Annotated in this window: 64 protein-coding genes and 1 tRNA gene (1 of these 65 running past the window's edge); 43 read left to right on the top strand and 22 right to left on the bottom strand. The window is 71.7% G+C overall.

The window, feature by feature from the left end; all coding sequences use genetic code 11:
* The first annotated feature begins 145 nt into the window (after positions 1 to 145).
* The 10 genes from fdh to ABZS37_RS16330 all read left to right on the top strand — a co-directional run bounded on the left by fdh (position 146) and on the right by ABZS37_RS16330 (position 11,575).
* Entirely contained in the window at positions 146 to 3,418 is a 3,273-nt protein-coding gene (gene fdh / locus ABZS37_RS16285; RefSeq protein WP_355169664.1) for a formate dehydrogenase, read from the top strand.
* On the top strand, positions 3,408 to 4,538 hold the full coding sequence (locus tag ABZS37_RS16290; protein ID WP_355169666.1) for a 4Fe-4S dicluster domain-containing protein: 1,131 nt from the start codon (positions 3,408 to 3,410) through the stop codon (positions 4,536 to 4,538). The genes fdh and ABZS37_RS16290 overlap by 11 nt, the downstream gene beginning before the upstream one ends.
* The gene (nrfD, locus tag ABZS37_RS16295) at positions 4,535 to 5,719 is read left to right on the top strand and encodes an NrfD/PsrC family molybdoenzyme membrane anchor subunit (RefSeq protein WP_355169668.1); all 1,185 of its coding nucleotides are present in this window, start codon (positions 4,535 to 4,537) and stop codon (positions 5,717 to 5,719) included. Before ABZS37_RS16290 ends, nrfD begins: the two co-directional genes overlap by 4 nt.
* Before the next feature lie 38 nt (positions 5,720 to 5,757).
* Positions 5,758 to 5,853: transfer RNA gene (locus tag ABZS37_RS16300), tRNA-Sec, on the top strand.
* Between the two features lie 22 nt (positions 5,854 to 5,875).
* On the top strand, positions 5,876 to 7,180 hold the full coding sequence (selA, locus tag ABZS37_RS16305) for an L-seryl-tRNA(Sec) selenium transferase (protein ID WP_355169670.1): 1,305 nt from the start codon (positions 5,876 to 5,878) through the stop codon (positions 7,178 to 7,180).
* Between the two features lie 2 nt (positions 7,181 to 7,182).
* Positions 7,183 to 8,937, top strand: coding sequence for a selenocysteine-specific translation elongation factor (gene selB / locus ABZS37_RS16310; protein WP_355169672.1), 1,755 nt, complete (start codon positions 7,183 to 7,185; stop codon positions 8,935 to 8,937).
* A 54-nt stretch (positions 8,938 to 8,991) separates the two neighbouring features.
* The gene (locus ABZS37_RS16315; protein WP_355169674.1) at positions 8,992 to 9,723 is read left to right on the top strand and encodes a hypothetical protein; all 732 of its coding nucleotides are present in this window, start codon (positions 8,992 to 8,994) and stop codon (positions 9,721 to 9,723) included.
* 39 nt (positions 9,724 to 9,762) lie between these two features.
* Positions 9,763 to 9,960, top strand: coding sequence for a hypothetical protein (locus ABZS37_RS16320; RefSeq protein ID WP_030327722.1), 198 nt, complete (start codon positions 9,763 to 9,765; stop codon positions 9,958 to 9,960).
* A 79-nt stretch (positions 9,961 to 10,039) separates the two neighbouring features.
* Positions 10,040 to 11,317: a hemolysin family protein gene (locus ABZS37_RS16325; protein WP_355169676.1), complete on the top strand. Its 1,278-nt coding sequence runs from the start codon at positions 10,040 to 10,042 to the stop codon at positions 11,315 to 11,317.
* A 72-nt stretch (positions 11,318 to 11,389) separates the two neighbouring features.
* A complete protein-coding gene (locus ABZS37_RS16330) occupies positions 11,390 to 11,575 on the top strand; it encodes a hypothetical protein (protein WP_355169955.1) in 186 nt (61 codons plus the stop codon).
* A 5-nt stretch (positions 11,576 to 11,580) separates the two neighbouring features.
* Here ABZS37_RS16330 and ABZS37_RS16335 read toward each other — a convergent pair whose 3' ends face one another.
* Positions 11,581 to 12,231, bottom strand: coding sequence for a hypothetical protein (locus ABZS37_RS16335; RefSeq protein ID WP_355169678.1), 651 nt, complete (start codon positions 12,229 to 12,231; stop codon positions 11,581 to 11,583).
* A 134-nt stretch (positions 12,232 to 12,365) separates the two neighbouring features.
* Between ABZS37_RS16335 and ABZS37_RS16340 the strand changes: the two genes are divergently transcribed.
* On the top strand, positions 12,366 to 12,569 hold the full coding sequence (locus tag ABZS37_RS16340; RefSeq protein ID WP_355169680.1) for a hypothetical protein: 204 nt from the start codon (positions 12,366 to 12,368) through the stop codon (positions 12,567 to 12,569).
* On the opposite strand, the gene ABZS37_RS16345 is transcribed toward ABZS37_RS16340, so the two are convergent.
* From ABZS37_RS16345 to ABZS37_RS16355, 3 genes are all read right to left on the bottom strand, one after another.
* Positions 12,570 to 13,046 (bottom strand): hypothetical protein, encoded by a 477-nt coding sequence (locus ABZS37_RS16345; RefSeq protein ID WP_355169682.1) that lies wholly within the window; start codon positions 13,044 to 13,046, stop codon positions 12,570 to 12,572.
* Entirely contained in the window at positions 13,043 to 13,255 is a 213-nt protein-coding gene (locus ABZS37_RS16350) for a phosphatidylethanolamine-binding protein (protein WP_354996494.1), read from the bottom strand. The genes ABZS37_RS16345 and ABZS37_RS16350 overlap by 4 nt, the downstream gene beginning before the upstream one ends.
* 71 nt (positions 13,256 to 13,326) lie before the next feature.
* Entirely contained in the window at positions 13,327 to 14,208 is an 882-nt protein-coding gene (locus tag ABZS37_RS16355; RefSeq protein ID WP_355169684.1) for a universal stress protein, read from the bottom strand.
* A 117-nt stretch (positions 14,209 to 14,325) separates the two neighbouring features.
* Here ABZS37_RS16355 and ABZS37_RS16360 point away from each other — a divergent pair, with 117 nt between their 5' ends.
* The 16 genes from ABZS37_RS16360 (at position 14,326) to ABZS37_RS16435 (ending at position 26,918) form a co-directional block, all read left to right on the top strand.
* Positions 14,326 to 15,072 carry an SAM-dependent methyltransferase gene (locus ABZS37_RS16360; RefSeq protein ID WP_355169686.1) on the top strand — a complete coding sequence of 249 codons (747 nt, stop codon included), beginning with the start codon at positions 14,326 to 14,328 and terminating at the stop codon, positions 15,070 to 15,072.
* A 71-nt stretch (positions 15,073 to 15,143) separates the two neighbouring features.
* Entirely contained in the window at positions 15,144 to 16,322 is a 1,179-nt protein-coding gene (locus tag ABZS37_RS16365) for a PP2C family protein-serine/threonine phosphatase (RefSeq protein WP_355169688.1), read from the top strand.
* 56 nt (positions 16,323 to 16,378) lie between these two features.
* Positions 16,379 to 16,843, top strand: coding sequence for a MarR family transcriptional regulator (locus tag ABZS37_RS16370; RefSeq protein WP_355169690.1), 465 nt, complete (start codon positions 16,379 to 16,381; stop codon positions 16,841 to 16,843).
* Positions 16,844 to 17,134: 291 nt separating this feature from the next.
* Positions 17,135 to 17,767 (top strand): CDP-alcohol phosphatidyltransferase family protein, encoded by a 633-nt coding sequence (locus tag ABZS37_RS16375; RefSeq protein WP_355169692.1) that lies wholly within the window; start codon positions 17,135 to 17,137, stop codon positions 17,765 to 17,767.
* A complete protein-coding gene (locus ABZS37_RS16380; protein ID WP_355169694.1) occupies positions 17,764 to 18,708 on the top strand; it encodes a DUF881 domain-containing protein in 945 nt (314 codons plus the stop codon). Before ABZS37_RS16375 ends, ABZS37_RS16380 begins: the two co-directional genes overlap by 4 nt.
* Positions 18,705 to 19,037 carry a small basic family protein gene (locus tag ABZS37_RS16385; protein ID WP_354996487.1) on the top strand — a complete coding sequence of 111 codons (333 nt, stop codon included), beginning with the start codon at positions 18,705 to 18,707 and terminating at the stop codon, positions 19,035 to 19,037. The genes ABZS37_RS16380 and ABZS37_RS16385 overlap by 4 nt, the downstream gene beginning before the upstream one ends.
* Positions 19,038 to 19,048: 11 nt before the next feature.
* On the top strand, positions 19,049 to 20,071 hold the full coding sequence (locus tag ABZS37_RS16390) for a DUF881 domain-containing protein (RefSeq protein ID WP_355169696.1): 1,023 nt from the start codon (positions 19,049 to 19,051) through the stop codon (positions 20,069 to 20,071).
* Positions 20,072 to 20,131: 60 nt separating this feature from the next.
* A complete protein-coding gene (gene gcvH, locus ABZS37_RS16395; protein ID WP_355169698.1) occupies positions 20,132 to 20,512 on the top strand; it encodes a glycine cleavage system protein GcvH in 381 nt (126 codons plus the stop codon).
* Positions 20,513 to 20,727: 215 nt separating this feature from the next.
* Positions 20,728 to 21,180, top strand: a complete 453-nt coding sequence (locus ABZS37_RS16400; protein ID WP_007071101.1) for an FHA domain-containing protein — start codon at positions 20,728 to 20,730, stop codon at positions 21,178 to 21,180.
* A gap of 50 nt (positions 21,181 to 21,230) precedes the next feature.
* Positions 21,231 to 21,932, top strand: coding sequence for a MerR family transcriptional regulator (locus ABZS37_RS16405; protein ID WP_354996483.1), 702 nt, complete (start codon positions 21,231 to 21,233; stop codon positions 21,930 to 21,932).
* 184 nt (positions 21,933 to 22,116) lie between these two features.
* Positions 22,117 to 22,581, top strand: a complete 465-nt coding sequence (locus tag ABZS37_RS16410) for a bifunctional nuclease family protein (RefSeq protein ID WP_354996482.1) — start codon at positions 22,117 to 22,119, stop codon at positions 22,579 to 22,581.
* Positions 22,582 to 22,777: 196 nt separating this feature from the next.
* Positions 22,778 to 23,368, top strand: a complete 591-nt coding sequence (locus ABZS37_RS16415; protein ID WP_355169700.1) for a MerR family transcriptional regulator — start codon at positions 22,778 to 22,780, stop codon at positions 23,366 to 23,368.
* Positions 23,369 to 23,713: 345 nt separating this feature from the next.
* Positions 23,714 to 24,112: a group 1 truncated hemoglobin gene (locus ABZS37_RS16420; protein ID WP_355169702.1), complete on the top strand. Its 399-nt coding sequence runs from the start codon at positions 23,714 to 23,716 to the stop codon at positions 24,110 to 24,112.
* A 2-nt stretch (positions 24,113 to 24,114) separates the two neighbouring features.
* Positions 24,115 to 25,296: a globin domain-containing protein gene (locus tag ABZS37_RS16425; RefSeq protein ID WP_355169704.1), complete on the top strand. Its 1,182-nt coding sequence runs from the start codon at positions 24,115 to 24,117 to the stop codon at positions 25,294 to 25,296.
* 43 nt (positions 25,297 to 25,339) lie between these two features.
* The gene (locus ABZS37_RS16430; RefSeq protein ID WP_355169707.1) at positions 25,340 to 26,035 is read left to right on the top strand and encodes a cell division protein DivIVA; all 696 of its coding nucleotides are present in this window, start codon (positions 25,340 to 25,342) and stop codon (positions 26,033 to 26,035) included.
* Positions 26,036 to 26,273: 238 nt separating this feature from the next.
* The gene (locus ABZS37_RS16435; protein ID WP_355169709.1) at positions 26,274 to 26,918 is read left to right on the top strand and encodes a GNAT family N-acetyltransferase; all 645 of its coding nucleotides are present in this window, start codon (positions 26,274 to 26,276) and stop codon (positions 26,916 to 26,918) included.
* On the opposite strand, the gene ABZS37_RS16440 is transcribed toward ABZS37_RS16435, so the two are convergent.
* Positions 26,915 to 28,468 carry a glycosyltransferase family 39 protein gene (locus ABZS37_RS16440; RefSeq protein ID WP_355169711.1) on the bottom strand — a complete coding sequence of 518 codons (1,554 nt, stop codon included), beginning with the start codon at positions 28,466 to 28,468 and terminating at the stop codon, positions 26,915 to 26,917. The two genes, ABZS37_RS16435 and ABZS37_RS16440, sit on opposite strands and share 4 nt — an antisense overlap.
* 109 nt (positions 28,469 to 28,577) lie before the next feature.
* Between ABZS37_RS16440 and ABZS37_RS16445 the strand changes: the two genes are divergently transcribed.
* Genes ABZS37_RS16445 through ABZS37_RS16455 form a run of 3 tightly spaced genes read left to right on the top strand, consistent with a single transcriptional unit; the run spans position 28,578 to position 30,541 of the window.
* Positions 28,578 to 29,615, top strand: a complete 1,038-nt coding sequence (locus tag ABZS37_RS16445; protein ID WP_355169713.1) for an aldo/keto reductase — start codon at positions 28,578 to 28,580, stop codon at positions 29,613 to 29,615.
* Positions 29,612 to 30,118: a DinB family protein gene (locus tag ABZS37_RS16450; RefSeq protein WP_355169715.1), complete on the top strand. Its 507-nt coding sequence runs from the start codon at positions 29,612 to 29,614 to the stop codon at positions 30,116 to 30,118. The genes ABZS37_RS16445 and ABZS37_RS16450 overlap by 4 nt, the downstream gene beginning before the upstream one ends.
* Before the next feature lie 24 nt (positions 30,119 to 30,142).
* Complete coding sequence (locus tag ABZS37_RS16455; protein ID WP_355169717.1) at positions 30,143 to 30,541, top strand: GNAT family protein; 399 nt, start codon at positions 30,143 to 30,145, stop codon at positions 30,539 to 30,541.
* Positions 30,542 to 30,679: 138 nt separating this feature from the next.
* On the opposite strand, the gene ABZS37_RS16460 is transcribed toward ABZS37_RS16455, so the two are convergent.
* Together ABZS37_RS16460 and ABZS37_RS16465 are read right to left on the bottom strand one after the other, a co-directional pair.
* Positions 30,680 to 30,925: a flavin reductase gene (locus ABZS37_RS16460; RefSeq protein WP_354996395.1), complete on the bottom strand. Its 246-nt coding sequence runs from the start codon at positions 30,923 to 30,925 to the stop codon at positions 30,680 to 30,682.
* Positions 30,925 to 31,221, bottom strand: a complete 297-nt coding sequence (locus tag ABZS37_RS16465; RefSeq protein WP_355169719.1) for a hypothetical protein — start codon at positions 31,219 to 31,221, stop codon at positions 30,925 to 30,927. The genes ABZS37_RS16460 and ABZS37_RS16465 overlap by 1 nt, the downstream gene beginning before the upstream one ends.
* Before the next feature lie 155 nt (positions 31,222 to 31,376).
* Between ABZS37_RS16465 and ABZS37_RS16470 the strand changes: the two genes are divergently transcribed.
* Positions 31,377 to 32,144 carry a DUF5753 domain-containing protein gene (locus ABZS37_RS16470; RefSeq protein ID WP_355169721.1) on the top strand — a complete coding sequence of 256 codons (768 nt, stop codon included), beginning with the start codon at positions 31,377 to 31,379 and terminating at the stop codon, positions 32,142 to 32,144.
* Positions 32,135 to 32,326 carry a DUF397 domain-containing protein gene (locus ABZS37_RS16475; protein ID WP_355169723.1) on the top strand — a complete coding sequence of 64 codons (192 nt, stop codon included), beginning with the start codon at positions 32,135 to 32,137 and terminating at the stop codon, positions 32,324 to 32,326. The genes ABZS37_RS16470 and ABZS37_RS16475 overlap by 10 nt, the downstream gene beginning before the upstream one ends.
* Before the next feature lie 131 nt (positions 32,327 to 32,457).
* Here ABZS37_RS16475 and ABZS37_RS16480 read toward each other — a convergent pair whose 3' ends face one another.
* Entirely contained in the window at positions 32,458 to 33,690 is a 1,233-nt protein-coding gene (locus ABZS37_RS16480; protein WP_355169725.1) for an MFS transporter, read from the bottom strand.
* 66 nt (positions 33,691 to 33,756) lie between these two features.
* On the opposite strand from ABZS37_RS16480, the gene ABZS37_RS16485 reads away from it, so the two are divergent.
* The 5 genes from ABZS37_RS16485 to ABZS37_RS16505 all read left to right on the top strand — a co-directional run bounded on the left by ABZS37_RS16485 (position 33,757) and on the right by ABZS37_RS16505 (position 36,428).
* Positions 33,757 to 34,332 (top strand): MarR family transcriptional regulator, encoded by a 576-nt coding sequence (locus ABZS37_RS16485; RefSeq protein ID WP_355169727.1) that lies wholly within the window; start codon positions 33,757 to 33,759, stop codon positions 34,330 to 34,332.
* Positions 34,333 to 34,341: 9 nt separating this feature from the next.
* Complete coding sequence (locus ABZS37_RS16490) at positions 34,342 to 34,818, top strand: MarR family winged helix-turn-helix transcriptional regulator (protein ID WP_355169729.1); 477 nt, start codon at positions 34,342 to 34,344, stop codon at positions 34,816 to 34,818.
* 75 nt (positions 34,819 to 34,893) lie between these two features.
* The gene (locus ABZS37_RS16495) at positions 34,894 to 35,319 is read left to right on the top strand and encodes a DUF6069 family protein (RefSeq protein ID WP_355169731.1); all 426 of its coding nucleotides are present in this window, start codon (positions 34,894 to 34,896) and stop codon (positions 35,317 to 35,319) included.
* Between the two features lie 85 nt (positions 35,320 to 35,404).
* Positions 35,405 to 35,899, top strand: coding sequence for a GNAT family N-acetyltransferase (locus ABZS37_RS16500; RefSeq protein ID WP_355169733.1), 495 nt, complete (start codon positions 35,405 to 35,407; stop codon positions 35,897 to 35,899).
* 103 nt (positions 35,900 to 36,002) lie between these two features.
* Positions 36,003 to 36,428 carry an Hsp20/alpha crystallin family protein gene (locus ABZS37_RS16505; RefSeq protein ID WP_354996405.1) on the top strand — a complete coding sequence of 142 codons (426 nt, stop codon included), beginning with the start codon at positions 36,003 to 36,005 and terminating at the stop codon, positions 36,426 to 36,428.
* Here the strand turns inward: ABZS37_RS16505 and ABZS37_RS16510 are convergent.
* Complete coding sequence (locus ABZS37_RS16510; RefSeq protein ID WP_355169735.1) at positions 36,418 to 37,521, bottom strand: YafY family protein; 1,104 nt, start codon at positions 37,519 to 37,521, stop codon at positions 36,418 to 36,420. The genes ABZS37_RS16505 and ABZS37_RS16510 overlap by 11 nt on opposite strands.
* Before the next feature lie 61 nt (positions 37,522 to 37,582).
* Here ABZS37_RS16510 and ABZS37_RS16515 point away from each other — a divergent pair, with 61 nt between their 5' ends.
* Positions 37,583 to 38,578, top strand: coding sequence for a tyrosine-type recombinase/integrase (locus ABZS37_RS16515; RefSeq protein ID WP_355169737.1), 996 nt, complete (start codon positions 37,583 to 37,585; stop codon positions 38,576 to 38,578).
* A 69-nt stretch (positions 38,579 to 38,647) separates the two neighbouring features.
* On the opposite strand, the gene ABZS37_RS16520 is transcribed toward ABZS37_RS16515, so the two are convergent.
* Positions 38,648 to 39,019 carry a VOC family protein gene (locus tag ABZS37_RS16520; protein WP_355169739.1) on the bottom strand — a complete coding sequence of 124 codons (372 nt, stop codon included), beginning with the start codon at positions 39,017 to 39,019 and terminating at the stop codon, positions 38,648 to 38,650.
* Positions 39,020 to 39,082: 63 nt separating this feature from the next.
* Positions 39,083 to 40,786, bottom strand: coding sequence for an acyl-CoA dehydrogenase family protein (locus tag ABZS37_RS16525; RefSeq protein ID WP_355169741.1), 1,704 nt, complete (start codon positions 40,784 to 40,786; stop codon positions 39,083 to 39,085).
* 146 nt (positions 40,787 to 40,932) lie between these two features.
* Here ABZS37_RS16525 and ABZS37_RS16530 point away from each other — a divergent pair, with 146 nt between their 5' ends.
* Positions 40,933 to 41,391: a hypothetical protein gene (locus tag ABZS37_RS16530; RefSeq protein ID WP_355169743.1), complete on the top strand. Its 459-nt coding sequence runs from the start codon at positions 40,933 to 40,935 to the stop codon at positions 41,389 to 41,391.
* Between the two features lie 33 nt (positions 41,392 to 41,424).
* Here the strand turns inward: ABZS37_RS16530 and ABZS37_RS16535 are convergent, their stop codons facing one another.
* The 8 genes from ABZS37_RS16535 to ABZS37_RS16570 all read right to left on the bottom strand — a co-directional run bounded on the left by ABZS37_RS16535 (position 41,425) and on the right by ABZS37_RS16570 (position 48,685).
* Complete coding sequence (locus ABZS37_RS16535) at positions 41,425 to 42,105, bottom strand: thymidine kinase (protein WP_355169945.1); 681 nt, start codon at positions 42,103 to 42,105, stop codon at positions 41,425 to 41,427.
* A gap of 89 nt (positions 42,106 to 42,194) precedes the next feature.
* A complete protein-coding gene (locus ABZS37_RS16540; RefSeq protein WP_355169745.1) occupies positions 42,195 to 43,586 on the bottom strand; it encodes an MFS transporter in 1,392 nt (463 codons plus the stop codon).
* Positions 43,587 to 43,603: 17 nt separating this feature from the next.
* A complete protein-coding gene (locus tag ABZS37_RS16545; protein WP_355169747.1) occupies positions 43,604 to 44,371 on the bottom strand; it encodes a glycerophosphodiester phosphodiesterase in 768 nt (255 codons plus the stop codon).
* An 80-nt stretch (positions 44,372 to 44,451) separates the two neighbouring features.
* On the bottom strand, positions 44,452 to 45,435 hold the full coding sequence (locus ABZS37_RS16550) for a hypothetical protein (RefSeq protein WP_355169749.1): 984 nt from the start codon (positions 45,433 to 45,435) through the stop codon (positions 44,452 to 44,454).
* On the bottom strand, positions 45,432 to 46,787 hold the full coding sequence (locus ABZS37_RS16555; protein ID WP_355169751.1) for a hypothetical protein: 1,356 nt from the start codon (positions 46,785 to 46,787) through the stop codon (positions 45,432 to 45,434). The genes ABZS37_RS16550 and ABZS37_RS16555 overlap by 4 nt, the downstream gene beginning before the upstream one ends.
* Positions 46,784 to 47,089 (bottom strand): DUF6403 family protein, encoded by a 306-nt coding sequence (locus ABZS37_RS16560; RefSeq protein WP_355169753.1) that lies wholly within the window; start codon positions 47,087 to 47,089, stop codon positions 46,784 to 46,786. Before ABZS37_RS16560 ends, ABZS37_RS16555 begins: the two co-directional genes overlap by 4 nt.
* 156 nt (positions 47,090 to 47,245) lie before the next feature.
* A complete protein-coding gene (locus tag ABZS37_RS16565; RefSeq protein WP_355169755.1) occupies positions 47,246 to 47,830 on the bottom strand; it encodes a TetR/AcrR family transcriptional regulator in 585 nt (194 codons plus the stop codon).
* An 81-nt stretch (positions 47,831 to 47,911) separates the two neighbouring features.
* Positions 47,912 to 48,685: a lysophospholipid acyltransferase family protein gene (locus ABZS37_RS16570; RefSeq protein ID WP_355169757.1), complete on the bottom strand. Its 774-nt coding sequence runs from the start codon at positions 48,683 to 48,685 to the stop codon at positions 47,912 to 47,914.
* A gap of 200 nt (positions 48,686 to 48,885) precedes the next feature.
* Between ABZS37_RS16570 and ABZS37_RS16575 the strand changes: the two genes are divergently transcribed.
* The 3 genes from ABZS37_RS16575 (at position 48,886) to ABZS37_RS16585 (ending at position 52,674) form a co-directional block, all read left to right on the top strand.
* Positions 48,886 to 50,298: a cytochrome ubiquinol oxidase subunit I gene (locus tag ABZS37_RS16575; protein ID WP_355169947.1), complete on the top strand. Its 1,413-nt coding sequence runs from the start codon at positions 48,886 to 48,888 to the stop codon at positions 50,296 to 50,298.
* Between the two features lie 14 nt (positions 50,299 to 50,312).
* Entirely contained in the window at positions 50,313 to 51,311 is a 999-nt protein-coding gene (gene cydB / locus ABZS37_RS16580) for a cytochrome d ubiquinol oxidase subunit II (RefSeq protein ID WP_355169759.1), read from the top strand.
* 169 nt (positions 51,312 to 51,480) lie between these two features.
* Complete coding sequence (locus tag ABZS37_RS16585; protein ID WP_355169761.1) at positions 51,481 to 52,674, top strand: GNAT family N-acetyltransferase; 1,194 nt, start codon at positions 51,481 to 51,483, stop codon at positions 52,672 to 52,674.
* A 47-nt stretch (positions 52,675 to 52,721) separates the two neighbouring features.
* On the opposite strand, the gene ABZS37_RS16590 is transcribed toward ABZS37_RS16585, so the two are convergent.
* Complete coding sequence (locus tag ABZS37_RS16590) at positions 52,722 to 53,177, bottom strand: MarR family winged helix-turn-helix transcriptional regulator (protein ID WP_355169763.1); 456 nt, start codon at positions 53,175 to 53,177, stop codon at positions 52,722 to 52,724.
* A gap of 95 nt (positions 53,178 to 53,272) precedes the next feature.
* Between ABZS37_RS16590 and ABZS37_RS16595 the strand changes: the two genes are divergently transcribed.
* Complete coding sequence (locus tag ABZS37_RS16595; protein ID WP_355169765.1) at positions 53,273 to 53,719, top strand: MarR family transcriptional regulator; 447 nt, start codon at positions 53,273 to 53,275, stop codon at positions 53,717 to 53,719.
* Between the two features lie 6 nt (positions 53,720 to 53,725).
* Here ABZS37_RS16595 and ABZS37_RS16600 read toward each other — a convergent pair whose 3' ends face one another.
* Both ABZS37_RS16600 and ABZS37_RS16605 read right to left on the bottom strand, forming a co-directional pair.
* On the bottom strand, positions 53,726 to 54,412 hold the full coding sequence (locus ABZS37_RS16600) for a hypothetical protein (RefSeq protein WP_355169767.1): 687 nt from the start codon (positions 54,410 to 54,412) through the stop codon (positions 53,726 to 53,728).
* An 83-nt stretch (positions 54,413 to 54,495) separates the two neighbouring features.
* Positions 54,496 to 54,554, bottom strand: partial view of a peroxiredoxin gene (locus tag ABZS37_RS16605; RefSeq protein ID WP_355169769.1) — the 3' portion only. The gene runs 403 nt beyond the window's last position; the window shows 59 of its 462 coding nt (coding positions 404-462); its start codon lies beyond the right edge, outside the window — the gene reads right to left on this strand; it ends in the stop codon at positions 54,496 to 54,498.

Raw genomic sequence — 54,554 nt, forward strand, 5'->3', positions numbered from 1 at the left:
CTCGCCGAGAGGCGACCTGCACACCGACACCAGCGCCGCCCCCGGCCCACCGGCCGGGGGCGGCGCTGTCTGATCCCCGGCTCGCGAAGATGTCTCGGTTGACCTATGTTCATGGGGTCGCTCGCGTGGGAGGGGGTGTCGGGGCATGGGGCTGCGTACCTTCATCGAGGGTTGGCCGGTCTACCGCCAGCTCACCGGCACCGACCCGCTCGGCCGGGGTGCCGCGGCCAAGTCCGATGGATCCCGTGCGCTCACCGCTCGTACCGAGGACGCCGACGGCGTGGCCCGTTCGGTCTGCCCGTACTGCGCGGTGGGTTGTGGTCAGCGGGTGTTCGTCAAGGACGGGCAGGTCAGTCAGATCGAGGGCGACCCGGACAGCCCGATCTCGCGGGGTCGGCTCTGCCCGAAGGGCGCGGCGAGTAAGAGTCTGGTGACGAGCCCGCTGCGCCAGACGAAGGTCCGCTACCGGCGTCCGTACTCGACGCAGTGGGAGGATCTGGAGCTCGACACCGCGCTCGACATGATCGCCGACCGGATGCTCGCCGCTCGTGAGCAGACCTGGGAGGACGTCGACACGCAGGGTCGGCCGATCAACCGGACGCTGGGTTTCGCCAGTCTGGGTGGGGCGACGTTGGACAACGAGGAGAACTACCTCATCAAGAAGTTGTTCACCGCGATGGGGGCGCTCCAGATCGAGAACCAGGCCCGTATTTGACACTCTGCCACCGTCCCCGGTCTGGGGGCCAGCTTCGGTCGTGGCGGTGCGACGGATTTCCAGCAGGACATCGCCAACGCTGACGTCATCGTCATTCAGGGTTCGAACATGGCCGAGGCGCACCCGGTGGGTTTCCAGTGGGTGATGGAGGCCAAGCGCCGTGGCGCGAAGGTCTTCCACGTCGACCCGCGGTTCACCCGGACCAGCGCGGTGGCGGACGCGTACCTGCCGATCCGGGCGGGCACGGACATCGCCCTGCTCGGCGGGGTGGTGCGCTACATCCTGAACAACGAGCTGGACTTCCGGGAGTACGTGCTGTCGTACACCAATGCGGCGACGATCGTCAGCGAGGAGTTCAGCGATACCGAGGACGGCGACGGGTTCTTCTCCGGGTTTGATCCGGAGACCGGCACCTACGTGCAGGACAGCTGGCAGTACGAGGGACACGAGGGCTCGTCCGGCAGCGGGCATACCGCCCAGGAGCGGGACAGCGCCGCTGGGCTGACGCACGAGTCGCATGGCGCGCAGGTGGGTGGGCAGACCCGGCGCGATGAGACGTTGCAGCACCCGCGCTGCGTCTACCAGATCCTCAAGCGACACTTTTCCCGCTACACGCCGGAGATGGTGGAGCGGGTCTGTGGGATCCCGCAGGACAGGTTCCTGGAACTGGCCCGCGCGTGGACGCAGAACTCCGGCCGTGAACGCACCGGGATGCTGATCTACTCGGTGGGCTGGACGCAGCACAGTGTGGGTGTGCAGTACATCCGCACCGGCGCGATCATTCAGTTGCTGCTCGGCAACATGGGCCGCCCCGGCGGCGGGGTCATGGCGCTGCGGGGCCACGCCAGCATCCAGGGCTCGACCGATATCCCGACGCTGTTCAACCTGTTGCCTGGTTACCTGCCGATGCCGCACCACGCCGAGCACCCGAGTTTCGACGAGTGGGTGGACAGCATCCGGCATCCGGGGCAGAAGGGGTTCTGGGGCAATGCCCGGTCGTTCGCGGCGAGCCTGCTCAAGGCGTACTGGGGAGACGCGGCGACGCCGGAGAACGACTACTGCTACGGCTACCTGCCCCGGATGACCGGTGACCACGGCACCTACCAGCAGGTGCTGAACATGATCGACGGGAAGATCAAGGGGTACTTCCTGCTGGGCCAGAACCCGGCGGTCGGCTCGGCGCACGGCCGGGCGCAGCGGCTCGGGATGGCCAACCTCGACTGGCTCGTCGTCCGGGACCTGTTCATGATCGAAAGCGCGACCTTCTGGCAGAACGGCCCCGAGGTGGCCACCGGCGAGATCGTGCCCGAGGAGTGCCGCACCGAGGTGTTCTTCCTGCCCGCCGCCTCCCATGTGGAGAAGGAGGGCACCTTCACGCAGACTCAACGGTTGTTGCAGTGGCGGGAGAAGGCCGTCGAGCCGCCAGGCGACGCCCGCTCGGAGCTGTGGTTCTTCTACCACCTGGGGCGCAAGCTGCGGGAAAAGCTCGCCGACTCGAACGTGCCGCGCGACCGCGCGCTGCTCGACCTCACCTGGGACTACCCGACGCACGGCCCGAACGTCGAGCCGAGCGCCGAGGCGGTGCTGCGCGAGATCAACGGGTACGACGTGGCGACCGGTCGGCCGTTGTCCAGCTTTGGCGAGGCACGCGCGGACGGCTCCACCGCGATCGGCTGCTGGATCTACACCGGCGTGTACGCGGATGGCGTCAACCAGGCGGCCCGGCGCAAGTCCCGACACGAGCAGGACTGGGTGGCCGCCGAGTGGGGCTGGGCCTGGCCGGCGAACCGCCGCATCCTCTACAACCGTGCCTCCGCCGATCCGGACGGCAACCCGTGGAGTGAGCGCAAGCGCTACGTCTGGTGGGACCCGGAGAAGGCCGAGTGGACCGGCTACGACGTACCGGACTTCGAGAAGAACAAGCCGCCGTCGTACCGGCCGCCGCCCGGGGCATCGGGGACGGAGGGCATCGCCGGCGACGACCCGTTCGTCATGCAGGGCGACGGCAAGGGCTGGCTGTACGCTCCCAGCGGTGTCCTGGACGGGCCGATGCCGACCCACTACGAGCCGGTCGAGTCGCCGGTGCGCAACCCGTTCTACGGGCAGCAGGCCAACCCGACCCGCAAGATGTACGCGCATCCGGTGAACTCGGTGAACCCGAGCCCGCCGGAGGAACACAGCCAGGTGTTCCCGTACGTGTTCACGGTCAGCCGGCTCACCGAGCATCACACCGCCGGTGGGATGAGTCGGACGGTGTCGCCCCTCGCGGAGTTGCAACCGGAGATGTTCGTGGAGGTGTCGCCGGAGTTGGCGACCGAGCGTGGGCTCAACCATCTCGGCTGGGCGCATCTGGTGACCGCCCGCGCGGCCATCGAGGCGAAGGTGTTGGTGACCGACCGGCTCACCCCGTTGCGGGTCGACGGCCGGATCATCCACCAGGTCTGGTTGCCGTACCACTTCGGTTTCGAGGGTCTGGTGACCGGTGACTCGGCCAACGACCTGTTCGGGATCAGCCTCGACCCGAACGTCCTGATCCAGGAGAGCAAGGTCGGCACCTGCGACGTCCGGCCCGGCAGGCGCCCGACCGGCGCGGCGCTGCTGGACCTGGTCGGCGACTACCAGCGGCGCGCCGGGGTCGCCCCGGGCCAGAACGCCCCGGCGGTCACCATCAACAGCGAGGGGGAGGAGCGTCGTGCTTCCTGACCCGAACAGCCTGTACGGCCCGCTGGACCCGGCGCCCGACGCCGGTTACGTGGATGCGCCGCCGCGAATGGGGTTCTTCACCGACACCAGCGTCTGCATCGGCTGCAAGGCCTGCGAGGTCGCCTGCAAGGAGTGGAACGGCGTCCCGGAGAGCGGGCTCGACCTGCTCGGCATGTCGTACGACAACACCGGGGCGCTGACCGCGAACTCGTGGCGGCACGTCGCGTTCATCGAGCAACCCCGCCCGGCCGGGCACCGTACGCCGCCGTTCGCGGGGACGCCGACCGACGGCCCGGTCAGCGCCGCGTCGGCGGCCGTGGCAGCCGGCACCAGCGAGCGCACTGGCACGGATCCGGGGCTGCCGACCGGTACGCCGTCGGCCGCCGCCCGGATGGCCGCGGGCGGGCCGCCCGATGTGCTCGGCGACCCGACCACGGCCGGCACGGCTAATCCGATCGCCGCAGGCCCTGGCGGCGGTGGCGCACGGCCGGAGTTCCTCGGGATGCCGGGTGCGCAGCCGCCGGGTCGGGGCACCGGCGTGGAGGGGCGCACTGATTTCCGGTGGTTGATGATGTCGGATGTGTGCAAGCACTGCACTCACGCGGCGTGTCTGGATGTGTGCCCGACGGGTTCGCTGTTCCGGACGGAGTTCGGGACGGTGGTGGTGCAGGAGGACATCTGTAACGGGTGCGGCTACTGCATTTCGGCGTGCCCGTACGGGGTGATTGATCAGCGTAAGGATGATGGTCGGGCGTGGAAGTGCACGCTCTGCTATGACCGGCTTGGGGTGGGGATGACTCCGGCGTGTGCGCAGGCGTGTCCGACGGAGTCGATTCAGTACGGGGCTCTGGATGAGTTGCGGGAGCGGGCCGCCGCGCGGGTGGCTACTTTGCATGAGCGGGGGGTGCCCGAGGCGCGGCTGTACGGGCACGACCCGAACGACGGTGTCGGTGGTGACGGGGCGTTCTTCCTGCTCCTGGACGAGCCCGAGGTGTACGGCCTACCACCCGACCCGATCGTGACCACTCGCGACCTGCCGAAGATGTGGAAGCGCGCCGGCATCGCGGCCCTCGCCATGGCGGCGGCCACCGTCGCCGCGTTCGTCGGAGGTTCCTCGTGAATCCGCACCGCCCTGAGGTGGGCGAGAAGTTCCGCCGCTTCCGCGACCGGCTGGCCGCCGAGCGTTCCGAGCGGCGAGGTGTCCCGGTGCGGCCGGAGGCGAGCGTCCACGGCGGACCGGCGGGCACCGACGCCCGGGCGGACCTGACCTCGCCGCCGCAGCGCAACGCCGAGCACACCGGTCGACGGGGTGGCCGCCGGGGCGGTCGTCGCGGGGGCGGCGAGGAGCTGCGGGTGCCGGAGGCCGAGTTCACCTCGTACTACGGTCGGCCCATTCTGAAGGCGCCGGTCTGGAAGTGGGACATCGCCGCGTACCTGTTCACCGGCGGGCTGGCCGCCGGCTCGTCGCTGCTCGCCGCGGGTGGGCAGCTCACCGCGCGGCCGGCGCTGCGCCGGGCCGGTCGGGTCACCGCGTTGGCAGCCGTCAGCGCCAGTGCGGTCTTCCTGGTCAGGGACCTGGGCCGGCCGGCACGGTTCCACCACATGCTGCGGGTGGCGAAGCCGACCTCGCCGATGTCGGTGGGCACCTGGATCCTCACCGCGTACGGGCCGGCGGCCGGCGTCGCCGCGATCGCCGAGGCCGCCGGTTGGCTGCCCCGCCACGGCCTGCTCGGGCTGGCCGGTCGGGCGTTGCCGTCGGTCGGGCACGCCGCTGGACTGCTCGCCGCCGGTACCGCGCCCGCGCTGGCCACGTACACCGGGGTGTTGCTCGCCGACACGGCGGTGCCGTCCTGGCACGAGGCGTACCCGGAGCTGCCGGTCATCTTCGCGGGCAGCGCCCTGGCCAGCGGCGCTGGCGTCGGTCTGCTCGCCGCGCCCCCGGCCCAGGCCGGGCCGGCCCGGCGGATGGCGGTGGCCGGCGCGGCCCTGGAGCTGTACGGCGCGCATCGGGTGGAGACCCGCCTCGGTCTGCTCAGTGAGCCCTACCGCCTGGGCCGGCCCGGTCAGCTGCTGCGTGCCGGTCGGCTGCTGACGACAGCCGGTGTGGCCGGCGCGCTCCTCGGCCGACGCAGCCGGCTGGTCGGCGCGTTGTCCGGGGTGGCGCTGCTGGCCGCCTCGGTCGTGACCCGGTTCGGCATCTTCTACGGCGGCGTCGCCTCCGCCCGCGACCCTCGGTACACGGTGGTGCCCCAGCGTGAGCGGGTCGAAGCTCGGCGGACCGAGGGTGGAACTTCCACCTGACCGGGCGGCCTCGCCCGTGCTGTGATCGAATGTCCGATGGAGGCGTTCAGGCGGCTGGTGCCCCTCCCGGTCTTCAAAACCGGTGTGGTCCGGGACCCGGGCCAGGCGGGTTCGATTCCCGTCCGTCTCCGCCAACATGGGGCAGGAGATGACGCGATGGGCGACGGCCCGGTGGACCCGCGACGTCGGGTGCCGCGCACCGACACGCTGCTCGCCGATCCGCTGCTGGCCGCGGCCACCGCGACGCTCGGGCGGGACCAGGTCAAGGCGGTCGTCGCCCGGGCGCAGGAGCGGGCCCGCCGCGGCGAGATCGGCCCCGGCCAGGTCCGGGACGTCGCGGTCGCCGCGCTCCCCGCGCCCGGCCCCCGCGTGGTGCTCAACGCCACCGGTGTCGTGCTGCACACCAACCTGGGACGGGCACCGCTGTCATCCGCCGCTGTCGCCGCGGTGGTGGCCGCGGCCGGGCACACCGACGTCGAGCTGGACCTGACCACCGGCCGTCGGGCCCGCCGTGGCCGGGACGCGCTCGACGCGCTGGCCGCCGCCGTGCCCGACGCGGGCGCCGTGCACGTGGTCAACAACGGCGCCGCCGCGCTGGTGTTGGCGGCCACCGCGTTGGCCGCTGGCCGGGAGATCGTGGTCAGCCGGGGCGAGCTGGTCGAGATCGGGGACGGTTTCCGCCTGCCCGACCTGCTGGAGAGCACCGGCGCCCGGCTGCGGGAGGTGGGCACCACCAACCGCACCACCCTCGCCGACTACGCCGCCGCCCTCGGCCCGCAGACCGGGTTCGTGCTCAAGGTGCACCCGTCGAACTTCCAGATCACCGGCTTCACCTCGGCCACCCCGGTACGACAACTGGCCACCCTCGGTGTGCCGGTGGTCGCCGACATCGGCTCCGGCCTGCTCGCCGCGGATGCGCTGCTGCCCGACGAACCGGACGCGGCCGGCACCCTGCGCGCCGGCGCCGCGCTGGTCACCGCCAGCGGCGACAAGTTGCTCGGAGGGCCGCAGGCAGGGCTGCTGCTCGGTGACGTCGAGCTGATCGACCGGCTGCGTCGTCATCCGCTGGCCCGGGCTCTGCGCGTGGACAAGCTCACCCTGGCCGCGCTGGCCGCCACCCTGCACCACTCGGACACACCGACCCGGGCCGCGCTGCACGCCGACCCGGGTGCCCTGCGCCAGCGGGTGGAGCGGCTACGCGACCGGCTCGGCGCGGACGGCCGCAAGGCGGAGGTGGTGCCGGCCGTCGCGGTGGTCGGTGGCGGCGGCGCTCCCGGCGTGGAGTTGGACTCGTGGGCTCTGAGTCTGCCCGAGCGGTACGCGGCGCCGCTGCGCACCGGAGACCAGCCGGTCTTCGGCCGGGTGGTGCGGGGTCGACTCCTGCTCGACCTGCGCTGTGTGCCCGCCGACGCCGACGAGGCTGTCCGAGCGGCCGTGCTGCGCGTGCCCGGGGACGACTGAGAGTGTTCGTCGTCGCCACCGCCGGGCACGTCGACCACGGTAAGTCGACCCTGGTCCGGGCGTTGACCGGCATGGAGCCCGACCGGTGGGCCGAGGAACGCCGCCGGGGGATGACCATCGACCTGGGGTTCGCCTGGACGACGCTGCCGTCCGGCGGCACCGTCGCCTTCGTCGACGTGCCCGGGCACGAGCGGTTCGTGCCCAACATGCTCGCCGGGGTGGGCCCGGTGCCGGCGGCGCTGTTCGTGGTCGCTGCCGACGAGGGATGGATGCCGCAGTCCGCCGAGCACCTGGCCGCGCTCGACGCGCTCGGTGTCGCGTACGGCCTGCTGGTGGTGACCCGCGCCGATCTGGCCGATCCGGGGCCGGCGACGGCCCGTGCCCGTGCTGAGATCGCCGCGAGCAGCCTCGGCCCGGTGCAGGCGGTGGCGGTCAGCGGTCTGACCGGCGCGGGCCTGCCGGAGCTGCGTACCGCCCTGGACCGGCTCGCCGCCCGGCTGCCGGCCCCCGCGGTGGACGACCCGGTCCGGCTCTGGGTCGACCGCAGCTTCACGGTGCGGGGCAGCGGCACCGTGGTCACCGGCACCCTCGGCGCCGGTCGTCTTCGGGTGGGCGACGAGCTGGAGCTGGCCGGTGCCGACGAACCCGTCCGGGTCCGCGGCCTGCACGCACTGGGCGAGGCTCGACCGGAGGCTGCGGCGGTGGCCCGGGTGGCGGTCAACCTGCGCGGTACGCCCCGTGACCGGCTCGGCCGTGGCGACGCGCTGCTCACCCCGGGCCGGTTCCACCGCACCGACCTCGTTGACGTCCGACTCACCGGCGATCCGGCCGCCGACCTGCCCGCCACGCTCACCCTGCACGTCGGGTCGGCGGCGGTGCCGGTCCGGGTGCGCCCGCTGGGCCCGGACACGGTACGGCTGCGGCTGGCCCGTCCGTTGCCGCTGCTGGTGGGCGACCGGGCGGTGCTGCGTGACCCGGGCCGGCACCACGTGGCCGGCGGGGTGCGGGTGCTGGACGTGGCACCACCACCGCTGGTCCGCCGAGGGGCCGCCGCCGCCCGCGCGCAGGTCCTCGCCGAGCTGGACGGTCGGCCCGACCTGGCCGGGGAGCTGCGCCGCCGCCGGCTGGTCCGGGCCGGTGCGTTGATCCGGATGGGTGTGCCGGTGCACGCCGAGCCGGTGGCCGGTGACTGGCTGGCCGACCCCGCGCACTGGCGGCGGCTCCGCGACCAGTTGACCGAGGAGGTCGCCCGCTACGCCGAGGAGCACCCGTTGGAGCCGGGGATGCCGGTGGACGCCCTGCGTCAGCGTCTCGCCCTGCCCGACCGGGTGCTGGTCGAGGCGCTGGTCCGGCCGCCTTTGCGGATCCAGGCGGGTCGGGTCGGGGCGGCGGGCGTCGACGCGCTGCCCGAACCGGTGGCACGGGCAGTGCAGCGCGTCCGCGCCGAGTACGGCGACCGGCCGTTCCGCGCCCCCGAAGCGGACCGCCTCGTCGACCTCGGTCTGGGTCCCCGGGAGATCGGGGCCGCGGTGCGTGCCGGCGCCCTGCTGCGGCTGGCCGACAACGTGGTGCTGCTGCCCGACGCGCTCGACGACGCGGTCCGGGTGCTGGCCGGGCTGCCCCAACCGTTCACCCTCTCCGCGGCCCGGCAGGCGTTGGACACCACCCGCCGGGTGGCGGTGCCGCTGTTGGAGTTGCTGGACCGTCGGGGCGCGACCCGACGACTGCCCGACGACGCCCGGATCGTCGTCACCTGAGCGCCGGCGTGTACCGGGGCTGACACGATCGCGCCGGGGTGCGACGGTGGCAACATGCTTGAGGTGTTCCCGTCGCGGCCGTTGGGTGGCCGGTGGCGCGGTGTTGTCCCGGCGACGCTGCGCTGGGGGCTGCCGCTGCTCTGGGTGCTCTGGGCCGCTCTGGCCTGGTGGGTCGAGCCCCGCGAGTCGACCGAAGCCCAGCTCGACCGGGATCTGGCGACCGGCCAGGTGGTGACCTTCCAACGGGCGTACGGCTGGAACGACGACCCGTACTGGGGGAGCCGGCCGGAACCGCAGTACGCGACGAACGGCGCGATGCTCGCCTGGACCGTGCCGAACGGCCGGACCCGGTACGCCTTCGTCGAGCCGCCCGCCTCGGATTCGTACCCCGTCGAGCCGGACCCGACGGTGGGCGCCGGGCGGGACGCGCGGCTCGCCGCGGTCGCCGGCCCGTGGCATGCCGACGGCGCCCTCACACACCGGATCGCGGACGCCGCCGCTCTGCTCGCCGGCGTGCTGACCCTGCTCTGGTTGGGCAGGTTGATCGGCGGCGCGCCGCCATTGATCGGCACCCGGTGGTTCTGGTTCTGGGTGGGGCTCCTGCCGTTCGGGGTGGGTGTGCTGGCCTGGTCGTACCGGGAGCTGTGGAGACCGCCGTCGGCGTCGGTTCCCGACCGTGGCTCGGGGTGGCGCGGCTTCGGCTGGCTGGTGCTCGCCGGGGTCGGGATCGCCATTCTGGTGTCCGCTGCCCGTGCCCTGCTCGGGGTGACGGTGGTGCCGGGCTAACCGGCCCCCGGGTCGGCGGTGGTCACCTACGGTGACGCCATGGACCCTTCGGCGGTCTGGCGGGACAGGCAGCACCGGTGGCGGATCGAGGCGTACCGCGCGCCCGACCTGCGGTTCGCCATCTACGCCACCAACGGCCCCACCGAGTCTGTGCCGCTCTGGCTGTTCGGTATGTCGGCGCTGGCCCGGTGGCTGATGACCCATGCCATCTCGCTGGACGACCTGGAGGTCGACTGAGCGGGGGCGCGGGCGAAACCGGACCCGGAGCCAGCCCCGCTGCGGTTGAGTGACCTCAGGCGGCGGACGGGGGTGCGCGATGGGCGGTCAGCTCGGGCAGTTGGCGCTGGTGGCCGTGCTGGTGCTGATCAACGCCGCGCTCTCCGGCAGTGAGATGGCACTGGTGACGTTGCGCGAGGGGCAGCTGCGGCGGCTGGGCCGGCGGTCCCGCGCCGGCGACCGGTTGGTGCAGCTGTCCCGCGACCCGAACCGCTACCTGGCCACCATTCAGCTCGGCATCACCCTGGCCGGTTTTCTCGCCTCGGCGGCTGCCGCCGTGTCACTGGCCGGGCCGCTGGTCGGCCCGTTGGGCTTCCTCGGTGGCGCGGCCCGCCCCGCCGCGGTGCTGCTGGTGACCGTGCTGCTGACCTTCGTCACGTTGGTGCTCGGGGAGTTGGCCCCGAAGCGGCTGGCCATGCAGCGGGCGGAGCGCTGGGCGCTGCTCAGCGCCGGCCCGCTGGACCTGCTCGCCCGAGTGTCCCGACCGGCGGTGTGGCTGCTCAGTCGAGCCACCGACGCGGTCGTACGGGTGGCCGGCGGTGACCCGCGAGCCAACCGGGAGGAGATGACCGAGGACGAGCTGCGGGAGATGCTGGTCAGCCAGCACGGCCTGTCACCCCAACAGCGGGAGATCCTGACCGGGGCGTTCGACATCGCCGGCCGGACGTTGCGGGAGATCCTGGTGGCCCGGCGGGAGGTGACGACACTGCCGGCCAACCTGACCGCCGACGAGGGCGTGCGTCAGCTCGCCATCGCCGGGCGGTCCCGCGCTCCCGTCACCGGCCCTGGAGGGCTGGACGAGGTGCTCGGCGTGGTGCACATCCGCGACCTGGTGCAGGCCGGCACCGTCATGGTGGGCGAGCGGGTCCGGTCGCCGCTGCTGCTGCCGGTCACCCTGCCCGTCGCCGACGCGTTGCGTCGGCTCCGTCAGGAGCATCAGCAGATGGCCCTGGTGGTCGACGAGCACGGTGGCATCGATGGGATGGTCACCATGGAGGACCTGCTGGCCGAGGTGGTCGGCGAGTTGTACGACGAGACCGACCGTGACGTGCGCGGGGTGATTCGGGAATCGGACGGGTCCCTGCTGGTGCCCGGCGACTTCCCACTGCACGACCTGCCCGATCTGGGGGTGCGGCTGAGCTTCCCGTTGTCACGGGACTACACCACGGTGGCGGGGCTCGTGCTGGCCCGCCTGCGGCACCTGCCGGGTGAGCCGGGGGAGACGGTGCGGCTGCCCGGGTTGACCCTGGAGGTGGTGGAGGTGGCCGACCGGGCGGTGCGCCGGGTGCGGCTACGGGGGTTCGTCACGGACCGCTGACCACGACCCGGAAGAGGGACAATCAGCCCGAATGATCCCGAGGACGGATTCGACCGGCCTACGGTGCGATACGTGAAGGACCGAGGGTTGCGTACGTTCGTCACGGTGCTGGCCGGCCTCGCGGTGATCTACTTCGGTAGCGCCGGCCGCAGCCCCGAGGAGGGCCCTGGCATCTCCAGCGGGGTGGTGATCCTGGCGCTGCTCGCCGCTCTGTTGGTGTGGCACCTGACCCGGCCGGGGGACAAGACGGTGAAGTGAGCGCCTCAGCGGGCCGCGACGCGGGTGACTTCGCCGGCGGACTCCTCGCCGAGTGCCACCCGTACCAGCGCTGAGGCGAGCCGGCCGAAGTCCGGCTCGTCGACGAGACCGGCCAACCCGTCCGGGGAGCCCGGAAGACCCAGCCGCTTCGCCCCGGCCAGGGCCCGACGGTCGGCGTACGGGCGCAGGTCCGACCAGACCGTCTGAGCTTCGCGCAGGTAGATGTCCGCGCCGGTGGGGCCGATGCCGGGAAACTCGGTGAGCCGTCGGCGCAGCCCCGCGGGGTCGCCCTGGGCCTCCCGGTGCAGCCGTCGCAGGTCACCGTGCCAGCGATCCAGACACAGTCGCGCGCCGGTGCCGAGCATGGTGGCGGTCCGCTCGTCGTAGCGGCGGTAGTGGCCCCGGCCCAGCGCGTCGACGCGCTGCTGCCAGGTGGCCGCCTCCATCGCCTGTGGCGTGCGATAGCCCGCGGCGAACAGCTCCCGTGCGGCGTCCACCGCCACGCACGCCCGGATCCGGGTGCTCAGCAGGGTGGCCAGCACCAGTAGCTGATACAGGGGCCCCGGGCGGTCGGAGAGACGGATGCCGGCCTCCTCCGCGTACGTGCGGCCACGCCGGTCCAGCAGGACCCGTACCACCGTTCGATCGTTGCCCACACCGACCGGGTACCCGATCCGTCACCCACTAGCCGTCTCGCCGGTGACCGGGGCCGGAATGCCGCCGGAGCGGGCGGGTATGCCGGCGGTGGAGGCGGTCGATGCCGCCTGCCGTACCCGGAAGGGAGACACCCGTGGTCAACCCGCAGCAGGAAGAGCTCCGGCGCAACGCCAAGGGATCCACCAGCCAGGACAGCAAGGGGCCCAAGCCGACCGGGCACCCGCTCAACCGTGGCTCGTCGCGCGGCGACGAGGGTCGGCCGGTGCCCAAGGGGCAGGTGTCGCCGTACGGCCCGGCCGGTGAGCCGACGGCCGAGGACGACAGCGACACCCGCTGACTAGCGACTGCGACCTGACGGCCGCCGCAACCTGTTCCAGGTTGCGGCGGCCGTCAGCCCGTATGCCAGGTGCGGAATGATGTCGGAGACCCAGTCCGAGCGCCGCCACGTACGCGGGTCACTGATGCCGAGCGCGGTGATCGACCCGTCGGTCATGGTCATGACGCCGGCACCGAGCAGGCTGGTGGCCATCGGCAGTGGCTGGCGCCGACCACCGGCGTAGAGCGCGAACGCGACGCCCGCGGCGATGCCCAGCCCGTAGCCGATCAGGGGCCCGAGGCCCGAGCGGCGGTTGGCCGCCCGGGCCCCGGACCCCAGGTCCACGTGCGCGATCCCGGCCAGCCGGTCGACGGTCTCCTGCGGGGTGTTGCTCTCCGGCCGTCCCCGTAGGGCCATGTCGAGGTAGCTGACCACGTTCAGGGCGGTGCTGCCGACGGCGCCCGCGATGGCGCCGTCGGTCACGTCGACCCTCCTCACTTCGGGTCGCCCGGTTCGCGTTCGCCCTTGGGGCCGTACGTGCGGTCACCGCGCACCACGCCCCGTTGGCCGCGATCCTCCTGGAGGATCCTGTTGGCGACCTTGTTGGCCTTGCCGTCGGGCACCCGGCGTCCGGAGTCGTCGATCGCGTTGCGCAACCGCGCCCGCTGCTTGTCGTACGCGTTACTGCCCGGCCGTGGTCCTGGCATCTGCTGCCTCCTTCGTCGGTCTGGGCGTACCGCGGCCGTCTACCCGTCTGGCGGCGGGCCAACCTCGGCTCTCAGCGGGGAGCCCGGACCACCGCGACAGGGCACTGCGCGTGGTGCAGCACCGACTGGCTCACCGAGCCCAGCAGCAACCCGGTCACCTCGCCGCGCCCCTGCCCCCCCACGACCACCAGTTGGGCGGAGCGGGACGCGTCGGCGAGCACGGCACCCGGCCGGCCGTGCACTGCCCGGCAGGTCAGCCGCAGCTCCCGGTGGCGCTCGGTCAGCCCGGTGAGCCACTCGGCGATCATCCGCTCCTGTTCGCCGTGCAGCTTCGCCTCGTCGTACACCAGCGGTTGCATGTCGCCCGGGCCGCTGCTGCCCGGGTGCCGGTAGGCGTGCACCGCCACCAGCGGCACGCCGCGCGACACGGCGATCTCGGCGGCGAAGTCGGCCGCCAGCCGGGAGGCCTCCGAACCGTCCACCGCGACCAGCACCGGCTCGTCGGGCCGTTGCGCGCCGCGGGCGACGAGCACCGGGCAGTCGGCGTACGCGGCGACCTGCACCGCGACCGAGCCGACCACCAACGCGGAGAAGCCACCCAACCCGCGGTCGCCGAGCACGATGAGCGCGGCGGTGGGGGATTCGCCCACCAGCACCGCGGCGGCCTCACCGTCGATGATCTCGCCGGAGATCGACAGCCCTGGTGTGGTCGCCTCGGCCTCGGCCACCGCGGCCTCGACCAGCTCCTCGGCCCGGTGGCGCAGCCCACCGCCGGGTGGCGCGTCCGGGGCGGGGGAGACCGGCACGTGCAGCAGTGGCCAGATGAAGCCGTGCACGACCCGCAGCGGCCGGTGCTGGCGCGCTGCCTCCGTGGCGGCGAGGCGTACGGCGCGCAGCGCCTGCTCCGAGCCGTCCACGCCGACCACGACCGCCGCGTTGTTCGCCGAGTTCACCGCTCACCTCCCGCTCGCGGCCAGTATCACGGGCGGAGACGCCTCCGCGTCGCGATACCGCCGAGCGCGTCCGGGTCGGTACGCTGGCGACGACCGGCCGGGGAAGGGGCATCGTCGATGGGTGAACCGGACCAGCCGAGCACCGCTCGCATGATCGACTTTTGGCTCGGCGGGGAGCACCACTTCCCCGTCGACGTGGCCGCCGCGACGGCGTTCGAGCAGGCGTACGGGCCGTGCGCGCCGGTGTTCCGGGAGCTGCGGGCGTTCCTGGGTCGGGCGGTGCGGGCCATGGCCGGGCAGGGCATGGACGGTTTCCTGGTGTTCGGAGCCGGGGTGCCGACCATGGGCAACGTGCACGAGGTCGCCACCGACGCGACAGTTCTCTACACCGACGTCGACCCGGTCACCATCCGGCTGGGGCAGAGCATCCTCGCCGGCAGCGACCGGGCCGGCTACGGCTTCGGTGACGCGACCGACATCGGCACGATCGACCCGGCGCAGCTGCACCGTTTCGTTCCGGGCTGGGGCCGGCGGCCGGTCGGGTTGGTCTTTCTCGGTCTCGCCGCGTTCCTCGACGACGCCACGCTGACCCGCACCCTCGACGAGTTGTACGCCGGGGCGGCGCCGGGCAGCCTGCTCGCCGTGGACTTCGACACCGAGGAGTTGGCCGGTCACCCGCAGGCGCTGGCGATGATGGGGCCGCAGTTCCGGATGCGTCCGCCGGCGGCGTTCGCGCCGCTGCTGGGTCGGTGGGCGCCGACGGCCGACGGGATCGTCCCGGTCGCCCGGTGGCGGCCGGAGGGTCCGCCGGCAGAGGTGCCCGACGCGTTCCATGGCGTGCTCGCGACCCGCGGCGGCGACTGACCGCGCGGATTTGCCGTCCGAGGGCGTCCGTATGATGCTTGCCCTGTAGCAAGCTTTCGGAGAGGACGACCATGGTGGACGCGCCGGACGTGGTGTCGCGCGCGCTGCGCGAGGCCCCGCCCGACCAACTGGCGGAAGCGGCGGACCGGGCTATCCGGTCGACGATGGGCGCTCTCCGCACCGACGTGTTCGTCGCCGACTACCGGATCAGCGGGCTGTGGCCGGTGCTGGATCCGGACCTTCCGGCGGCCGGGTTCCTGGCCTGCCACACCGTGGCGCAGCGCTGCTTCAGCAGTCAGCAACCGGTGCGCGACAGTGTCGTCGAGGGTGCGTGCCGGCTCTACCTGCCGCTGACGGTGTGGGGGGAGCGGCTGGGCGTGCTGCTGATCGAGCTTCCCGCCGTACCGGGGCCGGCCGTCACCGGCTACGCGACGGACATCGCCGGTGCCCTGGCGGTGGCGATGCGTGCGGCGGACCGGGAGACCGACCGTTACCGGCGGGCCCGCCGTCGCGAGCGACTGACGATGGCCGCCGAGATGCAGTGGGACCTGCTGCCCGGTCGTAGTGTGGCGCACCACGCGTTCGATCTGGCCGGTCAGCTCGAGCCGGCGTACACCGTTGGTGGTGACCACTTCGACTGGTCCCTGGACGGCGACCTGCTCACCCTGACGGTGCTCAACGGCGAGGGCAGTGGCCTGGCCGCGTCGATGCTGACCGCCGTCACCGTGAACGCGATGCGCAACGCGCGTCGCTCGGATGGCGGCCTGGTGGAGCAGGCCGAGCTGGCCTCGGACACGGTCTTCTACCAACACCGGGGCCGTCGGTACGTGGCCACCCTGTTGCTCGAGGTGGACACTCGCACCGGCCGGGTACGCGCGGTCGACGCGGGCTCCCCGCACATGCTGCGAATGCGCGGATCCGTGGTCGAGCCGGTGAAGCTGGAGCAGCAGATGCCGCTGGGCATGTTCGCTGAGACCCGTTACGAGCTGCAGGAGTTGCAACTCGCGCCGGGCGACCGCCTCTTCGTGGTCAGCGACGGGGTGTGGGCCGCCGAGCCGCCGGGACAGGAGCCGTACGGGCAGCGGGTAATGTCCCGTTCCCTACGCGCCACGCGGTTGCAGCCGCCGGCCGAGGCAGTTGGTACGGTGATGCGCGAACTGCACGCCTATCACGCGGACGCCGATCTGCGCGACGACGCCGTCGTGGTCTGTCTGGACTGGCACGGTCCGCGTGAGCGGGGCAGCGGGTGAGGGTCGCCGCCGCTCTGCCGGGCAGGCACCAGCGCGACGACGGCAGGGGACATCGGGTGGAGCGACCTGCGGATCTCGCCGCGGCGATCGACGCGGCTGCCGAGACACTGATCGCCGTACTCGAGTCGGCCGCGTCGCGGCACCAGGTGCCGCCCACCCAGTTGAGGGTGTTGACGCTGATCAGCAGTCGGCAGGAGACCAACGTCAACGGGTTGGCGGAGCTGCTGGATGTGGTGCCCTCGTCGGCCAGCCGCCTCTGCGACCGGCTGGAGGCGACCGGGCTGTTGCGCCGGGTGGCCGATCCACGGGACCGGCGTGAGGTGCGGTTGGTGCCGACCGCCGCCGCGCTGACCCTGCTGGGGGAGTTGGCCGAGCGGCGGCAGCGTGCGGTGCAGACGGTGCTGGATCGGATGCCGGCGCGGCTGCAGCACGATTTGTTGCTGTCGTTGGTCGCGTTCGCTCGGGCGGCGACCCAGTCGGTGCCCGAGCAGCAGACCGATTCCGCGGTTCAGACCGCCTGAGGGCGATCCGCCTTCCATTACTATCCTAGGACGCTCTACGCGTGGTGATCCACGCCACAAGTGCGACAGGACCGCGCCGAGCGCCGCACGGCGGCACCCAGGCAGCGGAGAGAAGCCCGATATAGTGGCAGCGCACTTACCCGGCCCGCGATCACCGAGATCGCGGGCCGCATCAGGGAAGAGGCCCCGCCCGGGGCCGCAGGGGAGCCGGCGGCGGCCGGCCCGACAGCGCGTACGACCCTCAGCCGCGCCCGACGTCGGCCGAGGGCCGCGTGCCGTGGAGGAGGATCGGTGTCGCGTCGGCCGGCTCGGCCAGAGCAACCGCGGGACACCGGTGACCAGATTCCCGGAAACCAGGTGCTCACCCTGCCCAACCTGATCAGCTTCGGGCGGCTGCTGGGCGTGCCGGTCTTCCTCTACCTGTTCCTGGTCGAACGGGCCGACGTGGCAGCGGTCATCGTGCTGGCCATCGGCGGCACCACCGACTGGGTCGACGGCTGGATCGCCCGCCGTCTGCGCCAGGTGAGCCGACTCGGGGAGCTGCTCGACCCACTGGCCGATCGGCTCTACATCCTCGCCACCCTGGTCGCCTTCACCGCGCGCGAGGTGGTGCCGTGGCAGTTCACCGCGGCGCTGCTGGCCCGTGAGCTGCTCCTGCTCGGTTCACTGGCGGTGCTGCGTCGCTACGGGTACGGGCCGCCGCCGGTGCACTACGTGGGCAAGACCGCCACGTTCCTGCTGCTCGCGGCGTTCCCGGTGCTGCTGCTGGGCACCGCGGCGACCGACGTGGCGACGGCGGCGAGTGCCATCGGCTGGGGTCTGGCCTGGTGGGGCCTGGTGCTCTACTGGGTGGCCGGCGGGATGTACGTCGTACAGGCGGCCCGGCTGGTGCGCGCGGCGCGCGGCCCGGGAGCGGCCGCGTGAGCGCGCCGAGGCCCGGGAAACCCGGCCAGGACCGGGTGTACGCGCCGGATTTCCTCACCGAACTGTTCCGCAATCCGCTGGACCCGGGGTACGCGGACGCGGCGGCTGCCCGTCGACGGTCGGCGTCCACTGAACCAGCCCGGGGGTGGCGTGCCTGGCCGTCACGGTCGGTCAGCCTCGTCGTGGTGGTGATGCTCGGTTTCCTGTTCGCGGTCGCGTACCGGCAGACGATGGCCGACGAGCCGGGGCGCAGTCAGGCCCGCTCCGGTCTGGTGGCGCAGATCAAGGAGCGGGAGAAGCAGACCGATCGGTTGTCCACGCGAGCGGACCAGCTGCGCGAGGAGGTCAGTCGGCAGCGGGACGCGGCGTTGAGCGGGTCGGTGGCCGCCCGGCTGCGGGACCAGGAGGCGAGCACCGGGCTGGGTCGGGTGCGTGGCGACGGTGTGGTGGTGCGGTTGGCGGACGCGCCGGACAACGCGGACGCGGTGACCGGCGCCGGCGCTGGGCCGCCACGGGTGCTCTACAGCGACCTGCAGGGGGTGGCGAACGCGTTGTGGAGTGCCGGCGCGGAGGCGATCGCCATCAACGGGCAGCGGTTGACATCGACGTCGACGATCCGGTCGGCGGGCGAGGCGATGCTGGTGGATTTCCGGCCGGTGACCGGGCCGTACGAGGTGTCGGCGATCGGCCCGGGTTCGATGCGGCGCAAATTCGAGGACAGCCGTAACGCGGCGCTGATGCGGGAGGTCGCGCAGAAGACCGGGTTGTCGTTCGGTGTGCGGGAGTCGGACGACCTCACCCTGCCGGCGGCTCCGGAGCCGCAGCTACGCTACGCCAAGCCGTCGGTCAGTCCGAGCCCTTCCGCGTCGGGTGTCCGGTCCGGCAGTCCCGGGTCGTCCGCTCCGACGACGACCACTAGCCCCTCCGGAGGTGGCCGATGATCCCGGTGCTGGCGTTGCTCGCCGGTGTGGTGCTCGGTGTGTGGCTCGATCCCTCGGTGCCGGCGGCGTTGCAGCCGTACCTGCCGATCGCGGTGGTGGCCGCGTTGGACGCGGTGTTCGGTGGTGTGCGGGCCAGGTTGGACCGCATCTTCGACGACAAGCAGTTCGTGGTGTCGTTCATCTCGAATGTGCTGGTTGCTGGTCTGATCGTGTATCTGGGTGACCAGCTGGGGGTGGGCGGGCAGTTGTCCACCGGCGTGGTCGTTGTGCTCGGGGTGCGCATTTTCGGCAACGTGGCGGCGATCCGTCGGCACCTGTTCCGGGCGTAGGTTGGGATGCGATGAGTGACGAGCAGACCGACACGGGGACCGGGTGGCCGCAGCCGGCGGGGCCGGCGGGGCCGGCGCGTCCGGGTGGGCCGGCGGGTGAGCCGGATCCGCGGCCGGATGCGCCGGATCCGGACGAGTTGAGCCCGTTGGCGCCGCAGGAGCCCGCGGAGCGGGAGCTGCCGGACGTGGAGCCCGCCGCGGAGCCGGACGTGGAGCTGGTCGACGACGGCGCGACGGTGGACCTGAGCGCGGTGTCGCGGTCGGGGGAGCCGGTGGCGAGTTCCGACGGGTTGGCGGAGCCGGTCGGGGAGTCGGTGGCGCCGGTGGCGGCGGGCCGGTCCCGGTTGAGTACGGCCGGGGTGATGATCGTTGCGTTGTTGGCGTTGCTGGGCTTCACGTTGGTGGTGCAGTTCAAGACGACGTCGACGGATCCGACGTTGGGGGCGACGCGCCAGGAGGACCTGGTCCGGATCCTGTCGGATCTGGATGCGCGGGAGAGCCGTCTCCAGCAGGACATCAGGGCCCTGGAGGACAGTCAGCGGCAGTTGCAATCGGGTGAGCAGGGCCGTCAGGCGGCGTTGGACGAGGCGACGCGGCGGGCGGATGAGCTGGGCATCCTTGCGGGTACGTTGCCGGCGGTCGGGCCGGGGTTGACGGTGCAGTTCGACGCTGGTGCCAAGCCGATCACGGCGAACCGGGTGCTGGACGCGGTGCAGGAGCTGCGGGGTGCGGGCGCGGAGGCGATGCAGATCTCCGGTGCCGACCGGGCGACGGTGCGGATCATCGCGTCGACGTACTTCCTCGACGGGGACAACGGGTCGTTGGTGGTGGAGGGGCGTCGGTTGACGGGGCCGTTCACCATCACGGTGATCGGTGATCCGGCGACGATGCGTACGGCGTTGAACATTCCTGGTGGGGTGGTGGCGTCGGTCCGGGGTGGCGGCGGTAACGTGACGTTTGGGGAGCGTGAGGTTGCCGAGGTTTCGGCGCTGCACGTGCCGATCAAGTTGGAACACGCCCGTCCGGTCTCCTGACCGGCGCGGCCGCGCCGGACCCGGGTGGTCCGGGGCACCGATGGATGAAGGACGCGTCTGGTGATTCCCGAGGATCTGCGATACACCGCCGAGCACGAGTGGGTGGCGGGTGACGGCACGGGTTCGATCCGGGTCGGCATCACGCACTTCGCGCAGGACGCGCTGGGTGACATCGTGTACGTGCAGTTGCCCGAGGCGGGTGCGGTGGTCGCGGCCGGTGACTCGTTGGGTGAGATCGAGTCGACCAAGAGTGTGTCGGAGATCTACGCGCCGGTCGCCGGTACGGTTGCGGCCCGCAACGAGGCGCTGGGTGACACGCCTGAGCTGATCAACACTGATCCGTACGGTGAGGGTTGGTTGGTGGAGATCACGCCGAATGATCCGACGGCGACGGACGGGTTGCTGACGGCGGGCGCGTATCAGAAGATCATCGAAGGCTGAGTGTGCGTGATCCGGCGCGTGGGATGTCTGCGCGCGTCCGGTTGCCCTGCATTTCGGCGCTGGCTAGGCTCGCCCAGTCGACCGAGAACCCAAATAGTTGAGCGTTGCGGAATTGCCTTCCCGGGCACGGGGAGCCAGCCGCCGGGTGTTCGAGTGCCCGGCGGCCAGACCCGCCATTACCCGACGCCGACCGAACAGATCCGTGAGGTGGTCCCATGACGCGGCCAGACGACGAGTTCCCCCCGCTCGACGTCACTTCGACGCTCAATCTCGGTTCGCTCGACGAAGTGCTGGAGGGCCCGGACACCGATGTGGTGCCGAGCCGGATGTCCGGTTCGTTGCCGCCGGGTATGGCGCTGCTGGTGGTTCGTCGAGGCCCGAATGCGGGTGCCCGGTTCCTGTTGGACCACGATGTGACGACCAGTGGCCGGCACCCGGACAGTGACATTTTCCTCGATGACGTGACGGTGTCGCGTCGGCACGCGGAGTTCCACCGTGACGGTGGCACGTTCACGGTGCGGGACGTGGGCAGCCTGAATGGCACGTACGTGAATCGTGAGCGGGTCGAGGCGGCCACGTTGAGCAATGGTGACGAGGTCCAGATCGGTAAGTTCCGGGTGGTGTTCATCGCCGGTCCGCGCCCGGAGGAAGAGGCCGGCCGGGGGTGAACGAGCCTGCGGCCTCCACGTCACCCGGGGCGGCCCGGTCTCAGCCGCTGATGAGCATCGGTGAGGTGCTTGGGCAGTTGCGGGTCGATTTTCCGGACACCACCATTTCGAAGCTGCGGTTCCTTGAGGCCGAGGGTCTGGTCGAGCCGCAGCGGACGGCGGCGGGTTACCGGAAGTACAGCTGGGACGATGTGTCGCGGTTGCGGTTCGTGTTGACCGCGCAGCGGGACAAGTACCTGCCGTTGCGGGTGATCCGTGAGCAGTTGGCGGAGTGGGATTCGTCCGGTGAGCAGCCGGGGCGGTCGCGGCGGGCGTTGGTGGCGGTCGGTCCCGATGGTGCGGTGCCGGGTCGTGAGTCGGCGGAGCCGGCCGAGTCGTCGCAGGTGCGGCTCGGCCGGGCGGATCTGGTGGCGCGCAGTGGCATCGACGACTCGACGTTGGTGGAGTTGGAGCGGCTCGGTGTCCTGGTGTCGGATCCGCCGGGGTGGTATGACGCGGACGCGTTGATCATCGCGTCGGCGGTGGCGGGGTTGGCGTCGTACGGGTTGGAGCCGCGGCACCTGCGGGGTTATCGGACGGCGGCGGACCGTGAGGTCGGTTTGTTCGCGCAGTTGGTGGCGCCGTTGGCGCGGCAGAGTGATCCGGCGGCGCGGGCGCGGGCGGCGGAGACGGCGCGTGAGTTGGTGGCGTTGTCGGAGCAGTTGCACGCGGCGTTGGTGCGGGTGGGTCTGCGTTCGACGTTGGGTCGGTGAGGGGCCCGGCGGGCGGTGGCTGAGCGGAAAGATCTCTTCCGGGAAGCGTGCCGTAGGCTTGCCGGGGTAACCCCTTTCTGGCGCGAGCGTGGTGCCGTAGCGCATGGGACGGCCGTGTCGCGGTCCGTGTACCGTGCAGGGAAAGGCGCGGTGCGGCGTAGGTGACAACGACACGGAGGCGGCGGTGCGCGAGCTGAGCGTGGTCGGAGTTCGGGTGGAGCTGCCCAGCAACCAGCCGATCGTCCTGCTCAGGGAGGTCGAGGGGGACCGCTATCTGCCGATCTGGATCGGCGCGGTCGAGGCCACGGCTATCGCTTATGAGCAGCAGGGGGTCAAGCCGGCCCGGCCGTTGACGCATGATCTTCTGCGGGATGTGTTGGCGGCGTTGAAGGCGCCCTTGCAGGCGGTGGAGATCACTGAGCTCAAGGAGAACGTCTTCTACGCGGATCTGTTGATCGGCGATGGGGTGCGGGTGTCGGCGCGGCCGAGCGATTCGATCGCGTTGGCGTTGCGTGTCGGGGCGCCGATTCGTTGTGCGGAGCAGGTCCTCAGCGAGGCGGGGATCATCATCCCTGACGAGCAGGAGGACGAGGTGGAGAAGTTCCGCGAGTTCCTGGATCAGGTGCGTCCGGAGGATTTCGCGGGCTGAGGTGGGCGCCGGCCTCTGCGTCTTGGTGTGACTGTGGGTGATGCCCCGGTCCGGTTGGTGATCTTTCTCGGTGGCTGCGCGGCGTGTCGCGTCGGTTCCTCCGTGGTAACCCCTGAGGGTGGCTATAGGGTTGCCATGTCGAGGGGTGCGCGTCCCGGAAACGATGCGTCGCCACACTGACGGGGAGGTTGTCCGGATGCACGAGCTGCGGGATTCCGATCCGGGTGGAGAGTTGAACGAGCCGGGTGCCTCGTCGCCAACGGTGGCGACTGAGGGTGACGGTTCGGTGGGCTACCGGGGTGTGACGGCCTGCCACGCGGTGGGCATCAGTTACCGGCAGTTGGATTACTGGGCGCGGACGACGCTGGTGGTGCCGAGCGTGCGCGACGCCTCTGGTTCGGGGACGCAGCGGTTGTATTCGTTCCGGGACCTGGTGGTGTTGAAGGTCGTGAAGCGGTTGTTGGATGCGGGGGTGTCCCTGCAGAACATCCGCAAGGCGATCGAGGCGTTGCGGTCGCGTGGTGTGGAGGATCTGGCCGGGATCACGCTGATCTCTGATGGGACGACGGTGTATGAGTGTCGGTCCCCGGAAGAGGTGGTCGACCTGTTGCAGGGTGGCCAGGGCGTCTTCGGGATCGCGATCGGTGGGGCCTTCAAGGAGATCCAGGGGTCGTTGTCGCATCTGCCGGCGGAGCCGGCGGTGAGCGGCCCGGTGGAGCCGACGGTGGCGGCGGATCCGATGGGTGACGAGTTGGCGGCGCGGCGGGCGCGGCGGCGGGCTGGCTGAGCGCCCGAAGGCGTTCGGCTCGTCCAGTTTTTCCCGACTGGTTTTCTCGCGACCGTCGGTGACCGTAGGCGACCGTGGGTCGTGTCGGTAGGTCTCTGCGCTCCACTGTGGATACGGTGGGTGTCGTTCCGGTGGCCCGTTGTGGAGATACGCGCCGGTAGTGGTGACGTAGTGTGTCGGGCTGGTGTCGGGAATCCGATCGGGGGGCCCTGACCGGAGGCGGTTGACACGCTATGGTCCGACACGGTTCCGGCGCGGTGTCGCCGTGGCACGTCGATGTCGCTCCGTGGGCCGGGCCCCTTCGCGCTGATCCCGCGCGATCCTTGACCCCCGGAAGGAACGACCGTGACGGTTACCGAAGAAACCGCTCCCGCCTCGCACTACGACCGCATTGGCGGTGCCAGCTCGGTCAAGGCTGCCGTTGATCTGTTCTACGAGAAGGTGCTCGCCGACCCTGAGTTGGCGGGTTACTTCACCGATGTGGACATGGCGGGTCAGCGTCGGCACCTGACGTTGATGTTGACGACGGTGCTGGGTGGCCCGAACGAGTACACCGGTCGCGGGTTGGCCGAGGCGCACCAGCCGTTGAACATCCCGGTGGAGCACTACGTGAAGGTGGGCGGGCATCTGATGGTGACGTTGACCGAGCTGGGTGTGCCGGCGGACATCCTGGCGGACGTGCAGACGGTGCTGGGGCAGGTGCAGGACCAGGTGGTGGCCGCCGGGAACCGGTCGGGCGCCTGAGCGTGGACGCGGCCCGGCTCAAGCAGAGCTGGTCTCTGGTCGCCGGCCACGGTGACCAGGTGCCGCTCTACTTCTATTCGACGTTGTTCCTCGCTCACCCCGAGACGCGGCAGATGTTCCCCACGAACATGGCCGGGCAGCGGGACCGCCTCGTCACCGCGTTGGGGCACATCGTGTCCAACGTGGACCGGGTGGACGGATTGGTGGGCTTTCTGCAGGATCTCGGTGCGGACCACCGCAAGTTCGCGGTACGCGCGGAGCACTACCCGGCGGTCGGTGAGGCGCTGTTGGCGACGCTGCAGCATTTCCTCGGAGAGCAGTGGACCGACGAGTTGGCTCAGGACTGGGCGGCCGCGTACGGGTTGGTCGCCCAGGTGATGACGGAGGCCGCGCAGGCCGCCGAGGCGGTGAACCCGCCGTGGTGGGTGGCGGAGATCGTCGCGCACGAGCGGCGGACGTTCGACGTGGCGGTGTTGACGGTGCGTCCGCAGTACCTGTTGCCGTTCACCCCGGGTCAGTCGGTCGGGGTGTCGCATCCGTCGGTGCGGTCGTGGCGGTACTACTCGCCGGCGAACGCACCCCGCGCGGATGGCACCTTGGAGTTGCATGTGCGTGCCGCCCCGGGTGGGGCGGTGTCGTCACGTCTGGTGTACGGGTCGGCGGTGGGCGATCGGATCCACCTGGCCGCGCCTGTGGGGGACCGGCTGGGGTTGTGGTCGGCGGGTTCCAGCGATCTGTTGTTGCTGACCGCCGGTACCGGCTGGGCGCCGGTGAAGGCGTTGGTGGAGCAGGTGGCCGCGGAGGGTTCCCGCCGACGGGTCGACCTCTACGTGGGTGCTCGTTCCCGCAGTGAGCTCTACGACAGCGACGCGATCGACAAGTTGGCGTCTTCGTACCCGTGGTTGACGGTGACCTACGTGGTGGGTGCCGACGTGAACCGGCCGGGGGAGTTCGCGCACGCGGTCGACCGGGCGTTGGCCGACGGTGACTGGCGTTCCCGGCACGTGTTCGTGTGCGGGTCGGACGAGATGGTCTCGTACGCGGTGCAGACGTTGGTCCAGGCGGGTTTCCACGCGGGTCAATTGCACCACGAGGGCCCGGGTGAGCAGTGGTACGGCCCGGCCTGGCGTACGGCGGTGCAGCAGTCGACCGCCGGTGACATTTCCGGAGGTGGGCACAGGTGAGTGAGCTTGCGAGCCCGGCAGTCGCGAACGGAGGCGGGCACAGGTGAGTGCGACTCCGATCAGTCGGTACGACGGGATGCAGGTTTCCGGCGGTGTGCAGGTGCGGATGACCGCCGACCGGGTCCGTCGGTGGGAGTTCGGTGTCGCGTCGTTCGCCCGGCGTGGCTACGACAACGCCGACGTGGATCGGTTCCGGGTGCAGGTCGCCGACGAGTTGGACCTGCTGATGACACAGGTCGCGACTCTGCGGGCGGAGAACGAGCGGCTGACCGACCGGGTGGAGCTGCACCGGCACGGGGTCATACCGAGCACGGGGGCGGCGGCGAAGGCTCCCGCGGCGCGGGAGGTGAACCTGCTGTCCGCGGCGCAACGGGAGGCCGAGCAGATCATCGCGCAGGCGCACGACTACGCGCGGCGGGTCGCCGAGTACGCCCGGATGCAGTACGAGAGCTACATGCAGGCGGCCGAGGCGGAGGCGAAGCAGGCGGCGGAGCGGGCGGTGACGGAGTACCGCAGCGCGGCTGGGCCGAGCTTCGACGACACGGTGGCCACCCGGGAGGCGTTGCGGATCTTCGGCGAGATGATGGTGTCGCACATGCAGGCGGCGGCGCGGCATCTCGATGACGGCAGTGAGCAGTTGGCCCGCACGATGGACCGGATCGCGGCGGAGACGCCGGGGGCGCCCTTCGTGGGCGGCACGGCGGGGCAGTCGGTGTTGCCGAGGCACCAGCAGCGGTGACCGCGCGGGTGGGGTCCGCTGAGCATGGGTCCCACCCGCGCGGTACTGGCGGCGGTGGCATGGTCGGAAGGTCAGGCGGTGTTCGTCATCGGACGAGCAGGACCCTCTACTCCTTCGGCAACACCCCGCCCACCGCCGACGGCGGACCCGGCACCACAGCTGGGGACCACCGGGTGCTGCCGACGAACCGTCGCCGGAACGTTCTGCACAACCTGGTCGTACTCCCTATGATCGCCTGATGTTCCAGCCGACCTACCCGATCCGCACCGCCCGGCTCACCTTGCGTCCGTTCACCGTGGACGACCTCGACGACGTGCACGCGTATCAACGCCGGCCGGACGTCGTCCGCTGGATGCTCGGTGCCGAGCCGCGTACCCGGGAGCAGTCGCGGGCGTCGGTGGTGGCCATGGCTGGCGAGGACGCCCTACGCGCGGAGGGTGACTGCCTGACGTTGGCCGTGGCCGGCGACGCCGGGGTGATCGGGACCGTGGAGTTGGTGTGGCGCAGTCAGCTCGACCGTACGGCCGAACTCGGGTACGTCTTCCACCCCGACCACGGCGGTCGCGGCTTGGCTACGGAAGCCGCCACGGCCTTGTTGGACTGGGGGTTCACCGAGTTTGGGCTGCACCGGATCTACGGTCGGTGCCACGCTCGGAATGAGGCGTCCGCCCGTCTGATGGCCCGGCTCGGCATGCGTCAGGAGGCGCACCATGTCGAGAGTTACCTGTTCAAGGGGGAGTGGGCTGACCAGCTCGTCTTCGCGGCCCTGGCCCACGAATGGCGGTCCCGGGCCGCGAATGCGGATCTCGCCCGCGACGTCGACGCCAACTCCGGCCCCGAGGCACTGCCCGCGGTACGCACCTGGCTCACCGGCGAGAGTTAGCCCGTGTGGCGTACCTCGGTGTCCCAGATCTGCGCCCACGGACGCCGCAGCCCCCGGCACACGTAGATCGGGCCGCCGTTCTCGTCGTTGTCCACCTCGACCCGCTGGTCCACCCGCCCGGCGAGCGTGCACTCGTTGAACCAGGCGTTCAGCGGGTCGGGACGTTCCCAGCCGACGACGATCACCACGTCCGCGTCGGCCGGTGGCCGGCCGAAGTCGACCATGCTGTTGTGCCCGGAGTACGCGCGGGGAAGACCACGGTCCGGGCCGTAGCGAGCCACCGCACCGGCCTCGCCATAGTTACCGGTGAGGATGACCGCCCGTGAGCGCTCCTCGGGCGGCAGGCCACGATGGACGGCGGCGATCGAGTCGGCGAACGCCGGCCAGCCGATGGTCTCGCCGGCGTCGTAGTTGACGTCGACCACGAACCCGGGCAACCGGTCGGCCGGCAGCACCGGCAGCAGCAGCACGACGGTGGGCAGCAGGAACGGCACCGCGCCCAGCGCGAGCAGCCCTCGCCGCAACCGGACAGACCCGCGCGAGGCCCACGCGACGGTCACCACCGCGCCGGCGGCGGTGAGGACCAGCAGCAGCGGCGCGTCGTAGTAACCCTTGCCGCCGGCGATCAGCACGATGCCGACCACGACCAACCAGGCCCAACCCACCGCCCGGTACGCCCGCCACGCCGGTCGGCGCAGCAGCGCGACGAGGCCGGCGATCCAGATCGGTACGGCGTACGGGCTGATGATGACGAACTGGAGGATGAACGCGTCGAGGCGTCCACTGTAGGAGCTGTCGCCGTCGGCGATGGAGGCTGCCACACCGAGCTGCGGGAACCCGTGCACGGCCTGCCAGATCAGGTTCGGCGCGGCCAGCAGCGCGGCGATCCCGGCGGCGGCGAGCACCCACCTGTCACGCAGCAGCCGCCGCGGCCCGGCGATGAGCACTCCGGCGATCAGACCCACGGCCAGCAGCGCGGGCAGCACCTTGCTGAACATTCCCACGCCGAGCGCCAGCCCGATGCCGAGCGCCCAGCGGCTGTCACCGGTGCGCAGCAACCGCACCGCACACCACGCCGCGGCCAGCCAGACCAGCAGGTCGACGGTGGTGGTGCTGAGCAGGTGCCCGCCGGCGAGCACGATGCCGGACAACGCGGCGAGCACCGCCGCGAAGGTCTGCCCGGCCCGACCGGCGCCCCACTCCCGGGAGATGGCGGCGACCAGCAGCACCGCGCCGCCGGCCAGCAGTGCCGACGGCGTCCGCAGCACCACCAGGTTGCCCGGCGCGATCGTGTCCAACAGCCGGGCCAGCGCCGGGACCAGCGGGCCCTGATCGACGTAGCCCCAGTCCAGGTGCCGGCCGGCGAGCAGGAAGTACAGCTCGTCGCGGTGATAGCCGTAACGGCCGGCGAGCAGCAGCAGCGTCGCGCTGGTCGCCGCGGCCACCAGCCACGGCCCGAGCGCGCGCGGACCAGGCTCGGGTGGTTGGGCCGGCGATGACGCCTGGCCCATCTGGTGAGGTCGGTCGATGTCGATCGCGGGCTCGCTCACCCGCTCATCATGGCCTGTGAAGCCGCCGCGTGGGTGCCCGGAGGCCTCTGGGTGCAGGCGGTCTGACCAGGTGCGAAGATCAGCTTTGTCACTCGGACGGAAGGACAACATGCGCTATCGCACTCTGGGCGCCACCGGCACCGTGGTCTCGACCCTGTGTCTGGGCACGATGACCTTCGGCGCGGAGACCGACGAGGCCGGCAGCTTCGCCCAACTGGACCGGTTCGTCGAGGCCGGCGGCACCTTCATCGACACGGCCGACGTCTACTCCGCCGGCGTCTCGGAGGACATCGTCGGGCGTTGGCTGCGGACGCGGCCCGACCTGCGAGACCGCCTGGTGATCGCCACCAAGGGGCGGTTCCCGATGGGCCCGGGGGCGAACGACGCCGGCCTGTCCCGGGTGCACCTCACCCGCGCACTGGACGCCAGCCTGCGGCGCCTCGGCGTCGAGGCCGTCGACCTGTATCAGGCGCACGCCTGGGACCCGCTGACCCCACTGCCGGAGACGCTGCGGTTCTTCGACGACGCGGTGAGCGCCGGCAAGATCCGCTATGCGGGGGTCAGCAACTTCACCGGTTGGCAGTTGCAGAAGGCGGCCCTGCTCACCCAGCACCTCAACCTCACCCCGATCGTGACCCTGCAACCGCAGTACAACCTGCTGGCGCGGGAGATCGAGTTCGAGCTGGTGCCGGTCTGCGAGAACGAGGGCATCGGCATCCTGCCGTGGTCACCATTGGGTGGCGGCTGGCTGACCGGTAAGTATCAGCGCGACAGCATGCCCACCGGCGCGACCCGGCTCGGCGAGAACCCGCAGCGTGGCGTCGAAGCGTACGCGGGTCGCAACGCCGAAGAGCGCACCTGGCGGGTGCTCGACGCGGTCCGCCGCGTCGCCGGGGAACACGGCGTGTCCATGTCGGCGGTCTCGCTGGCCTGGCTGGCGGCCCGACCGGCGGTCACCTCGGTGATCCTCGGTGCGCGCACCACCGAGCAGCTCGACGACAACCTGACCGCCGCCGACCTGGTCCTCGACGCCGAGCAGATGCGGTTGTTGGACGAGGCGAGCGCCCCACTCGTGGGTGACTACCCGTACGGCGTAGCGGGTGTGCGGCAACGCGCCCGCGACCTGCCGGACGCTTCCGGACAATGACCGTCTTCCCGGAGCCCACCGCTCCCGCCGGCAGCCGCACCGAGGTCTTCCTTCGCTACCTGGACTACTTCCGTGAGTCGACGGTGGCCAAGGTGTCGGCGTTGGCCGAGCCGGAGCTGCGGCGCAGCCGGCTGCCGTCGGGGTGGACTCCGCTGGAGTTGCTCAAGCACCTACGCCACGTCGAGCTGCGCTGGATCGAGTGGGGTTTCCAGGGGCGGAATGTCGCCGAGCCGTGGGGCGACCGCCGCGACGACCGCTGGTACGTCGCCCCCGACGAGACCCGCGCGGACCTGGTGGCGGCGCTGCAGGCGCAGGGCGCGCACACCACGGCGGTGGTGACGGCGCACGACCTGGCGGAGATCGGTGCGCCGGGCCCGCGTTGGGAAGGCGCGGACCCGGCGTCGCTGGAGCGGGTGCTGTTCCACCTGGTCCAGGAGTACGCCCGCCACCTCGGCCACCTCGACGTGGTCACCGAGATCGCCGGCGGCCCGACCGGCGAGTGAGGCCGCCGCCCCGATAATGGACCCATGCCGCTGCTCGTCGCGCCTGCCCTGTCCGCCGGGAGCCTCGGCGCCCAAGAGCAACCCCACCTTCCGGTACGCCCCGGGCTGGCGTTGCGGCCGTGGTGCGACGAGGACGCCCCGGCCGTACGGGTCGCCTTCGACTGCCCGGCGATCCAACGGTGGCACGTCCGCCGCCTCGACGACGACGAGGCACGGGAATGGACAGCGCAGTGGGTCGACCGCTGGCCGTTGCATCGTCTCGCCCTGGAGCACTCGACCGCCAACACGGCGTCGTGCCGGGTGGCGACGCGGGCCGGCTTCAGGGCCGAGGGTGTGCTGCGCGGGTCGGTTCGCCACGCCGACGGCTGGCACGACATGCACCTGCACGCACTGCTGGCGACGGACTCCGTGTCGCCGAGGTAGGCGCGGCCGGCGTTCACCGCGCTCGTCAGCGCCAAGCGGGCGGCGTGGCTGTTCGTTCCCGGCATCCGGACGGACATCACTCCGACGCTCCGCGTCGCGCCGGTTGAGCTCGACGGGGAACCTACAGAATCGGGTGGCTCAGCGGGCTTCAGCCCAGCCGACGAAACGCGGGGTCAGGTCGGGAAGCGCAACGTCCGGGTTGAGCTTGGCGAGATCGGCTTCGGCTGCCTCCTGAGCCTTTGCCAGGTGAATCAACAGGCCCGGCCGATCCTCGCGGTACTCGCCGAGGAGACGCAGCTTCGCGGCCGAACACGGCCACAGGATGCCGCAGACCGGGCAGCGCCATGACGGCCGCACTGGCGAGTGCCTGGGTCGCTCGGGCATCAGACGACTCCCACTGGATCGGATCGCTGGATCGATGAGGGCAAGCGGGTCTCATTGGCGCGGCGAGGGGACTGAACCCGCATCTGCACGCCCGCACGCATGACGAACAACTCACGCCGTGCGATCGCTTCGCCCTTCGGGCCCAGCTCGTAGGCGTCGAGCCAGAGCCAACCGTCGTAGGTGTATCGGTCGGGCAATTCGCGGATGACCCTGACGAAGATCGGTTTCATGAATTGAACGCTCGCGGCGGTGGTCAGGAGGACCACGTCCCCTGCCCTGAGGGCGCCGCCGGTCATCCCCGCAGCTCCGGCTTGTCTTCTCCGTCTTGCACCGTTCCCCCTGGCTGGTGTTGAGAAGCGTCTACAGAGCACCTTGCCCGGGGTTGCTGGACAATCACACAGCGTTGTTTAATCTCCTTCGGGCAGTTGGTTTGCTCCAGGGGAGGGACGGCATGAATCACGCCTTTGTCGCGGCGCTAGCCGCAGCGGGTCACACCGCCGAAAGCCTGGCAGGTCAGATTGGCGTGCACCCGAAGACCGTCGCCAGGTGGGCAAACCCGGGGCACATTCCGCAGAGCCGCCACCGTTCGACCGTCGCAGAGCTGTTGGCAAAAGACACGGACGCTCTTTGGCCGGACGTCGTCCGTCGCCGCGAACCTGTGTGGTTCCGGCCGTGGGTCGACATCGAACGCGAGGCGGTGACGCTGCGGTCGTTTCAACTGGCGTGGGTACCCGGGCTGCTGCAGACGGAGGCGTACGCGCGGGCGACCCTGGCCGGTGGCGTGCTGAAGCCGGAAGCGGTCACTGAATTCGCCGAGGCGCGCATCAGCCGGCAGGCGATTCTCAGCCGTGAAAACGGACCCTTGCTGATCGCCGTCCTGGACGAGGGGGTGCTCAGGCGGCGCGTCGGCGACGACCGCGCCTTGATGGCGGTACAACTCGCGGGTCTGCTGGGGTACGCCGAGATGGGCAGCGCCCAGCTCCACATCGTCCCGGCGGACGCACCCAGCTATCCCGGGCTCGACGGGCCATTCACCATCGCGGACATGCCGGACGGGTCGCGGGTCGCGCACGTCGACGGCCCGGCACAAGCTCAGATCCTCGACCAAGCGTCAGACCTTGTTAGCCTGGAACGACGGTGGGAGCGTATTCGCGGAGAGGCACTGCCCCGAGGGCGTTCCTTGGAACTTCTCAGAGAAGCGGCAGCATCATGGACATGACCGGTGCGCGATGGCGTAAGAGCACGAAGAGCGGCGGCAACGGCGGTGACTGTGTCGAGGTTGCCGACAACCTCCCGGGCGTGGTCCTCGTTCGTGACACGAAAGATCGCGACGGCGGAACGCTCACCTTCAGCCCGGCGTCGTGGCGTGGCTTCGTCGCGATGACGCGCGCCGCTGGCTGACCGGTCCACATCGCACGGAGGCTCTCGGCGTTGGTCGGGAGCCTTTTGCCTGGGCTGGGCTCTGCCGTCTGAGGCGCTGCCACCGAAGCCTGCTGGTCGCCGCGCGGCTGCGCACCGACGGCGCGAACTGATCAGCGGACGCCAGCGGGCTCGGCCGGTTGCGGTTGTGGGGCCGCCGGCCAGGTGAGCCGGCGTACGCCGGGGATGAGCGCGGTGCCGGCGCAGGCGGCCAGGACCAGCAGCCCGGCGATCGCCAGCGGTACGGGAGCGCCGAACGCGTCGGCGGCCAGTGGCGCCAGCGCGTAGCCCAGCGGCATGGCGCCCAGTGACACCAGCCAGTCGTACGACGTGACCCGTGCCAGGACCTCGGGCGGGAACTGATGCTGCACGACGGTTTCCCAGACCGGGTTGAGATAACCGAGGGCGGTCAGCGCTACCCCGTAGGCGACGATCACCGCCGGGGCGGGCGCGGCGACGGCGAGCAGCAGGAGGGGCGCGGCGTAGCTGGCCAGCCCGAGGTTGGCCAGCAGCACCGGCCGGTGGAGCCGGACCCGGCCGGCCAGCAGCGAGCCGGTGAGCATGCCGATCGCGCCGGCCTGCAGCAGCAGCACCCAGGTGGCCTCGCCGCCGAGGCGGTCGATGGCGATGGCCGGCCCGAGGGTCATCAGGACGGCGGCGGCGCCGTTCCACACGCCGTGCCCGATCAGGCTGGTCCAGAACCAGTCGCGCGCGCGTACCTCGCCGAAGCCGTGCCGTAGGTCGGCGAGGACGGAACGGCGGGGTACCGGCACGTGTCGGACCCGGACGAGCGCGAGCAGCGCGGCGCTGAGCGCGAACGACGCGCTGTCGATGATGAACGCCCAACCGGGGCCGGCGGCCCAGATCAGCAGGCCGGCCAGTGCCGGGCCGGCGAGCCGGCTGGTGTTGGCGGTGATCCCCATCAGGGCGTTGGCCCGCTGCCGGGCGGCCGGTTCGACGGTGCCGGCGACCAGCGGGGAGGCGGTCGGCATGGCGAACGCCGAGGCGGTGCCGCCGAGCGCCGAGGCCACCACGATGGTGGTCAGCGACGGGTCGCCGCCGAGCAGTTCCACGCCGACCGCGAGCTGGGTCGCGCAGCGGACCAGGTCGGCCACCAGGGCGACCCGCCGGGCGTCGAACCGGTCGGCGACGACGCCACCGAGGGGCAGCAGGAGCAGCCGGGGAACCATGGCCGCGGCGAGGACGACCGCGAGCGCGCTGGTGGAACCGGTGGCCCGCAGCACGGCCAGGGCCAGCGCGGCGGGCACCACGGCGTCACCGATCGAGGAGACGGTACGGCCCAGGAACAGCAGCCGGAAGGAGCTGACGCGCAGGGGGTTGGTCACCACCGCAACGTACTTCGACGTCGAATATTTCGTCAACGAATATTTCGCCCGCGATAGGCTTCGTTGGTGACCGCCGCCCACGACTCCGTCGACCAGCACGTCGAGCGCTGGCTGCCCGTCCTACCCGACCTCGACGCCGACGTCGAAGGCGCCGTGACCCGGATGGGCGTGGTGACCCGGCACCTGCGCACCGTGAAGGAACGGGTCCTCGCGGACTTCGACCTGCCGGCGCACGAATACGACACGCTGCACGCGCTCGCCGGCAGGCAGGGACGGGCCGCGCCCTCGGAACTCGCCGCGGATCTGGCGATGGCACCGGCCTCGATCACCGCGCGAGTCGACAACCTGGTCGAGCGCGGCTTCGTGCGACGGACCCCGTCCACTGTCGACCGGCGGCGGGTGGACGTGGAGCTCACCGACGCGGGCCGGGCCGCGTGGCACGGGGCGATGGACATTCGGGGCGCCGAGGAGCACCGGCTGCTCGGCGCGCTCACCCCGTCGGAGCGCCGACTGCTCTCCGACCTGCTGCGTCGGGTCCTGCTCGTCGCCGAGCAACCGGCCAAGGCGACAGGCAGGCCGGCAGCTACCAGCGGCCCTGATCGTCCGCTCCGCGAACCGTCTGGTCGCAGAGCATCTTGCTAGCCTCGGCGCATGACCTCCTGCACGCCCGCCGACGGCCCACCGGACCTGTTGTTCCTGCTCTCCTGGGCGAGTCACGCGCTGCAGACCGAGCACGCCGCGGGGCTGGCCGAGCTGGGCATCTCGCCCCGGGCGCACTACGTGCTGGCGCAGGCCCGCACCGGGGATCTGACCCAGCGGGAGATCGGCGAACGGTGCGGCGTGGACAAGACCACGATGGTCGTCACGCTCGACCAGTTGGAGCGGGCCGGGTTGGCCGAGCGTCGCCCCGCGCCGACGGATCGGCGGGCTCGCCTGGTGGCGGTGACGCCAGCGGGGGAGCAGGTTCTGGAAAGGGCGCAGGATGTCGTGCGCCGCATCCAGGCCGATCTGCTCGCGACGCTGCCTGAGCAGGACCGGGAGGTGTTCCTGCGCGCTCTCCTCGCGCTGGTGGGCGGCCCGCTGGCCAACACCTCCCCGTACGCGCCCGGCGGCCGCTCCGGATGTTAGTTCCGTAGCAGATAGTCTTGATCGGGACTATCTGCTACGGTCGCACTTGTTCGTGCCCCCGACCGAGGAGCCGTCATGAGTGCGACCGTCGAACCAACCGTCACCCCCACCACCGCCACCTCGTCCCTGCGTCGCCGCGCCCTCGGCGTCGCCGCCGCCGTCCTGGCCTGCCTGGCCATCTGGGGGATCGGCGAGGTGGCTGGAGTCGACTACACCATCGAGAGTCCGGGGCAACCCGCGGTGGTCATCGGGCCAGGCCAGATCATCGGGATCACCCTCGGCGCCGCCCTGCTGGGCTGGGCGGCGCTGGCGCTGCTGGAGCGGTTCGTGCCGCGGGTTGCCCGCCTTGTCTGGATCTCGCTGGCCATCCTGGTGACAGTGCTCTCCTTCGGCCCGCTGTTCGGCATCGAGGCCACCGCCGGCGCACGAGTCGCACTCGGCGCCATGCACGTGGCCGTGGCGGTCGCGCTGATCGCCCTGCTGCCGGCCCGCCGCCGGTAGCGTCCGCGGGCCGCCGGCACCCGCCCGGGGACGGCGGCCCGTGGACGGCGGATAAAGCCGTTGACCGGGCCCTGATGATCGACAGGTGACCACGACCGTCCGACCCGACTGGATGACCACCGCCGTCCGTCCCGATCAGCCGGACGCGGTGCAGCTGCTGCGCGAGTACATGACCGAGATGGTGGTCCGCTACCACCGCCGCCCGGCCCGGCCCGGTGAGGTCGACGAGGCGTTGGCCGAGTTACCCAGCGACGACCTGACGTACCCGAGCGGCCTGCTGCTGATCGCCCACCACGGCACCGACCTGGCCGGCTGCGCCGGGCTGCGGTGGTGCCCGGACTGGGCCGAGCTGACCAGGGTGTTCATCCGCGGTGAGCATCGCGGCGCCGGTGGGGGCGCCGCGCTGCTCGCCGCCGTCGAGCAGCAGGCCCGGGCGGCCGGGGCGGACCGGATCCGGCTGGACACCCGCGCCGACCTGGTCGAGGCCCGCGCCCTGTACGCACGGCACGGCTACGTCGAGATCCCGGCGTACTCGCGGGGCCCGTACGCCGAGCACTGGTTCGAGAAGAGGCTTCGCTGAGGGGGTTGACGCCTGCCGCCAGCCGCGTTAAAAAAGACGAGGAAGTTGAGTCGCCCCGGCTCAACTCATCACCTTCGGCCAGGAGAACCGAGGAGGCACACCCATGTTGATGCGTACCGACCCGTTCCGCGAGATCGACCGGCTCGCCGAGCAGTTCTTCGGTACGGCGGCCCGTCCCGCGATGATGCACCTGGACGCCTACCGCGACGGGGACCACTTCTACGCGGCGTTCGATCTGCCCGGCGTCGACCCGGACACCATCGACTGCACCGTCGAGCGCAACGTGCTCACCGTCCGGGCTGAGCGGCGCCGGCTCGCAGGTGAGGGCGTCGAACTCGTCGCCGCCGAACGCCCGATGGGCACGTTCACCCGGCGACTGTTCCTGGGCGACACCCTGGACACCGACAAGCTGGAGGCGGGCTACGAGAACGGGGTGCTGACGCTGCGCATCCCGGTCGCCGAGCGCGCCAAGCCCCGCCGGGTGGCCATCAACGCCAACGGCGACGGCCGCCGGCAGATCAACGCCTGACCGGTGCTCGGGGCGGGCCAGCCGCGCCCGGTCCGCCCCGAGCATCGGAGGTCTCCGTCGGCTCTTCCGCGCGGCCGGCGCCGTCCAGTGGATAGAGCGCGGCGAGCGCGTGGGCGGTTTCGGCGAGCCGTTCCCGCAGCTCAGCAGGGGCGAGCACCTGCACCTGCGCGCCGAGTTTGAGCAGCTCGACGTGACCGTGCCGGATGGACTCGATCGGCACGGTGGTGAGCAGCCAGCCGTCGGCGTCGGGTGCGCCGGCGGCCTCGCGTGCCGCCCGACTCATCGCCGGTGGGAAGAGGTGCACGGTCTGGGCCAGCGCCGCCGCGGTCATCCGTACCCGGGCCTCGGCGCGGTAGACGCTGCTCTCGTAGCGCTCGGCGTGCTCCCGCCAGCAGGCCGCCAGGTCGAACCCGGTCGGCCGTTCGACCTGCTCAGCCAGCACCGTCATCTCCAGGATGGCGCTCACCCGGTAGGTGCGTACCTGCCCGTCCGCCGCGGCGACCAGATACCACCGGCCGGCCTTGAGGACCACGCCGAGCGGGTCGAGGGTGCGGGTCACCTCCCGGGGTGCCTGCCACCGCCGGTAGTGCACCCGGACCCGGCGGTCCTCCCACACCGCGTCGGCCAGGGCGGCCAGGTGCGGCGTGGGCTCAGGCTCACGGAACCAGCTCGGCGCGTCCAGGTGGAACCGCTGCCGGACCCGCCCGCCCCGGCCGGTGAGGTCCGCCGGCAGCGCCGCCTGCAACTTCAGCTCGGCGGTGGCCAGCACCGACCCCAGGCCCAACTCGGCGGCCGGGCCCGGCACCCCGGCCAGGAACAGCGCCTCGGCCTCGCCGGCGGTCAGCCCCGTCAGCCGGGTGCGGTAGCCGTCGAGCAGTCGGTATCCGCCTGCGGGGCCGCGCTCGGCGTACACCGGCACCCCGGCGGCGCCCAGCGACTCGACGTCCCGGTACACCGTCCGGACCGACACCTCCAGGGCCTCGGCCAACTCTGGCGCGGTCATCCGCCCCCGGGTCTGCAGAAGCAGCAGCAGGGAGACCAACCGACTGGCGCGCACCCGCCCGACGGTAGCCGGCACGGCGTACCCCGACACCGGCCGCATCCCTCGGCGCGCCTTCAGGATCTTCCCATCCGGAGCTGAGAACCTTTTTCACATGTCCTCCGACGCTCCGGCGCTCGCCCGCCCCGCCGCCCGACCGGCCCTGCCGGGTGGGCCGGTCGACGTCACCGAGGCCTGGCTACGCAACCGCCGGCTGTCCGAGCACACCCGCGACGCGTACCGGCGTGACATCACCGGCTGGCTCACCTGGTGCGCCGGCCGCGAGCAGGACCCGCTGCGCGCCACCTTCCTGCACGTCAACGAGTACGCCCGGGCGCTGGAGTCCACCCTCGGCGCCCGCAGCGGCCGACCGCTAACCCCGGCGACCGTGGCACGGCGGCTCTCCGCGCTGTCCAGCTGGTACGACTTCCTCGTCAAGCTCGGCGCGGTGCCGGCCAACCCGGTCGCCGGCGCGGACCGGCCCCGCGTCGACCGGGACCACTCCGCCACGGTCGGCCTCGCCCCGGAGGAGGTGGACGCGTTGCTGAGCGCCGCCGACGCGGACACCGGCCCGACGGCTGTCCGCAACCGGGCCGCGATCGCGCTCCTGGCTGACCTGGGCCTGCGGGTCGGCGAGTTGGTCTCACTGGACCTGGCGGACCTGGGCACCGAACGCGGGCACCGCAGCGTGCGCTTCATCGGCAAGGGCGGCAAGCCACGCCGACGTGCCCTCACCCCGGGCACCGGGTACGCCGTGGACGCCTACCTGGCCCAGCGGGCCGCCGCCACCGGCGTGCCGGTGCCGCAGCTGACCGGGCCGCTGCTGGTCACCGCCAGCGGTGCTCGGCTGGACCGACACTCGGTGTTCCGGCTGGTCCGCCGGCTGGCCCGGGCGGCCGGCATCCCGGCCTGGGCGAGGCTGTCCCCGCACTCGCTGAGGCATGCGTTCGCCACCACCGCCCGATCGGAGGGCGTCCCGCTCGAGGACGTGCAGGATGCGATGGGGCACGCCGACCCGCGGACCACCCGCCGCTACGACCGGGACCGGCACAACCTCGACCGCGACCCGGCGTACGCGGTGTGGGCGGCCCGGTCCCGCCGGCGCGGCTGAGCGTCGTACCCCGTGGCCCGCTGCGCTGACCCGCCGCCCAGCACCCGGCCGGCGCGTGGCGGGGGAGCCTCAGCCCTGTGGACGGGGGCAGATGCAGAACGGCTGCCCGATCGGGTCGATGAGCACCACCCACCCTTCGCCACCGGGCTGGAACTCCGGCTTCGAGGCACCGGCCTCGACGAACTCCTTCTCCGCGCCGGCCAGGTCATCGACGTAGAGGTCGAGGTGGTAGCGCTTACCGCCAGCCGGGTCCGGCCAGGTCGGCGGCCGGTAACCCTCCACCAGCCCGAAGCCGATCGACACGCCGCCGCCGCTGATCATGGCGTACTCGGCGGCACTGTGGGTGATCTCCCAGCCCAACGCCCGGTGGTAGAACGCGGCGTGCGCGGCCGGGTCGGAGCTGTCCAGGTTGACCATGGCGAGGTCAGCGGTTGTCGTCATGCTGGCAGTCTGCCCCCACGTACCTGCCAACCACTGTCAGGTACGTCGGTGTTTCTCGCTCGGTCAGCAAAGCAGGTCCAGGTGGTGGTGGGCGTCCTCGGCGATGTCCTCGCGCCGCAACCAGCGCCGCGCCCACAGCCGGGCGGCCAGCTCGGCCTGCTCGTCACCCCACGCGGCGTGCTCGACGAGCAACGCGGTGGTCAGCGCGTACGCCAGGCGTAGCGCCAGGCCACGGGCGCCTGCGAGCACCGTCGGCGCCCCCGGGTCGACAGTCACCGAGGCGATGGTGTCGCCCAACTGCGCCGCGGCGGCGGCCAGGGTGTCGGCGAGCACCGGCGACAGCGGCCGAGCCAGGTCGACGGCGGCGGCGAGCCGGCTCAGCAGCGGGACACCGGCGTCCTCCCGGGTGAGCGCGCGCAGCACGTCCAGGGCCAGCACGTTGGTGGTGCCTTCCCAGATCGGCAGCACCTGGGCGTCGCGCAGGAGCCGGGGCACGCCGGTGTCCTCCACGTAGCCGGCCCCGCCGAAGCTCTCCACGTACTCGCTGGCCGAGCTGACGGCGAGCCGGCCGGTGGCCAGCTTCGCCAGCGGCGCCACGATGCGCAGCTCCGCCGCGGCCTCCGGGTCGGCGCCGACCTCGACCCGTCCGAGCAGGGCGAACGCATGCCCGGCCAGGGCGAACGCGCCCGCCGCGTCGACCGCGAGGGTGCCCAGGGTGGCCCGGTGCAGCGGTGAGGACGCCAACGCGCCGCCGGCGACGTGCCGCACGTCGGCGTACGCCCGGGCGTAGGCGAGACCGCGTCGCATCCCGCCGGCCGCCGCAGCGGCGTTGTGCACCCGGGTCACCACGACCAGGGTCATCGCCCGCACCAGGCCGGGCACCGCCGGGTCGCCCAGCGGTACGGCGTACGCGTCGTGCAGGCCGATCTCGGCGGTGGGCAGGGCCCGGGTGCCGAGCTTGTCCTTGAGCCGGTGCACGGTCACGCCCGGAGCCGGCGCGTCTGCCGCGGCCCCGACGGCCAACGGCGAGTCGGCCGCGTACCGGGGGACCAGGAACGGTGCGAGCACCCGACTGCCGCGCCCGGCGCCCTCCGGTCGGGCCAGCGCCACCGCCATCGCCGCGTCCGCAGCCGAGCAGAACCACTTCTCCCCGGTCAGCCGCCACGAACCATCCGCCGCGGGTCGGCCGACCGTGCTCGATCGGCCGAGGTCGGAGCCGCCCTGCGACTCGGTCATCCACTGCCCGCTGGTGATCGCCGTGGCCGGATCCGTGGAGATCAGCCGGGGCAGCCACGCGTCGCGGACCCCGGCGTCCGCATCGGGCGAGCTGAGCAGCGCCGCCGCCCCGTCGGCCATCGCCACCGGGCAGGAGAACGTCGCCGACTCCGGCCCGTACAGGTGCAGCAGGGCGTGCTGCACGACCCGCGCGGCGGCGCCCCAGGTGCCGCGCGCGTCCGGCAGGTAGGGCAGCGCGACCACGGCGTGTCGGGCGGCGGCGGCGCGCTGCGCCTGCCAACCGGCGGAGGTGTCGATCCGGTCGATCCGGGCACCCCACGCGTCGTAGCGGACCAGCGTCGGCGGGTGCGCCTCGGCGTCGGCGTGCGCCGCGCGCAGCGGCCCGGTGACGTCGGCGGCCAGGTCGGCGAGGCGGCCCTTCGCGGCGGCGTGCCCGGCCGGGCCGAGGTGACGCTCCAGCCAGGACCGCAGCAGAGCGTCACTGGCGTACGGGTCGGCGGGGGGTGGTATCGGCTGCACGAAGCGGTTCATCGATCGACTCCTGGCACTGCTCGGGGGTGTGCGCCGACGGTAGACGATCCGTGGCCGGTCCGAACAGGGCACACTCGCCCACCGGGCGCACCCAGTTTCCGATTTGTCGTGCTCCGGTGCGATCGCGTTCTCTACGGTCGGTAGTCGTGGGTGCCGGCCAGCCATGGAGCCGACCGGCCCGGCGCAACCGCCCGATGCGCACCGGGCTGGCCTTCGTCGGGTTCGGCGTGGCGCTGTGCTGCATCGGGGCGGCCGGGCTGGGCGCCTGGAATCTGCAGACCGTCCGTCAGGCCACCGGCCCGATCCGGGAGACCGCTGACGGGTTCCTGAGCGAGGTGGCCCTCGGCGACAGCGACAAGGCCTACGAGCGGCTCTGCGAGGACGCGCGCAGCCGGTGGAGCGCGATCGGCTTCACGAGTTGGGTGCGTACTCCGCCGATGGTGACCGACTACGAGATCACCGACGTGTCGGTGGCCACCCGTGGCGGACGCCCGCAGGGCACGGTGACCGTGAAGGTGACCCGCGACGGCGGGCTCAGCGAGGAACGTCGCCTGCCGGTGATCCGTGAGGACGGGGACTGGCGGGTCTGCGGTGACCCCTTCTGAGGTGCCGGTCACGGAAGGCCGCCGCGTCGACGCTCAGCGGTCGGTGGTCACCGGGCCGAGGTCGCCGCTGCGGTAGTGCCGGCGGCAGAGCACCTGGTAGCGCACGTCGGCGGTGTCGACCGTGTCGCCGATGACGACCTGCGCGCCCTCGCGGACCACCCGCCCGTCGACGACTCGGGCGTTGAGCAGCCCTTCCCGGCCACACCAGCACAGCACCTCGACCTGGATGCGGGCCACCTCGTCGGCCAGCTCGAACAGTCGTTGGGTGGCGGGGAACAGGCAGGACCGGAAGTCGGTGGCGAGGCCGAACGCGAACACGTCCACGTCGTAGCTGTCGACCAGCTCGGCCATCTGCTCGACGTGATCGACGGTGTAGAAGCAGGCCTCGTCGCAGATCAGGTAGTCGACGCGTACCCCGTCGGCCCATCGGCCGCGGACCAGGGCCCGCAGGTCCAGGTCGTCGGTGACCTCGATGGCCTCGTGCGCGAGCCCGATGCGGGTGGTGACCTGCGGGCCCAGCGACCGGTCGATGCGGGTGGTGACCAGCCCACGACGGCCCTGCCGGGCGTGGTTGTAGTTCATCTGCAGCGCCATCGTGGACTTGCCGCAGTCCATCGGCCCCCAGAAGAACTTCAACGCCGCCGCGTGCAGCGGACGCCCGTCGAGTCCGCGCGCAGCCGCGCACCCGGCCTCGCCGTGGTGCGGGTGGGCCAGGCAGGTCGGGGAGATGGCGGCGTCGTCAGTCACGGTCGGGCAGCCTAGCCCATCGACCAACCCTGATCTCTTGGGTACGGGATGCGTGCTCAGAGCACCCGGGGCGGCGTGTTGCCCGCGGCGACGATGGCACGGCGGATCGGCACGGCGGCGAGGAGCAGGAAACCGACCACGAAGAAGATCAGCAGTGAGACCAGGCCCACCCGGTAGGAGGAGGTGAGCTGGAACACCAGGCCGAAGGTGAGCGGGCCGAGCCAACTGGTGCCCTTGTCGCTGATCTCGTAGAAGCCGTAGTACTCGCCTTCCTTCCCGGCCGGGATGAGCTGGCTGAACAGCGACCGGCTCAGCGCCTGGGTGCCGCCGAGGACCAGGCCGATGGCCGCGCCGAGGACCATGAACGGCACCGGCGCCTCGGCGGGCAGCCGGAACGCGCCGATGATCACACCGGTCCAGAGCACCAGGCTGATCAGCACGGTCTTCCAGGCGCCGATGCGCGCGGCCAGCGCCCCCAGGCTCAACGCGCCACCGAAGGCGAGGAACTGCACCAGCAGGATCGTGACGATCAGAGTGCTCTGCTCCAGCCGCAGCTCCTCGGTGCCGTACTGGCTGGACAGGGTGATGACGGTCTGGATGCCGTCGTTGAAGACGAGGAAGGCCAGTAGGAAGTACAGCGTCAGTGGGTACTTCTTGATCTCCCGGATGGTGTGGCCGAGCTGCCGGAACCCGTCGGTGAGCAGGTTGCCGCCACCGGTCAGGGCCGCGACGCTGGGGCGCTCGCGCAACCAGCGCAGCGGCACCAGCGTGAACAGCGCCCACCACACCCCGGCGGACACGATCGACCAGCGGGCCAGGTCGAGGGTGCGTTGCGGGTCGTCGCCGTTGTCGAACAACGTGATCGCGGCGAGGTTGAGCGCCAGCAGCACGCCGCCACCCAGGTAGCCCAGCGCCCAGCCTCGGCTGGAGATGCCGTCGCGTTCGTCGGGCCCGCCGAGCTGCGGCAGGAACGAGTTGTAGACCACGATCGCGGCGCCGAAGGAGATGTTGGCGACCAGGAAGAGCGCCCCGCCGAGCAGGTAGCGGTCGCCGGTGACGAAGGCCATCAGGATGGTCGCGCCGGCACCGGTGAACGCGGCGCCACCGAGCAGCCGCTTCTTGTGCGCCGACCGGTCGGCGATCGCCCCGATGACCGGCAGCACGAACACGGTGAGGAACACCGACAGCGAAATCAGGTACGGGTAGTACGACCCGGCGGCGACCTTGATGCCCAGCGGGTACACGAAACCGTCGCAGGTGTCCGCGCCCAGCTCACAACCGGCGGCCAACTCGGCGACGGTGGTCAGGAACGGGCCGAGGAACACGGTGATCACCGTGCTCTGGAACGCGGAGTTGGCCCAGTCGTAGATGTACCAGCCGCGGCGCTCGCGGCGAGTGCTCGCCGGTGGCGGGGTGTCGTCCACCGTGGGGGTCACGGTTTCGGCCATCGGGGGTCCTTCGATGGTCAGGCGGCCCAGTGGCCGCGGCTGCGGTAGACGTCGCGCAGCAGGCCGACGTGATCGGTCATGATGCCATCCACACCACGATCCAGTAAGTCGTGCATCTGGGCGGGTTCGTCGATCGTCCAGACGTGCACCTGCAGGCCGATCCGGTGGCAGTAGTCGAGGAACCGGCGGTCCACCACCGGCACCCGCCGGTAGTACGGCGGCACCTGCGCGGCGACCACCGACGGGGGCAGCCGCAGCGGGCGCCCGTGCAGGGAGGCGAGCCGCAGCCGCGCGACCCCGCGCATGCCGAGGCTGGTGGCGACCCGCCCCTCGGTGAGGGCGCGCAGCCGGGTCAGGCGGGCGTCGCTGAACGAGGCGAGCAGCACCCGGTCGGCGGCGCCGGCCCGGGTCACGGCCGCGACCGTAGGCTCGACGCCGCCGTCGGCCTTCACGTCGATGTTGAAGCGGACCTGCGGCCAGGCTCCCAACACCTCATCGAGCCGGGGTACGACGGCAGCGCCGCCGACGCGTACCGAGGCGAGGTCGGCCCAGCTCAGGTCGGCGATGCGCGCCGCCTCACCGGTGACCCGGCGCAACGTCGGGTCGTGGAAGATCACCGCCACGCCGTCCGCCGTGGCGTGCACGTCGGTCTCCACGTACCGGTAGCCCAGCCCGATGGCGCGGGCGAACGCCTCGGTGGTGTTCTCGTCGCCCTCGGCGGCGCCGCCACGGTGCGCGAACGCCAGCGGCGCGGGCGCGTCGAGGTAGCCGGGTCGGGTCAGCACGCGACGCAGTATGCCCACCGCCGGTGGACCGCGGGTGACCTACCGGCGAATGCTGCCCGTGGGCGGCGCCGCCGACCCGCTCAGCGCCGCCGCGGACCTTTTCGATCAGTGGCGCCAACCTGCACCAGCTGCGGAACGGTACGGGACGTCTGCAGCGCCCGCCGGTTCAACCCGTCAACGTGGTCGACGAGCCGGCGTACGGCCGCGTCGTCGCCCGCGTCCAGGGTCGCGACGCGGTCGAGCAGTTCGGCGTAGTCCGAGGTCAGTGCCAGGTACTCCCTGCCGAACGCCTTCTCGGCGGCGCTGCCGCGGCCTCGGCGTCGGGTCGCCGCGTACCGCTGGTCGAGGTCGATGATCTGCTGGGCGAGCACGGCGGTGGCGGCGCTCAGCGCGCTGCGGCCGTCGGCGTTCTCGTCGCGGCGGTGCCGCCGGGCGTCCGCGAGCCGGCCTGCCCGGCGACCTCCGACGTAGAGCGTGGTCGAGCCGACGACGATGGCCAGGAGGGCCGCCGTCGCGAGCAGGTAGCGGGGCAGCGACGGGCTGATCGTGCGCGCGCCGTCGGGAACGGTGCCGGCTTTCACCAGCAGGTCGTAGTTGACGGTGACGACCTTCAGCGCCTCCAGCGGGCGGTCGGCGAAGGTGTCGATGCCCCGGCTGATGATCATCTCGGCCACGGCGGCCCGGCCGAAGTTCTCGTCGTCGCGCCCGGGCAGCAGCGCGCACCCCCACGTGTCGTAGTCATCGCCGTCGCGGCTCATCACCAGCACGACGTTCCCGTCGGCGGCGCGCGTGACCTGACGGCAACCCTTCCTGAGGTCGGCGCCCGGCTCCAGCAGCAGCACGACCAGCCTGCGGTTGCCGATGATCCGTTCGGCCGCGGCCCGGTCCAGGTCGACGCCCGGCGCCGCGTAGACGGAGGAGGTGCGGACCTGGCGGGCGGCCGGACCGTCGAGCACCCCGCCGGTCCACAGCGCCCAGCCGGCCAGCACGAGGCAGGCCAGGACGGCGACGCCGAAGGGCGTGCCGATCAGGTCACCGAGCCGTCGTCGGACGGACTGTTTCACGACAACCTGCCCTGCAGATAGAACTCCGGGCGGTAGCTGACGAGCCCCACCGTCCGGGCGCCGTCGTCCAGTTCGTCGGCCGCCTCGTTCAGCAACGAACGCACGTGGCGGTCCGGCAGATCTTCGTCCAACGCGGCACGGGCCGCCTGGAGCTTGACGATGCCCCGGGTCAGCGCCGGATTGCTGCGGGCGTCAGTCAGTAGGGACATCTCGACGGCGAGCGCGGTGAGACCGGCCAGCCGGGCCGGCGCGCCGCCCCACCGGATCCCCACGCCGTCCGGCCGGCGTAGCGATCGGACCGAGAGGGCCAGGAACGTCGCCACGCAGCCCGCGAAGAGCCACGGCAGCGCGGGCAGCGCCACCCGCAGCGGGTCGATCGGCCGGTACGGCAGCGGACGGTCGAACAGCCCCGCGTAGCGGATGTCGGTGACCCGGTTCAGGTAGGCCGTCAGCACCTTGTCCTGGGAATAGTCGTACTCGCTGACCCGGTCGGCGAAGTGACCGTAGAAGCTCGCCCCGGCCACCTCCGCGAAGTCCGCCGCCGGGCCGTGGTATTCGATCCAGAGGCCGTACATCACGATGATCGGGCTGCCCGGGAACAGTTGGGTCAGGGCCGGCCCGTACCGGGGCAGGGGTTCGCCGAACGGTTGCGCGGGAAGCGCCACGTACCGGGCACCGTCCGGGAACGCGGTCTTCGCGGCCTTGTCGGGCACGCCGGTGAGGGTCGTTCCGGCCGCGGCGTGCAGGCCTCTGGTCCGCAGGTCGGCGGCGACGACGGCCAACTCCCGATCGCTCGGCTCGCGCCACCGCAGCTCCTCGTGGTCGGCCGGGGCGGGCACGTCCCGCAGCGCGGCGATCAGTGTCACCAGCGGGCCCGTCACGTCGGCGGTGGCGAACTGCGCGCGCCAGCCGGGCAGGTCGTCGGGTACGGCACGGTAGGCCTCGCCGACCACGTCGGTGCCGATCACCATGATGGTGGCGTTCTGCACCTCCCGTACCCGACGTTGTTCGTCCTCGTCGAGCCAGGGCGGCGCGACCAGTATGCGCACGGGGTGGTCGCCGGCTGCCTCGCGGACCCGCTGCTCGTTCCAACGCGCGATCGAACCGGGCAGCCGCACCACGGGACTGGCGGCCACCAGCGCGGTCATCTCGTCCACCGACGGCACGCTCGTGTCGCCCACCCTCTGGGCCGGGCCCTTCTCGACCGTCGTCGAGTCGACCGGCGACCGCCCGTAGCTGACGTCGGCGCCGTGTTGCTGCTGGGCGTGCAGGAAGACCAGCAGGACGACCACGGCGCTGCCGAGGAGTACCCAGCGCAGCAGCCCGTAGAGGTGCGGTCGGCGGGTCGTCACCGGTGCCCTCGCCACAACTGGTCGGCCTGCTGGGCGTGTTGCGCCGCCGTCCGCGCGGCGGTCGCCCCGCCCCGCGCGGCGGCGATCGACTCGGCGCGGGCCAGCAACTGCTCGGCTGCCGGCACCGTGCTCGTCGCCGCGTCCCGGCTGACGGTCGCGGTGTCGATGGCCGCGCGGGCGGCGGACCAGGCGGTCCGCCGCTCCCGATCCCGTGCCCGCCGTGCGGGGATCAGGGTCGTCGCGAGCCCCGCGCCCACGAGCAGGATGCCGCCGACCAACCAGACGAGGAGGGTGTGGGACATGCGCTCCAACCATCGGACGAGGGGTACGGGGCTGCTCGATCGCCGTCGGGCAGCCGCAGGGTACGACCGAGTCTGACTGATGCTGTCGAATGGGCGCGAAGGAGTCCCTGCGGTTGCGGCACGGGCGCTCGCCGGAGCCGCTCGCTGTGCGGCGGGTCAGCTCGTGGGGCGGTGGATCAGTCGGAGGCTCCGGTAGATCCGCTCACGAAACTGGTCCCTGGTGGACGAGGTCGACTTCCAGGTCAGTGCGGCGGAGAAGAGCAGCTCCATCACGTCGTCCGCGGTCAGCTCAGCCTCGAGCAGGCCGGGTGGGGCGAACGTGGCGATGTGGGCGCTCAGCGTCGCCCGAGCCCGCTCCTGGTAGTCGTGGAGCATCGAGCCCAGCTGGGACCCGCTGTTCTCCAGCAGGTCGTTGAGGTCGCGGGCCACCGGGGTGTCGATGTACGGGCCCATCAGCGCATCGAGCCCCGCCACGATCTGCTCGCCGAAGCTCAGCGACTGATCGGCGAGGCACGCCTCCATGGCCCGCTGGGCGCGCTCCATGATGCTCTGCATGGTGGCGCGGTACAACTGCTCCTTGTTGGGGAACATCAGGTACAGGCCCGGTCGGGAAATGCCGGCCACCCTGGCGACCGCCTCCATCGACGTCTTCTGGAATCCGTAACGCCCGAACACACCGACCGCCCCCGCGAGGACGGCGGCGCGCTTCGGGTTCTCGTGCAGCATGTCCGTACTGTTCACAGTAGACATCTTAGACAATTTTCCGACAACCGCCCAGTTCGTCGGGCGCTGGAGCATGGGGCTGCGACGACGCCGCTCGGCTCAGCCCGGCCGGCGGCGATGGGCGCGGCTCGGGTCGCTCGGGCGGCCGGGGTCGACGTGCCGGGGCGCGTCGGGTTCGTCGGGGCGCAGCGGGCCGAGGGCGTCGGTGAGCGCGTCGATGATCCTGTCGGTGGCCCGGCGGGCGGCGCCGGGGCTGGTGGCGCTCACCTCACCCAGGTCGACGGGTTCGCCGAAGTGCACGCGGATCACCGGCCGGCGCCACATCGCCCGGACGACGCCGCGCAGCATTCCCCGGGGCGCCCGGTAGGGCAGCACCTCGTGGGCTCCCCAATGGGCGACCGGGATGACCGGGGCGCCGCAGGTCAGGGCCAGTCGGGCGGCGCCGGTCTTGCCGCGCTCGGGCCACATGCCGGCGTCCAGGCCGATGCGCCCCTCGGGGTAGATGAGGATCACCGACCCGCGGGCGACAGCGCTGGCGGCGTCGTCGAGTGCCCGGTGTACGGCGCTGGTGCCCCGGTCGACACGGATGTGCCCGGCGTGGCGCATGGCGGCGCCGACCACCGGGGCGCGAAACAGCCCGGCGGTCGCCATGATCCGAGGGGCGATGCCGCGGGTCTGGCAGGCGGCGACCATCACCACCGGGTCGAACGGGCTGATGTGGTTGGCGGCCAGCACCAGCGGTCCGCGGCGCAGGTGCGCCGGGACGTCACCGGTGACCTCGATGCGGGCCAGCAGGCCGACCAGGGCCCGGGCCAGCAGCAGGGCTGCGCGCCAGATCAGCGGCGGTTGCCAGGGGGAGTGCGCGGTGTCCATCAGCGCGCCATCGTCGCACGTAACGGCGGGGCCGCGGGGGCGGGTGGCCCGGTTGCCCGCGGCCCGGCGCCGGGCCGGGCGGCCGGGGTGATCAGGGTCATTGGTCCCGGGCCGGTTCGGGCCACCCGGCCCTGCCCATCCCTCTACGACGAGCAGTAGTATTTACTACGTCTCGTAGTATGAACAGCTGGGGGTTTCAGGTGGACGCGTTGGACGTTGCCCGGTGGCAATTCGGTGTCACCACCGTCTACCACTTTCTCTTCGTGCCGCTGACCATCGGCCTGTCCGTGCTGGTGGCCATCCTGCAGACGTTGTGGCACCGCACCGGCAACGAGCGCTACCTCAAGCTCACCAAGTTCTACGGCAAGCTTTTCCTGATCAACTTTGCGATGGGCGTCGTCACCGGCATCGTGCAGGAGTTCCAGTTCGGCATGAACTGGAGCGACTACTCCCGCTTCGTCGGCGACATCTTCGGCGCCCCCCTCGCCATCGAGGCGCTGGTCGCATTCTTCCTCGAATCCACCTTCATCGGCCTGTGGATCTTCGGTTGGGACCGGCTACCGAAGCGGGCGCACCTGGCCAGCATCTGGGCCGCCGCGATCGGCACCAACCTCAGCGCGTACTTCATCCTCGCGGCGAACTCGTTCATGCAGAACCCGGTCGGCTTCCGGATCAACCCGGACAGCGGGCGCGCCGAGCTGACCGACTTTCCGGCCGTCCTGACCAACAAGGTCGCCCTGATCACCTTCCCGCACACCCTGGCCGGATCGTTCCTGGTCGCCGGCGCGCTGGTCGTCGCCGTCGGCCTGTGGCACGTGATCCGCAACCGCGACTCCGCCGACACCGGCGCCTACCGCTTCGCCACGAAGTTCGGCTCCTGGGTGGTCCTGGTCGCCTCCGCCGCCGTGCTGTTCACCGGTGACATCCAGGGCAAGATCATGACGGACGTGCAGCCGATGAAGATGGCCGCCGCCGAGGGCCTCTACACCACCGAGAGCCCCGCCTCGTTCTCCGTGCTCACCATCGGCAGCCTCGACGGCAGCCGCGAGGTGTTCGCCCTCAAGATCCCGTACCTGCTGTCGTACCTGGGCACCGGCGACCCCAACGGCACCGTGCACGGCATCAACGACCTGCAGGCCCAGTACGCCACCCAGTACGGCGCGGGCAACTACGCCCCGATCATCCCGGTCACCTACTGGAGCTTCCGCTTCATGATCGCCTTCGGGATGGCCGCCGCCGCGATCGCCCTGCTGGTGCTCTGGAGCCAGCGCAAGGGCCGCACCCCGAGCAGCAAGTGGCTGCTGCGCGCCGGGCTGGCCATGCCGGTGCTGCCGCTGCTGGCCAACTCCTTCGGCTGGATCTTCACCGAGATGGGCCGCCAGCCGTGGATCGTCTTCGGCGAGATGCTCACCCGCAACGGTGTGTCCCGCAGCGTCTCGCTGACCGAGGTGCTCACCTCGTTCACCGCCTTCACGTTGATCTACGCCGTCCTCGCCGTGATCGAGGTCAAGCTGCTGCTGCGCTACGCCAAGGCCGGCGTACCGGATGTCAGTGAACAGCCCCCCGCCGACGACACCGACGACGCCGAGCGCCCGCTCGCCTTCGCCTACTGATCCCGGAGCCCATCGTGGAACTGACCACCATCTGGTTTCTCCTCGTCGCCGTGCTGTTCACCGGCTACTTCATCCTGGAGGGCTTCGACTTCGGCGTCGGCATGCTGCTGCCCGTGCTCGGCCGCGACGACCGGGAACGCCGCGTAATGATCAACACCATCGGCCCGGTCTGGGACGGCAACGAGGTCTGGCTGATCACCGCGGGCGGTGCCATGTTCGCCGCGTTCCCCGAGTGGTACGCGACCCTCTTCTCCGGCTTCTACCTGCCGCTGCTGCTGATCCTGCTGGCCCTGATCGCCCGAGGGGTGGCCTTCGAATACCGGCACAAGCGCCCCGAGGCGTCCTGGAAGCGCCGCTGGGACGCGGCGATCGTGGTCGGCTCGCTGCTGCCGGCGATCCTGTGGGGCGTCGCCTTCGCCAACATCCTGCGCGGTGTGCCGTTGGACGCCGAGCACGAGTACGTCGGTGGCCTGCTCAACCTGCTCAATCCGTACGCCCTGCTCGGTGGCGCGACCACCCTCGCGCTGTTCCTCACCCACGGCGCGGTGTTCATCGCGCTCAAGACCACCGGTGACATCCGCGAGCGCGCGGGTGCCCTCGCGGTGCGCCTGGGCGTCGGCACCGCCGTGCTCGCGGTGGGGTTCCTGACCTGGACGTTGAGCATCCGCTCCAGCGCGGCGGCCGTCGTGCTCGCCGTCGGCGCGGCCCTCGCCCTGCTCGGTGGCCTCGCCGCCGCCAAGGTACGCCGGGAGGGCTGGGCGTTCACCGGCACCGCCGTGGCGATCGGTCTGGCGGTGGCGACCCTGTTCGCCGCGCTGTTCCCGAACGTGATGCCCTCCACCCTGGACGCGGCCGGCACGTTGACCACCGCCAACGCCGCCTCCACCCCCTACACCCTGAAGATCATGACCTGGGTGGCGGTGATCTTCACCCCGATCGTGCTGGCCTACCAGGGCTGGACGTACTGGGTGTTCCGCAAGCGAATCGGAGTGGCCAACATCCCGCAGCACTGATCGCCGAGGCAGCAGGCGCGGGCCAACCCGGTCGATCATGGAGTTGTGGTGCCGGACTTGACACGGTGAGGGCTGCTTTGTCACCCACCACAACTCCTTGATCGACGGCGAGGTAGGGGCTGGCAGAAAATCGGCGGTCTCCGAAGATCTGTCCCGTTAGGGTTTGCCGATGCCTGACCCCGTGCACGTTCGCGAACTCGCCGCCGACGACCTCGACGCCGCCTGGGAGCTGGGCCGGTTCGCGTTCGGCTCCGACCCGCAGCGACCCGCGCACGCCACCGCCACGCCTGCCGGCCTGACCCGCTACGGCGCGTTCGACGACACCGGCCGGCTCGTCGGCAAGGCCGTCGACCTGCACCACGACCAGTGGTGGTCGGGCAGTGCGGTGTCCGCCGCCGACGTGGCCGGTGTGGCGGTCGCCCCCGAGGCCCGCGGCCGGGGCGTGGCCCGCGCCATGCTGACCGCTCTGCTGTGCGGCGCCCGCGACCGTGGGGCGGCGATCAGCGCGCTCTACCCGACCGTCGCCGCCCCCTATCGCGCCTGCGGGTGGGAGACCGCCGGTGTGCTGCGGACCGTCGATCTGGCCACCGCGCTGCTGCCCCGACACCGGCCCGCCGCGCATCTGGTCGTCCGTGCCGGCACTGCTGCCGACCTGCCCGCCGTCGCCGCCCTCTACGAGCGGGTCACCCGGCACCGCAACGGCATGTTGACCCGCCGGGGCGAACTGTTCGACGTTTTCACCGCCGACCGTGGCCTGCCCGGCGACGGGCTCACCCTCGTCAAGGACGACGGCGACCTGGTCGGCTACGCCACCTGGCAGCGGGGTCGGGGCTACGGCGCCGATTCCGTGCTCACCGTCGACGAGGCCCTGGCCGTGACCGCCGAGGCCGCCCGGGAACTCGTCGGCGTGCTCGCCAGTTGGGCCAGCGTCGCGCCGACCCTGCGGCTGTGCCCGTTCGACGGTGACGTCGTCGGCCTCCACCTGCCGTTGGAGTCGGCGCGCGAGCACGAGCGGGACCTGTGGATGCACCGGCCCGTGGACGTGGCCCGGGCGGTGAGCGCGCGCGGCTGGCCCGCCCACGTCCGGGGGACCGTCGACGTCACCCTCGTCGACCCGCTCGCCGAGTGGAACAGCGGCACCTGGCGGTTGACCGTCGCCGAGGGGGCCGGCGAGCTGACCCGGATCAGCGGCGAGGCCGACCTGCGGCTGGACGTACGCGGCTTCGCCCTGCTCTACGCCGGGGCCGCGCCGGCCCGCTCGGTCGCGCAGGCCGGGCTGCTGCACCACGCCGCCGGTGTCGACCCGGCCGCCCTCGATCTCCTGGGTGCCGGCGGGCCGGCGCAGTTGCTCGACTACTTCTGACCCGCTGTTTTCCGCCCTCGACCTCCGGGCGGGGTGCCGGCGTCCGGTCAGGCCGGGGTCGCCGCCAGCTCAGCGTTCGCACGTTGGGTGACCAGGGTGAGGACCCGGGCGGCGGCGCTCGCCTCGTCGGCCGGGATGTCCCCGTACAGCCGGGCGGTGATGTCCGCGACCGCGGCGGAGACGCGGCGCTGCGTGGCGTGACCGTTGTCGGTGAGTCGTATCTGCGCTTCGGCGCTCGTCGACGGGCCCTCGTCGACCTGCACGAGATCGGCGTCGACGAGCTGGGCGATCACTTCGTGCACGGCCGATTCGTCGATCTTGAGGGTGCTGGTGATGCGGTGTACGAGCCGGGCCCGGTCGACAGCACCGTCGGCGAGGACGTTGAGCGTGAGCACCTGCCCGAAGCTGAGCCCGAGCGGAGCCACGGCACGCTCCAGCAGGGCTCGGGTGGCGTAGTGGGTCTGGCCGATGACCTGCCCGTTCAGGGCGGGAGTGGTGGACATGACGCCTCCTTCAAAACGTTGGCTGCACCAACGTTGGTGCAGCCAACGTAACACGGATCGTTGGTCGCGCCAACGGATCCTGTTAGGCTGCCGCCATGGAGTTCCCGCAGTCACCCGCCGGGCTACGCACCACCCCGAGCTGGCTGCTCAACCAGGCGGCCAGCCACGCCACCCGCCTCATCGGCGAAGGGTTCGCCGCTCACGACCTACGCGGCTACCACTACCGGCTGCTCGCCGCGCTGGCCGAGGACGGGCCCGCCAGCCAGGCCGATCTCGGCCGACGCTGCGGCATCGACCGCAGCGACGTCGTGGCGGCCATCAACGACCTGGCCGGTCGAGGGCTCGTCGTGCGCGCCCCCGACCCGGCCGACCGTCGCCGCAACGTCATCAGCCTCACTGACGCCGGAGCCGACGAGGCCCGCCGGATGGGCCAGACCGTCGACCGCGTCCAGCGTGACCTGCTCGCACCACTGTCCACCAGCGAGGGTGAGCAGCTGACCCGCCTGCTCACCCGGCTACTGGAGCACCACAGCCGGCACTGACCCGCCTCAGCGGGCCTCGCGCAGCTCCGCCAGCCGTGCCTCGATCTCGGCCAGCTCCGCGCGGAGCTTCTGCGCCTGCTGCTCCGCCTCGGCCCGCTCGGTGCCGAGAATCTGCTCCACCGCCTCCTGCACACCGGGCACGTCGACCAGCGCGACCATCTTCAACGCCTCCGCCGGCTTCACCACGTACGGCTTCGCGAGGGCCTTGGTGCCCTGCTGCGCGGCGACGGTCCACTCACCATCGGCGTACGCCAGCGTCACCGTGAGGCCCGCGGGACCCTTCGGCTTGACGGCCTTGACCGCCCGCCGCGCCGGCGGCTTCTCCGTCTGCTCCACCTTCGGCTCCTCCTGTCGCTGCGTGGGCACCCGCGGCGTGTCCAACACGAACTCCGGTGCCGCGAGCGCGGGCGACTCCTGCGGCTCGGGCTCCGGTTTCGGCTCCACCACCCGACGGGTCGCGCCCTTGGGCGCCACGGCCAGATCGGCGGGGGAGAACGGCAACTCGTCGCGGCCGAAGCGCACCACCACGAACTCGTCGGACACCTCAGGGTCGGTCAGCTCGATCACCTGACCGACCTGACCGGCGATCTGCCCCGCCGATGCGGTGAACACCACCCGCGGCTTACGCCCGGCCGCCAACGCCTCCCGGATGCTCTGCACCTCGCTGGTGGACAAACCTTGGCCGGCATCCATCACAACCCTCTTCCGTACACCTGTTTGATTGCTGTCTTGATACCACCAGGCTGCGACACCCGCCGCACGGGGCTCGCGCCCGCTCAGCCGCCCAACGCCCGCAGCGCCCGGTCCGCGTGGTCGTTCATGCTGACCTCGCTGT

Source organism: Micromonospora sp. NPDC005413 (genome assembly GCF_040606435.1).
Lineage (GTDB): Bacteria > Actinomycetota > Actinomycetes > Mycobacteriales > Micromonosporaceae > Micromonospora.

Coding starts and splice junctions, on each gene's coding strand:
- selA (WP_355169670.1), top strand. CDS start 5,876: ATGGGCGACGGCCCGGTGGACCCGCGACGTCGGGTGCCGCGCACCGAC.
- ABZS37_RS16315 (WP_355169674.1), top strand. CDS start 8,992: ATGCTTGAGGTGTTCCCGTCGCGGCCGTTGGGTGGCCGGTGGCGCGGT.
- ABZS37_RS16320 (WP_030327722.1), top strand. CDS start 9,763: ATGGACCCTTCGGCGGTCTGGCGGGACAGGCAGCACCGGTGGCGGATC.
- ABZS37_RS16325 (WP_355169676.1), top strand. CDS start 10,040: ATGGGCGGTCAGCTCGGGCAGTTGGCGCTGGTGGCCGTGCTGGTGCTG.
- ABZS37_RS16350 (WP_354996494.1), bottom strand. CDS start 13,255: ATGCCAGGACCACGGCCGGGCAGTAACGCGTACGACAAGCAGCGGGCG.
- ABZS37_RS16360 (WP_355169686.1), top strand. CDS start 14,326: ATGGGTGAACCGGACCAGCCGAGCACCGCTCGCATGATCGACTTTTGG.
- ABZS37_RS16365 (WP_355169688.1), top strand. CDS start 15,144: ATGGTGGACGCGCCGGACGTGGTGTCGCGCGCGCTGCGCGAGGCCCCG.
- ABZS37_RS16385 (WP_354996487.1), top strand. CDS start 18,705: ATGATCCCGGTGCTGGCGTTGCTCGCCGGTGTGGTGCTCGGTGTGTGG.
- ABZS37_RS16390 (WP_355169696.1), top strand. CDS start 19,049: ATGAGTGACGAGCAGACCGACACGGGGACCGGGTGGCCGCAGCCGGCG.
- ABZS37_RS16400 (WP_007071101.1), top strand. CDS start 20,728: ATGACGCGGCCAGACGACGAGTTCCCCCCGCTCGACGTCACTTCGACG.
- ABZS37_RS16405 (WP_354996483.1), top strand. CDS start 21,231: ATGAGCATCGGTGAGGTGCTTGGGCAGTTGCGGGTCGATTTTCCGGAC.
- ABZS37_RS16415 (WP_355169700.1), top strand. CDS start 22,778: ATGCACGAGCTGCGGGATTCCGATCCGGGTGGAGAGTTGAACGAGCCG.
- ABZS37_RS16435 (WP_355169709.1), top strand. CDS start 26,274: ATGTTCCAGCCGACCTACCCGATCCGCACCGCCCGGCTCACCTTGCGT.
- ABZS37_RS16445 (WP_355169713.1), top strand. CDS start 28,578: ATGCGCTATCGCACTCTGGGCGCCACCGGCACCGTGGTCTCGACCCTG.
- ABZS37_RS16450 (WP_355169715.1), top strand. CDS start 29,612: ATGACCGTCTTCCCGGAGCCCACCGCTCCCGCCGGCAGCCGCACCGAG.
- ABZS37_RS16455 (WP_355169717.1), top strand. CDS start 30,143: ATGCCGCTGCTCGTCGCGCCTGCCCTGTCCGCCGGGAGCCTCGGCGCC.
- ABZS37_RS16460 (WP_354996395.1), bottom strand. CDS start 30,925: ATGCCCGAGCGACCCAGGCACTCGCCAGTGCGGCCGTCATGGCGCTGC.
- ABZS37_RS16465 (WP_355169719.1), bottom strand. CDS start 31,221: ATGACCGGCGGCGCCCTCAGGGCAGGGGACGTGGTCCTCCTGACCACC.
- ABZS37_RS16470 (WP_355169721.1), top strand. CDS start 31,377: ATGAATCACGCCTTTGTCGCGGCGCTAGCCGCAGCGGGTCACACCGCC.
- ABZS37_RS16475 (WP_355169723.1), top strand. CDS start 32,135: ATGGACATGACCGGTGCGCGATGGCGTAAGAGCACGAAGAGCGGCGGC.
- ABZS37_RS16490 (WP_355169729.1), top strand. CDS start 34,342: ATGACCTCCTGCACGCCCGCCGACGGCCCACCGGACCTGTTGTTCCTG.
- ABZS37_RS16495 (WP_355169731.1), top strand. CDS start 34,894: ATGAGTGCGACCGTCGAACCAACCGTCACCCCCACCACCGCCACCTCG.
- ABZS37_RS16505 (WP_354996405.1), top strand. CDS start 36,003: ATGTTGATGCGTACCGACCCGTTCCGCGAGATCGACCGGCTCGCCGAG.
- ABZS37_RS16515 (WP_355169737.1), top strand. CDS start 37,583: ATGTCCTCCGACGCTCCGGCGCTCGCCCGCCCCGCCGCCCGACCGGCC.
- ABZS37_RS16520 (WP_355169739.1), bottom strand. CDS start 39,019: ATGACGACAACCGCTGACCTCGCCATGGTCAACCTGGACAGCTCCGAC.
- ABZS37_RS16525 (WP_355169741.1), bottom strand. CDS start 40,786: ATGAACCGCTTCGTGCAGCCGATACCACCCCCCGCCGACCCGTACGCC.
- ABZS37_RS16540 (WP_355169745.1), bottom strand. CDS start 43,586: ATGGCCGAAACCGTGACCCCCACGGTGGACGACACCCCGCCACCGGCG.
- ABZS37_RS16560 (WP_355169753.1), bottom strand. CDS start 47,089: ATGTCCCACACCCTCCTCGTCTGGTTGGTCGGCGGCATCCTGCTCGTG.
- ABZS37_RS16570 (WP_355169757.1), bottom strand. CDS start 48,685: ATGGACACCGCGCACTCCCCCTGGCAACCGCCGCTGATCTGGCGCGCA.
- ABZS37_RS16585 (WP_355169761.1), top strand. CDS start 51,481: ATGCCTGACCCCGTGCACGTTCGCGAACTCGCCGCCGACGACCTCGAC.
- ABZS37_RS16590 (WP_355169763.1), bottom strand. CDS start 53,177: ATGTCCACCACTCCCGCCCTGAACGGGCAGGTCATCGGCCAGACCCAC.
- ABZS37_RS16595 (WP_355169765.1), top strand. CDS start 53,273: ATGGAGTTCCCGCAGTCACCCGCCGGGCTACGCACCACCCCGAGCTGG.
- ABZS37_RS16600 (WP_355169767.1), bottom strand. CDS start 54,412: ATGGATGCCGGCCAAGGTTTGTCCACCAGCGAGGTGCAGAGCATCCGG.